Consider the following 43761-nt stretch of genomic DNA (forward strand, 5'->3'; position numbering starts at 1 on the left):
TTCATTAATTTGCTGTTCTAATTCAATAATTCGATCAGGAATTTTCCCACGAATCGTCTCCCACTCTAATAAAATTGCTGCTTGTTCTTCTTTTGTGTACATATCCCAAGCTTTTTCTAAATGTGGCAAGCGAATGCCAAGACGTTCATCATATACAAAATGTGCACTCATTTCGTTCTCCCACCCTTTTCACTTATTAATTTTTATTTTAATCAAAATAGTTATTGAAAAAAAGAAAAATAGCTGTTACATTATTAATATGCAAAATGAATAAATATTAAATATAAAGTATTTTTATTCTTTAGGGAGGAACGATCATGGCAAAACCAAAAGTAGTGCTCGCTTATTCTGGGGGTTTAGATACATCGGTAGCGATTAAATGGCTACAAGAACAAGGATATGATGTTGTAGCTTGTTGTTTAGATGTCGGAGAAGGAAAAGATTTAGAGTTTGTGAAAGAAAAAGCGTTGAAAGTTGGCGCTGTACAATCATATATGATTGATGCGAAAGAAGAGTTTGCGAATGAATATGCGTTAATTGCTTTACAAGCCCATGCGCTATATGAAGGAAAATATCCGCTCATCTCTGCGTTGTCCCGTCCGTTAATTTCGAAAAAACTCGTTGAAATTGCTGAATTAGAAGGAGCGGTTGCTGTTGCGCACGGGTGCACAGGAAAAGGGAATGACCAAGTGCGTTTTGAGGTATCGATTCAAGCATTAAATCCGAATTTAAAAGTGATTGCGCCTGTTCGGGAGTGGAAATGGTCGCGCGAAGAAGAAATTGAATATGCAAAGCAACATAACATTCCGATTCCAATCGATTTAGATAGCCCGTTTTCTATTGATCAAAACTTATGGGGAAGAAGTAACGAATGTGGTATTTTGGAAGATCCGTGGGCAGCGCCGCCAGAAGAAGCGTATGAGTTAACAACTGCACTTGAACATACACCGAATGAACCAGATGTCATTGAAATCGGTTTTGAACAAGGGGTACCGAAAACAATTAACGGAAAAGCATATTCGCTTGCAGATCTTATTTTACAATTAAATGCACTAGCAGGGAAACACGGTGTCGGTCGCATCGACCATGTGGAAAACCGACTCGTTGGCATTAAATCACGTGAAGTATACGAATGTCCTGGTGCGATGACGTTGATTAAAGCACATAAAGAGTTAGAAGACTTAACGCTTGTAAAAGAAGTAGCTCATTTCAAGCCGATCATCGAGCAAAAAATTGCGGAAGTCATTTATAATGGTCTTTGGTTTTCACCACTAAAAGACGCGCTTGTTGCATTTTTAAAAGAAACGCAAAAAAATGTGACAGGCGTTGTACGTGTGAAATTGTTTAAAGGTCATGCGATTGTAGAAGGGCGAAAATCTCCGTTTTCGTTATATGATGAAAAGTTAGCGACGTATACAGCAGAAGACGAATTCGATCATCAAGCAGCTGTCGGATTTATTTCTCTATTTGGTTTGCCTACAAAAGTATATAGCATCGTCAATGGAGAAAAGAAGGTGAACGTGTGAAGAAGTTATGGGGGGGACGATTTACAAAAACAGCAGCACAATGGGTCGATGACTTTGGTGCATCGATCCATTTTGATCAACAGCTCGTTGAAGAAGATATCGAAGGAAGTATCGCGCATGTGACGATGCTTGGCGAATGCGGTATTTTACCGAAAGAAGACGTTGCAACGATCAAAAACGGATTAATGAAGCTATTAGAAAAAGCGAAAAAAGGGGAACTTTCTTTTTCTGTTGCTTATGAAGATATTCATTTAAACATTGAAAAAATGTTAATAGATGAAGTTGGTCCTGTTGGTGGTAAGCTTCATACAGGGAGAAGCCGCAACGATCAAGTGGCGACAGATATGCATTTATATTTACGAAAACGAGTGATTGAGATCATTGAACTTATTCGTCAGTTGCAACGTGTGCTTGTGAAAAAAGCAGAACAACATATTGAAACGCTTGTCCCCGGCTATACGCACTTGCAACGGGCGCAGCCGATTTCGTTTGCTCATCATCTCATGGCGTACGTATGGATGTTTGAACGGGATCGCGAACGTTTTGCCGAGTCGCTCAAACGAATTAACAAATCACCCCTCGGTGCTGGAGCGCTCGCAGGAACAACGTTTCCGATCGATCGCCATTTAACAGCACAACTTCTCGGTTTTGACAGCATATATGAAAATAGTTTAGATGCGGTAAGTGATCGCGATTTTATTATTGAATTTTTAAGTAATAGCTCTATTTTAATGATGCATTTATCTCGTTTTTGTGAAGAGCTTATTCTTTGGTCGAGCCAGGAGTTTCAGTTTATCGAAATGGATGATACGTTTGCGACGGGAAGCAGCATTATGCCGCAAAAGAAAAATCCAGATATGGCTGAACTTATTCGAGGGAAAACGGGGCGAGTGTATGGAAACTTAATGGCTTTATTGACCGTTATGAAAGGGCTACCGCTTGCTTACAATAAAGATATGCAAGAAGATAAAGAAGGAATGTTTGATACCGTTCAAACGGTGATCGGTAGCTTAAAAATTTTTGCTGGAATGATTGAAACGATGACAGTCCGCACAGATGTGATGGAAAAAGTAACGAAACAAGATTTTTCCAATGCAACGGAACTAGCGGATTATTTAGCGAAAAAAGGGGTGCCGTTTCGCGAGGCGCATGAAATCGTTGGAAAACTTGTGCTGACATGTATTGAACGAGGTGTTTTTTTAGCTGATTTACCGCTTCATGTGTATCAACAAGCTTCGCCATTATTTGAGGAAGATATTTATGAAGCGCTTGATCCGTATACAGCTGTCAACCGTCGCATGAGTGCAGGTGGAACGGGATTTAAAGAAGTGAAGCAAGCAATCGAAAAAGCGAAACAAATAATAGAGGCATAAAAGCAAACGCTTTTATGCCTCTGTTTGTTCTGGGGTGCGTACGACGAGTACGTCGCATTTCGCATATCTTGTAATATGTTCAGAAACGCTTCCAATGAAAAATCGTTCCACAGCGCTCATTCCTGTTGCGCCACAAACAATTAAATCTACTTCATATTTCGGAGCGACTTCTTTCGAAATTTTTACTTTTGGGGAACCGTACTCAATATCTGTGACGACTTCTTTGACGCCCGCATCGACTGCTTGCTTTTCGTATGATTGCAACAATTCTTTTGCGAATTTTTCCGCTCGCTCTGCCACTGTTCGATCGTATGCTTCAATGGTCGCGAATGAACGAACGTCGATAATGTGCGAAAGAACGAGTGAAGCATCGTTGCGTTTGGCGATTTCAATTGCTTTTTTAAACGCCCATTCTGCTTCTTTGGAGCCATCGACTGCCACTAAAATTTTTTTATACTTGTACATAAACATTCCCCCAATAAAAAATTTTCCTTCCTATTCAAGTATATCATTTTTTGTAAAACAAACACTACGTATTGTCGAAAAAATTATGACGAAAGGGGTAAAAACAATGCGTGAAAAGGAACAAAAAGAACAACTGTATTATGATGAAAACGGCGTTTCAGAAGTGACTGAGCAAATTACAGATGCATACATTAGCGGGGTCATTGAACAGGAAGATGAACAAAAGAGGCGATAACGCCTCTTTTGTTTCTAGCGAGCATAACAAGTGTTTTCCTCCGCCTATTTGTAGTACGATAAACATAGCAAAGTATGGATGGAGGGATGAGTGTGAGACATGCCATTGTAACAGCAGGATCGAAAGGTCTCGGAAAAAAAGTGACGGAACGATTTTTAAACAAAGGATATGCCGTTACCGTCCATTATCGAAGCGACATACAAGCTGTTGAAGCGTTGAAAGAAATGTATCGTGATTGTCATGACCGCCTTCATTTTGTGCAAGGGGATGTGACGAATAAAGAAGATTTAATCTGTCTTGTCGATGAAGCCGTTGCTAAATTTGGACGCATCGATTATTTAGTTCATAATGCAGGCCCTTACATATTTGAACGAAAAAAGTTAGCCGATTATACCGATGATGAGTGGTATGAAATGATTGAAGGGAACTTAAGCGCCATGTTTCATTTGTTTAAACGAGTTGTTCCGATCATGCGTAACCAACGTTTCGGCCGCATTGTGACGTATGGTTTTCAAGGAGCAGATCACGCACCAGGATGGATGTACCGTTCAGCATTTAGTGCAGCAAAAGTAGGGCTCGTTTCTCTTACAAAAACGATTGCACTTGAGGAAGCGGAATATGGCATTACCGCAAATATGGTTTGTCCGGGAAATATTATTGGAGAAATGAAAGAGGCAACGATTGCATATGCTCGTCAGGTGAAAGACGACATGACACCGATTGGCCGTTCAGGGACGGGAGAAGATATTGCCCGTGTCGTTGAATTTTTATGTGATGATCACTCCGATATGATTACAGGGACAGTCATTGAAGTGACAGGAGGGCTTGATGTTATTCATCGTTATCGAAAATAGGCTGCCAACATGACAGCCTATATGATCTGTAGTTCTTTTGGGTATGTTGTTAAAAGAAGCGGTCCTCTTCCAGTCATATATACGTCGTCTTCAATGCGTACGCCACCGACAGATGGGACGTAAATACCGGGCTCAATTGTAAATACCATTCCTGCTTGAAGTGGCATGGTATTTGTTGCGTTCATTGACGGATATTCATGAACATCAATACCAAGACCATGACCAATTCGATGCGGGAAATACGCCCCGTAACCTTCTCGTTCAATTCGTGAACGAGCTGCCTTGTCAATGCTTCCGATGGATGCACCAATTTGACATGCATGAATCGCAGCTTGCTGTGCTTGTAAGACGGTGTTGTATATGCGTTTTTGTTCTTCTGTTGGTTGTCCGAATACGACCGTGCGCGTAATGTCGGAACAATATCCATCAAGCACGATGCCGAGGTCAAATAACACGAAATCACCTGCTTGAATGCGATTCATTCCTGGGACACCGTGGGGATGTGCGCTATTTGTTCCAACGAGAACCATCGTATCAAATGCCATCGTGCGCACCCCTTTTTTCTTTAACTCGTATTCAATGGTAGCGATGATCTCCAATTCTGTTTTTCCTTCTTTTATGGAACGAACACCGACATCGACACCGAAATCAGCTAATTCAGCTGCTTGACGAAGCGTTTGTAGTTCTTTTTCATCTTTTGTCATACGTAGTTCATGAAGCGTATTGGTTAAATCGAAAAACGATGCATGTGAAAAGCATGATTGTAGTTGTTCGAGACGGCTTACCGTCATATGAGATGTTTCAATACCAATTCGTTCCGTTTGTACGTTTCGTCTATTTAGCTCATTGCGCAACATATGCCAAGGATGATGCACATCATCATAGCTGATGATCGTATATGCCCAACCGGCTTGTTTCGCTTGATTCACATCCATTTCTGGACAAATGAGAAACGGTTCGTCATTTGGAAACACGACAATAGCTAATAGCCGCTCATGTGGGTTGCTGTAAAAGTTGCTAAAATAAAAAACGTTTGCTGTCGATGTAATGAACGCCCATGACGCGTTTGTTTCTTTCAATTTTTGTTGGAGTTTGCTCATTCGTTCCATCATATTCACGTCCTTTCTTTTTCAGCTTATCATGAACGAAAAAAGAAGGAAATAGTGCAAAAATGAAGAAACAAAATCATAGGAAAAACGAAGAAAGGAGAATGAAAAATGAAACTGACTTACCACGGACATTCTATTGTGAAAATTGAAACGAATGGAAAAACGATTTTCATTGATCCTTTTATTACAGGAAATCCGCTAACAGATTTAAAAGCAGAGGACGTTCATGCCGATGTTATTTTATTAACACATGGTCATAATGATCATGTCGGTGATACAGTCTCATTAGCGAAAAAGAACGATGCCCTCGTCATTGCTCCTTATGAATTAGCTACGTATTTGGGCTGGAAAGGTGTTCGGACTCATCCGATGCACATCGGTGGATCATTTACGTTTGAGTTCGGTAAAGTAAAATTGACGCAAGCGTTTCACGGCTCTAGCTATGTAGAAGAAGATGAAACGATTGTTTATACAGGAATGCCAAGCGGTATTTTATTTCATGCCGAAGGAAAAACGATTTATCATGCCGGAGATACAGCGCTATTTTCTGATATGAAGCTCATCGGGGAAATGAATCATATTGATGTTGCCTTTTTACCAATTGGAGATAACTTTACAATGGGACCAGAGGATGCAGCGATTGCAGCGAAATGGTTAAAAGCGAAAATGGTTGTTCCTATTCATTACAATACATTCCCTATCATTCAACAAGATCCGCGACGGTTCGTGGCGATGATCGAGGGTGTTGGTCGCGTCTTGCATGTTGGCGAAAGCATGGAACTGTGAAAACGTTCATTGAATGCAGTCATGCACACCCTTATAATAAGAGTAAGAAACTGTCGAAAAAGGGTGGGGCAACTTGACAATTACGAAGCACGAACAAATTTTGCAATATATTGAGAGCTTACCGGTCGGAGAAAAAATATCGGTTCGACAAATTGCGAAAGAAATGGGAGTAAGCGAAGGAACGGCTTATCGTGCCATTAAAGACGCTGAAACAAAAGGGTACGTGAGCACAATTGAGCGTGTCGGCACGATTCGCATTGAACAAAAGAAGAAAGACAATATTGAAAAGTTAACGTATGCTGAAGTTGTCAATATTGTTGATGGGCAAGTGCTCGGTGGAAAAGAAGGGTTACATAAAACATTAAATAAATTTGTGATCGGCGCGATGAAGCTTGAAGCGATGATGCGTTATACAGGTGCAGGGAATTTGTTGATCGTCGGGAACCGAACAAAAGCGCACGAATTAGCGCTTGAAGCCGGAGCGGGCGTGCTTATTACAGGCGGTTTTGACACAGAAGAACATGTAAAAAAATTAGCGGATGAGCGGCAACTACCGATCATTTCGACAAGTTACGATACGTTTACGGTTGCGACCATGATTAATCGTGCCATTTATGACCAGCTAATTAAAAAAGAAATCGTGCTCGTTGAGGATATTTTAACACCATTCGAAAAAACAGCATATTTGTATGTGACAGACCGAATCGAGCGGTGGTATGAACTTAATCATGAAACGAAGCATAGCCGCTTTCCAGTCATTGATCAACAATTAAAAGTACAGGGAATCGTGACTGCAAAAGATGTGATGGGATATGATCGTGACGTGCTCATTGAAAAAGTAATGACGAAACATCCGATTACGGTAAGTGGGAAAACGTCAGTCGCTTCCGCTTCACATATGATGGTGTGGGAAGGCATAGAAGTGTTGCCTGTAGTCGATGAATATCACCGACTTCAAGGGATTATTAGTCGTCAAGACGTATTAAAAGCGTTACAAATGGTCCAACGTCAGCCACAAGTTGGCGAGACCATTGATGACATTGTAACAACTCAGTTTTTAACTGAAACAGTTGATGGTGTTTTTCGCTGTAACATTACTCCGCAAATGACAAATCATTTAGGAACATTATCATACGGTGTATTTACGACGATTGTAACCGAGGCCGCCACGCGTGCGCTTCGGTTACATAAACGAGGCGATTTAGTTGTGGAGAACGTTACTATTTACTTTATTAAACCTGTACAAATTGATAGCGTAATTGATATTAAACCGAAATTGTTAGAAATTGGACGTAAGTTTGGAAAAGTTGACGTTGAAGTGTTTAATGAGGGGACGCTTGTCGGAAAAGCGCTGATGATGTGTCAATTAATTGAACGACAATAGGCTGCGCACGGCAGCCTATTTCGTTTCTTCCGCTTCTTTTACAGCAAGCGGAAAATAATAGCGATGGGCGCGGTAACCTGCCCATATGCTTCCTGCACCGACAAGAAGAAACACAATGCCAACGATGAAAGATACCGTTGAACGATGAATGAAAAATTGATTGATCGCAAAGAAAAATACAAATGAGCCGAGCGCAATGCTTGATTTTGCGCTAATCCATTTTCGTTCCATCGGTTTTCTACTGCGGAAATATTTTATTTTGTAATACAAATAAAACGAAAGTGAAAAAATGATAAGTATAACAAATATCGGCATATTCAGTCCTCCAAAAGAAAAAATTGTTGCGTGATTATTTTACATCTTTTCGAATCATAATAAAATATGTTTTAATGGAGAAAAAAAGGGAGAAGCGCCATGGAACAAAAAGTTTTGGAAATTATTAATCATATTCGGCAATTTGATACGATTATTATTCATCGGCACGTTCGACCAGATCCCGATGCGTACGGTTCGCAAGGGGGATTAGCAGAACTTATTCAAGCGTCATTTCCAGAAAAAAGAGTATATACGGTTGGAAAAGATGAGCCGTCGCTTGAATTTTTACGTAAAATGGATGTTATTCCGGATGAAATGTATAACGATGCGCTTGTGATCGTTTGCGATACAGCAAATGAAGAACGTGTATGCGATCAACGTTATAAGCTAGGGAAAAAAATTATTAAAATCGACCATCATCCGAATGAAGATCCATACGGTGACATCTTATGGGTAGATACAAATGCAAGCTCCGTTAGCGAAATGATTTATGAGTTATACTTAATTGGAAAAGAACATGGTCTCATTCTAACGAAGGAAGCCGCTCGGCTCATTTACGCGGGCATTGTTGGAGATACCGGCCGTTTCCTTTTCCCAAGTACAAATCCGAAAACATTTAAATACGCAAGCGAACTAGTTGAATACGGGTTTTCGTTTGTCGATTTATATGATCAACTATATCGAACGAAATTATCGATTGCACATTTAAGCGGATATGTGTTGCAAAATTTCGAGCTATCTGAACATGGAGTCGCTCATATTATATTAACAAAAGAGTTGTTAAAACAATATGATGCAACGCCATCGGAAGCTTCGCAACTCGTGAGTGTGCTTGGAAATATTGAAGGAATAAAAGCATGGGTGTTTTTTGTAGAAGAAGATGATCAAATTCGTGTCCGTCTTCGTTCAAGAGGGCCAATCGTTAATGAAGTGGCGAAAAAATATCATGGCGGTGGCCATCCATTGGCAGCAGGCGCGTCTATTTATTCGTGGGAGGAAATTGAACACGTATTGGCAGATTTAAACGAAGTGTGCAAGCAACAGTAGGCTTCTTTCTACTGTTGCTTTAATTTTAGTTCGATAGATATATTGGTGAAAAATAAAATTGTTTCGATATCGAGATGGTACGTCCGATTGTCGATGATGTACGTTTTATTTTCAATCGCTTTTTTTAATAACTCTTTACTTTTATATACTGTTTCGATATCTTTGGCAGTTATATGTTGGATATCTCTTTTTATATCCTCTTCAATGCGGAAGGTTGTGTACGTATCGATGCCGTACGATTGAGCATTGATCACTTTTACATCAATGGATTGAATTGTCAGTCGTTTTTTATTTTCTTTGTTTAGCTGGATGTAATCTTGTTGCCAAATGTTTAAATCATGTTTTAATTGAGCAATGATTTCTTGTTGAGTTTTGAGTTGACGCACTTGTTTTTCTTGTAAAATCCCAAAAATTTGTGTAAAAACGATCCAGCTGATAAGTGCTCCAATTGCCACTCCAGCGAAAAAACGTTGCCATCCGGGATCGCGTGTGTACGGCGGAACTCTCATGCGCCATGCTCCTGTGTAAACCAGCGAATAAATGTCATACCTGTTTGTGCCCCACCGGTTGCCGATAAAATGAGTAAAAATTGTTTAATGACATCGCGTGTTTCTCCTTGGAAAAATCCACGTTCAACGCTGTAAAACGTATCAAACGTCCCCCCAATCGCTGCAATTAACGCCCAAATTTTTAAACTGCTTGCAAACCGATACATCATTGTCAGTGGAGGTTCACCAGACAAAAAAGCCCCGAATCCCCCGATGAGTGCTCCTCCAACTAACACGCCTAAAGCAATGAAATAGCTTTGAATAAAAGCAGGTAAAAACGCTGTTTTCATCTCCATCCTTCTCACTCCTTCTGTATACTATGTATATGGGACAAACAAGTAAGGTATGTTTTGCTTTTCAGCTTTTACAGAGCATATAATAGAAAAAAATAGAAAAGGTGGGGGACACATTGTCGTTTATCCATCTACAAGTGAGAAGTGGCTATAGTTTATTAAGTAGCACAATTAAAATAGAAGAGCTCGTCACCCGTGCACGCGAGCTTCGATTTCCGGCGATCGCATTAACGGATGAAAATGTGTTGTATGGTGTTATTCCGTTTTATGAGATGTGTCAAGTACATGGAATTAAGCCGATTATTGGTATGATAGCAACCGTCATTGATGAATATGGTCATACTGATCAGCTTGTGTTGCTAGCAAAAAATAACGACGGGTATCGTCAACTTGTCCATGTTGCTACAATTATTCAAATGAATAATGGAAAAGGCATTTCTTTATGTGATTTATCTCGTTATACGAGCGAATTAATTGGTATGACAAGTGGGATACATGGTCGTGTGGAACAGTATTTATTGAGCGGGGAAATCGTTCAAGCAGAAGAACTCGTTCAAACGTATGCTCAGTTGTTTCAACGCGGTGATTTTTATATAAACGTGCAACAACATGGCTTATTAGAACAGGCACAATTGTTGCCATTACTTTTTGCGCATAGTAAGCGGTGGAACGTTCCGCTCGTAGCAACAAACGATGTACGTTACGTATATAAAGAAGATGTGCTTGCGTGCGAATGTTTGCTTGCGATGAAACAAGGAAAAAAAATGACTGACTCGAACCGTCCACGCTTTTTAACGAATGAATACGATCTCAAAAGCGCTGACGAAATGATCTCATTATTCTCAATGTATCGCGAAGCTGTTGAGGAGACTGTGCGCATTTCCCAGCGATGTAATGTGACGTTTGATTATAAAAAGTGGTTTATGCCACGCTACCCTGTTCCTTTAGGGAAAACGGCTGATGAATATTTGCAAATGTGGTGTTGGGAGCAATTAACGAAACGTTTTCCTGACCGGCCAGAAGCATATGTTGCTCGGTTACAATATGAGTTGCAAATCATTCAGCAGATGAACTTTAGCGATTACTTTTTAATTGTTGCCGATTTTGTTCGTTTTGCACGTGAGCGAGGCATATTAACCGGACCGGGACGTGGATCAGCCGCAGGTTCGCTCGTTGCTTACATACTCGGTATTACGCAAGTAGACCCGTTGCAGTATGGGTTATTGTTTGAGCGTTTTTTAAATCCAGCTCGTCTATCTCTCCCGGATATTGATATCGATTTCCCTGATAATCGTCGTGAAGAAGTGATTCGTTATATTGAACAAAAATACGGAATCGATCACGTTGCACAAATTATCACGTTCGGGACTTTCGGGATGCGTTCTGCTATTCGTGAAGTTGGTCGTGTTTTTGATGTCGATGAACACGAAATCCAACAAACACTAGCAACCGGAAGCTTTGATCGCACGCGACCATGGCATTACGTTGCACAACGAATTGAAGGTTTACCGAAGCATACGTCCGTTCATGCTGCTGGCATTGTAATTAGCCCACGTCCATTAACGGACATCGTTCCTCTTCAAAGTGGGCAAACGACAACATATGTGACGCAATATGCGATGGATGCGCTTGAACGACTAGGACTACTAAAATTTGATTTGCTTGCGCTTAAAAATTTAACGATGATCGAGCAAATGATTCAAAGTATTGCACAGCGTACGGGTCACCGCTTGAGTTTCGAAAACATGCCAATTGATGATCAAAAAACGTATGTACTCTTAAGTCAAGGGGATACATTTGGTGTGTTTCAGCTTGAATCAGAAGGAATGAAACGGGTATTGCGCGAATTACAACCGACAACGTTTGAAGATATTGTTGCAGTGAACGCTTTATTTCGTCCGGGACCGATGGAGCAAATTCCAACATATATTTCCCGTAAATATGGTCGTGAACCGATCCGTTACATGCATGATGATTTGCAATCGATTTTGCAGCCGACATATGGCGTCATCGTGTATCAAGAACAAATTATGAAAATTGCTGAACAAATGGCCAAGTTTTCGTTAGCTGAGGCAGATTTATTACGTCGAGCAATAAGTAAAAAAGACGTTAGACAAATGGAACAAGAGAAAAAGCATTTTGTTGAGGGATGCATACAAAATGGATACGATATCCATCTCGCAAACGACTTGTATGAACTGATCGTTCGTTTTGCTGGATATGGGTTTAACCGTAGTCACGCAGTAGCATATAGCTACATCGCATATATGCTTGCGTATATTAAAGCTCATTATCCGCTCGATTTTTATGCAACATTATTAACAAACGTAAGTGGACAAAAAGAAAAAATGATGCAATGTGTATATGAACTTCGGAATAAAAAAATACGGCTACTTCCCCCTTCCATTGCGAGAAGTGAAGGGCACTTTACCGTCGATGACAACGGCATTCGCTTTGGGTTGTTAGCCATTAAGCAAGTGAGCTCCGACTTTGTCAAACAAATCATCCAGGAGCGTCAAAAACGCCCCTTTTCCGATTTTTTTGATTTTGTTTCACGACTACGTATTGAGCCTTCACAAAAAAAGATTATTGAAGCACTTATTTTTTCTGGCAGCTTTGATGAATTTCAAATCGGGCGTGCCACCCTTTATGCGAGTATTGACGTCGCGATTGAGCATGCAGAGTTGATGAATCTCCCTCTTAATGTAAGACCAAAATACGTTCATGCTGAACCGCTATCACTCATCGATCAACTGAAATATGAGAAGCAATGGCTCAACGTATACGTGTCCCCTCATCCTGTTGAATCATTTTCACATTTTTGCTCGATGTGGGGAGCAAAACGTATGTACGAATGGGAAATAGAAAAAGCGAATGTTGGCAAAGTGATCGCATACGTTGAGGAGGTGACGAAAAAGCGGACAAAAAAAGGGGAAGAAATGGCGTTTGTGACGATTTGTGATGATAGCGATGAATGGTATGCGATCGCATTTCCGACGATTTATAGTCGATTTCATTCTTTATTACAACAAGGAAGCGTGTTGTACATGGAAGGGAAAATAGAGCAGCGACCAAATGGCTGGTATCTCATTGTACAACAAGTGAGGAAGCCGGTATGTGTTTACGTGAAAATTGATGAACAGCACGCGTCACCATCTGTATTAAAACAGTTAAAAGATGTATTAACCGCTCATCGCGGATATGCACCTGTTATTTTGTATTATGAAAAAGAACGAAAAAAAGTGCAGCTCTCCCATGAGTACGCAGTATCCCCAAACGATGAGAGCATTCGGCAATTGACAGCATTGCTTGGCGATGGGAATGTCGTTGTGAGATAAAAATGCTTTACTATTTCTCATTTTTATTATATTTTTATAGAAGTTAAGTGGTCAGACCAGTGGCTGCTTGTTAGGGAGGAATATGTCGTGTCGTTGTTTAAAGAAGCGCTCCATATGCATGAGCGTTATCAAGGAAAACTAGAAATAAAATCGAAAGTGCCGTTAAAAAATGCTTATGATTTAAGTTTAGCTTATTCTCCCGGTGTAGCAGAACCGTGCAAAGTTATTCATCATGAACCGAACAAAATATACGATTATACGTTAAAAGCGAATACAGTGGCTGTTGTATCGAATGGAAGCGCAGTATTAGGACTTGGAAATATTGGAGCAGAAGCAGCGTTGCCAGTTATGGAAGGGAAGGCAGTCCTTTTTAAAAGTTTTGCTGGAGTTGATGCGTTTCCGATTTGTTTAAATACATCAGACGCGGAACAAATCATTCAAACAGTGAAGCTACTTGAGCCGACATTTGGTGGCATTAACTTAGAAGATATTGCGGCTCCGCATTGTTTTATCATTGAAGAGCGCTTAAAGCAAGAACTAAACATTCCTGTTTTTCATGACGATCAACATGGAACAGCGATTGTAACCGTTGCTGGTTTAGTAAATGCATTAAAGTTAGTGAATAAAAAAATAGAAGACATTCGAGTTGTCATTAACGGGGCAGGGGCGGCAGGAATAGCGATTATTAAATTGCTTCGCTGTTATGGCGTTAAACATATGATCATGTGCGATTCCAAAGGGGCAATTTATGAAGGACGTCCGTACGGAATGAATGACATGAAGCAAGACATTGCTCAGTGGACAAACCATGAGAGAAAGTCTGGATCGTTACGGGAAGTGATCGTTGGTGCCGATGTATTTATTGGTGTGTCGGTTGCAGGGGCATTGACAGCTAGCATGATCGAAACGATGAATCGAGATGCAATTATTTTTGCGATGGCAAACCCGACGCCAGAAATTATGCCGGAAGAAGCATTGCAAGCAGGTGCCGCCGTTGTTGGCACAGGACGTTCTGATTATCCGAATCAAGTCAATAATGTTTTGGCATTTCCAGGTATTTTTAGAGGGGCGCTTGATGTGCGCGCAAAACAAATTAATGAACAAATGAAAATAGCGGCCGTTGAAGCGATAGCACAGTTAATTGCAGAAGATGAGTTGCGTGCCGATTATGTGATTCCAGCTCCTTTCGATCCGCGTGTCGCTCCAGCAGTTGCTGCCGCAGTGGCAAAAGCGGCAATTGAAACAGGGGTTGCGCAAGTGATTGTTGATCCAAAAGAAGTAGAAAAGCGAACACGACAATTAGCTTTGATTGCAGGTGAGGACATCGATGACTACTTCTAAAGTATACATTGAAACGTTTTGGCAAATTCATCGCATGATTGAAGAAGCAGGTCTTCAACCTGGCGATCGATTGCCATCTGAACGAGAGTTAGCCGACCGATTACGAGTCGGTCGTTCTTCCGTTCGTGAAGCGTTGCGAGCATTAGAGTTGCTTGGGTTAATTGAAACGCGGCGCGGGGAAGGAACGTTTATGAAACCGTTTGGCGACCATCAGCTCATTCAACTACTTGGCTCGTTTATTTTGCAAGGAAATCGGGAAAAACGAGATTTAATAGAAACAAAAATATTCATAGAGCGCATATGCTTACAACTTGCTTGCGAGCGACTGACAGATGAAAAGCTTGAGCTTATATCACAAACGGAGCATACGTACAATTCATTTTTCCGACGGATTGTAGAAGCCACCGATAACTATTTATTGTTGCGCATTTGGCTTGTATTAAACGACTTTTTTGAACACGTATACACGTTGACTCTCCCTTCCGAGTTTTATGAACAAATGTGGATGGCGCTACAAAAACGGTTGTGTGAAGAAGCAACAGCGATTTATGAACAATACGTGATGCAAAAAATGTCGAAAGAGAACTGACACAATATGACAAACAAAGTTGTCTCCATTCGGTAAAGTAGAAATGGACTAAGTAGGGGAGGGAAACATGTGCTGAAAGATTTGTTCTATAAAAAGAAAAAATATGCCACCATTCCATCTGAACAAGCGAAGCAAGATGTACCAGAAGGCATTATGACGAAATGTCCGAAATGTAAAAAAATCATGTATACAAAAGAACTAGTGAAAAACCTACGCGTTTGTATATCATGCGGTTATCATCATCCGATGTCTGCTCCCGAACGCATTACGTGTTTGTTAGACGAAGGAACGTTCCAAGAATACGATCGTCACCTTCTTTCTAAAAATCCGCTCGATTTTCCTCAATATATTGAAAAAGTTGAGGAAGATCGCGAAAAAACAAAACTAAATGAAGCGGTCGTCACCGGTGAAGGAACGATGAACGGTTTTCCTGTCGTCATTGCCGTAATGGATTCCCGTTTTCGTATGGGAAGTATGGGATCAGTCGTCGGAGAAAAAATTGCACGTGCCATCGAACGAGCAATGGAAAAATCAGTACCTTTTATTATTTTTACTGCTTCAGGCGGAGCGCGCATGCAAGAAGGTGTATTAAGCTTAATGCAGATGGCGAAAACGAGCGCGGCATTAAAGCTGTTTAGCGAACAAGGTGGGCTTATCATTTCAGTGATGACTCATCCGACGACAGGTGGTGTATCAGCAAGTTTCGCCTCGCTTGGAGATTACAATTTTGCTGAGCCTGGGGCGCTCATCGGTTTTGCAGGACGACGTGTCATTGAACAAACCGTTCGTGAAGAGTTGCCAGAAGATTTTCAAACAGCGGAATTTTTATTGAAACATGGACAACTAGATGCTGTGATTCCGCGTCATGAACTGAAGGATACATTAACGAATGTATTAGACATTCACCAATCGCGAGGTGGAGACGAATGGCATATGAATTAGAATTTGAAAAACCACTTGTAGAATTACGAAAAAAAATTAGTGAATTAAAAGAATTTACAAAGCATCGTGATGTTGATTTTTCTGATGAAATTAATAAATTAGAAGCCCGACTTGAAAAACTTGAAAACGATATTTATGCCAATTTAAGTCCATGGGATCGCGTGCAAATTGCCCGTCATCCAAATCGCCCGACAACGCTTGATTATATTGAACGCTTGTTTACAAACTTTTTTGAATGTCACGGTGATCGTTGTTTTGGTGATGATGAAGCGATTGTTGGAGGAATTGCAAAATATCACGGATTACCTGTGACTGTCATTGGCCATCAGCGTGGGAAAGATACGAAAGAAAATATTCGCCGTAATTTTGGTATGCCACATCCAGAAGGATATCGAAAAGCGCTTCGTTTAATGAAACAAGCTGAAAAATTTGGGCGTCCGATTATTTGTTTTATTGATACGAAAGGGGCGTATCCAGGAAAAGCTGCTGAAGAACGAGGACAAAGTGAAGCGATCGCACGAAATTTGTTTGAAATGGCGGGATTGACTGTCCCTATCGTATGCATTGTGATCGGTGAAGGTGGAAGCGGCGGTGCGCTTGCACTTGGTGTTGGAAACTACGTTCATATGCTCGAAAATTCAACGTATTCCGTCATTTCGCCAGAAGGGGCAGCGGCTATCTTATGGAAAGATGCATCGCTTGCCAAAAAAGCTGCCGAAACGATGAAAATTACAGCGAAAGATTTAAAGCAGCTTGGCGTCATCGATGAAGTGATTCCAGAAGTGCGCGGTGGTGCGCATCGAAATGTAGATGAACAAGCGAAATATATTGATGATGTGCTTAAGCGTTCCTTGCATGAATTGCTTCCATTACATGCTGAACAGTTGATTGCCCAACGATACGAAAAATATAAGAAGATTGGCGACTTCATTGAATCGGAACAACATGTTTCGGTTATGTAAAAAGGTCATCCATTTCAATGGCCTTTTTTTTACATGAAATAGACGACTTTGGGTAAACTTTTTATAGTGAAAAAAAATCAACGTTTTGTGAAACATTTCATTATGTATTGTGTTCCATATACCTTCATGTTATCTTAAAGTAAGAGGTCATACTTCTTATTTTATTTTTTTAAAGAGGTGAAGAGCGATGAAAAGAATTGGTGTTCTAACGAGCGGTGGCGATTCACCAGGAATGAATGCTGCCATTCGTGCAGTCGTCCGAAAGGCGATTTATCACGGATTAGAAGTGTACGGCATTTACCATGGATATGCAGGATTAATTGCCGGTCAAATTAAAAAGCTTGAAATCGGGGATGTTGGCGATATTATTCATCGCGGCGGAACGATGTTATATACTGCCCGTTGCCCAGAATTCAAAACGCTAGAAGGGCAGTTAAAAGGAATTGAGCAGTTGAAAAAACATGGTATTGAAGGGCTTGTTGTCATCGGTGGTGATGGCTCATATCAAGGTGCGAAAAAGTTAACAGAACACGGTTATCCGTGTGTCGGTGTGCCAGGAACAATTGATAACGACATTCCAGGAACAGATTTTACGATTGGTTTTGATACAGCGTTAAATACGGTCATTGATGCCATTGACAAAATCCGCGATACAGCGACATCTCATGAACGTACATATGTGATTGAAGTTATGGGACGTCATGCTGGTGATATCGCGCTTTGGGCAGGTCTTGCAGGCGGTGCAGAAAGTATTTTAATCCCAGAAGCTGATTATGATATGGACGAAATAGTTACGCGTCTCAAACGCGGACATGAACGTGGCAAGAAGCATAGCATCATTGTTGTTGCAGAAGGTGTCGGTAGCGGTGTGGAATTCGGCAAGCGCATCGAAGAAGCAACAGGATTCGAAACGCGTGTGACAGTATTAGGTCACGTTCAACGTGGTGGCTCACCAACTGCTTTCGACCGTGTCCTTGCAAGCCGTTTAGGTGCACGCGCAGTAGAGTTGTTACTTGAAGGAAAAGGTGGACGTTGTGTTGGTATTCAAAATAACCAACTGGTTGATCATGATATTATTGAAGCGTTAGCTCAAAAACATACAGTTGATCAAAAAATGTATCAACTATCGAAAGAGCTTTCGATTTAATGGATATTTATGGTATCGTTTCCATACGTAAAGTGTAGGAGGGTATTTATGCGCAAAACGAAAATTGTTTGTACGATCGGTCCAGCGAGTGAAAGTGTAGAAAGACTTGTGCAACTTATTGATGCAGGAATGAACGTCGCTCGTCTCAACTTCTCGCACGGAAGTCATGAAGAACATGCTGCACGCATTCGCAACATTCGTGAAGCATCAAAAATAACTGGGAAAACTGTTGCCATTTTATTGGATACGAAAGGTCCGGAAATCCGCACACACAACATGGAAAATGGCGCAATTGAGTTAAAAGCAGGTGCTGAAGTCACGATTTCGATGAAAGAAGTGCTCGGCACACCAGAAAAATTTTCGATTACTTATGAAGGACTCATTGATGACGTACATGTCGGTTCAACTATTTTATTAGATGACGGGTTAATCGGTTTAGAAGTATTAGCTGTTGATAAAGAAGCAAAAGAGATCAAAACAAAAGTGTTGAACGGCGGCGTATTAAAAAATAAAAAAGGTGTAAACGTGCCAGGGGTAAAAGTAAAATTGCCGGGCATTACGGCAAAAGATGCCGAGGACATTCGCTTTGGCATTGAACAGGGCATCGATTTCATTGCTGCATCGTTTGTTCGACGCGCTTCCGATGTTCTTGAAATTCGTGAGTTACTCGAAGAACATAACGCATTACACATTCAAATTATCCCAAAAATTGAAAATCAAGAAGGCGTAGACAATATTGATGAGATTTTAGAAGTGGCAGACGGTCTAATGGTTGCTCGCGGGGATTTAGGTGTCGAAATTCCAGCGGAAGAAGTACCACTTGTCCAAAAAGAGTTAATTAAAAAATGTAACGCGCTCGGAAAACCAGTCATTACAGCGACACAAATGCTTGATTCGATGCAACGCAATCCGCGTCCGACTCGTGCGGAGGCAAGCGACGTCGCAAATGCCATTTTTGATGGAACGGATGCGATTATGTTGTCAGGTGAAACAGCAGCTGGCGCTTACCCAGTTGAGGCGGTACAAACGATGCACCGCATTGCTTTGCGCACAGAGCAAGCGTTACAATATCGCGATTTATTATCTAAACGGAGCAAGCAAAGCGGAACAACAATTACAGATGCGATTGGACAATCGGTTGCTCATACCGCATTGAACTTAGATGTTGCGGCAATTGTGACGCCGACAGTAAGCGGTCATACAGCGCGTATGATTTCGAAATATCGCCCAAAAGCGCCAATTATCGCCGTTACATCAAATGAAGCTGTTTCTCGTAAATTAGCACTCGTTTGGGGTGTTCATCCACGCGTTGCCCAACATGCGACGTCAACAGATGAGATGCTTGATATTGCTGTTGAGGCAGCCCTCGATACAGGCATCGTGAAACATGGCGATCTTGTTGTCATTACAGCAGGCGTTCCGGTTGGAGAAACAGGTTCGACCAACTTAATGAAAGTGCATATGATCGGTGATATGATTGCGAAAGGCCAAGGTATTGGTCGTAAATCAGCATTCGGAAAAGTTGTAGTAGCTAAAACAGCAGAGGAAGCACTTGAAAAAATGGTTGAAGGTGGTATTTTAGTTGCTCCAGCAACAGATGCGGATATGATGAAAGCATTAGAAAAAGCTGTGGCTATCATTACGGAAGAAGGCGGTTTAACAAGCCATGCAGCTGTTGTTGGTTTAAGCTTAGGGATTCCAGTAATCGTTGGTGTAAACAACGCGACATCTATTTTAAAAGATGGACAAGATATTACGGTAGATGCAAGCTTCGGTGCTATTTATCGTGGTCATGCGAGCGTGCTATAATAAAGAAGGGGGACATCCCCTTCTTTATTATTTTGGAGGGATGTGTGTGCGAAACATCTTTTTTCTTCTTTTTATCGTTATTCCAGCGCTAGAAATTGTCGTTCTTGTTTTGTCGGGAAAGGCGATTGGCATATGGCCAACGTTTGTATTAATTGTTTTGACAGGCATCATCGGTGCATTTTTAGCAAAAAAACAAGGTTTGCATACGTTGCAACGGGCAAAATATGAGTTCATGAACGGGCGCATACCAAGCGATGCGCTATTAGATGGTGTTTGTATTTTAGTTGGTGGGACGTTATTATTAACGCCGGGATTTATTACGGATACAATAGGTTTTATTTTACTTCTTCCATTTGCGCGCGAAAAAATAAAACCGTGGCTTTTGCGCTTGTTTAAGTGGCTGTTTTATACGAAAACTTGGATATACATTCGAAAATAAAAAAGCATAAGCTCACACCGCTTATGCTTCTTTTTTTCCGAGAATAAAGTTCCAAATATCTTGAAAAACACCAGCATGATGTAGTGTTCTCCCAATGACGAGTAATACCGGTCCAACGATTAATCCGAGAAAACCGATCAATTTAAACCCAACGAATAAAGCGATCAATGTAGCTAACGGATCGAGTCCGATATTAGAGGAAAGGAGCTTTGGTTCCATTACTTGTCGTTGTACGAGAACGACGAGATATAGCACACCAAGGCCGATAGCAAAATGGGTATCGCCGCTCATCGCCGCGTAAACAATCCATGGAACAAATACTAATCCTGTTCCTAAATACGGTAAAATATCGACGATGCCGATAATAAGAGCGATCGTAATCGCATATTCTACTCGCAACACAAGCAAGCCGACTAATACGATCAGTGTTGTAATAGAAATGAGTGTCGCTTGCGCTTTAAGAAAACCAAATAGCGCCTTTTTTAATTCGACTAACACTTTTGTCGTGCTCGTTTGTACTTTGTTCGGTAACAATTTTTGAAACAATGCTTTTAGACGATACCAGTCTTTGCTTATAAAAAATGTGGCAAGCAACGAGAAAATAAAAATTGTTGCAAAATTAGGTAACCATCCAATGATAGAAGGGATATTTTGTAATAAGTTTTGGATAAATTGCCCAACTGTTGTAGCAATTTTTGTCCCAACAGATTGAATGTTTGACATAATCGTATCTTGTTGTGATGTGTCTAAATTTTTAAAGAGTGTAGCTAGTTGGTTATAGAGCGGAATGATTTGGCTCGCCACAAACTGCTCCACATAAATAACGAGTTTTTGAAAATGATTTGGCACAACTGTTGCTAAGTATTGTGTTCCGGTCACGATTTCTGCAACAAGAAGTGTGACAAGCCCAGCAACGAATGCAAGTAAAAGAATTAAAACAACGATGACCGCCAAGGCCCTTGGCATTTTCGCTTTCTTCTCTAATACATCAACTACAGGGTTAATAAAGAAAGCAATCGCTAACGCAATTAAAAACGGATATGTTAACGTTGATACATAATATAAGCTCGCTAACCCAACGACGATAATAAAGATGACAAATAAAAAGCGAAGGGAGCGATATACATATTGAGTTGGCAAATCTTCACCTCCCGTCTTTTGTCATTTATGACTATTATAATATACAATGCAAAAGAAGAAAAAGTTTCAAAGAAGGGGGCATATTTCATGCAGCCATTTATTTTTTTGTTTATTCTTCTTGTTATTGGTATGGTGGCGAAAAATCAATCCCTTATTGTCGCCGTACTTTTTTTACTTGTTGTAAAAAGTATCGGATTAGGTTATAAAATATTACCTTATTTAGAACAAAAAGGGATTAATCTTGGTGTGACAATCATTACGATTGCTGTATTAGTTCCGATTGCAACTGGAAAAATAGGGTTTAAAGAACTGACGGAATCTGTTCGCTCGATTTATGCATGGATTGCCATGTTGTCAGGGATTGCTGTCGCTTTGTTGGCAAAAGGGGGCGTTGTATTGCTTGCGAAAGATCCACATATGACGACTGCGCTTATTCTTGGGACAATTTTAGCTGTATCTTTATTCAAAGGGGTTGCTGTCGGCCCGCTAATAGGTGCTGGCATTGCGTATGTAATCATGAAAATGGTCGATGTATTTTCATAACTGATTACTTTTTTATAATAATATTTTTGAATTATGATTTCTTTTAGTTCACAAAAGTCTGATAATTGTTTATAATGGTATTGGAGCATGTACGAAACTATCGTATATATTCCCCTGCTCGCTTCGTTAAGCGGATGGGTGAATATATAACAAAATGTAAGCATTTTCTTTGCATTTTTATTCAGCTGTTTTGAGCAATCGCTCGACGACGCGTTTCAACATGGGAAAAGGGGAATAAAAGAGAAAAGGAGAGATGTAAGATGACAGTAACTCGCGGTCTCGAAGGGGTTGTCGCAACCACTTCCACAATTAGTTCGATCATCGATGATACGCTCACGTACGTTGGGTATAATATCGATGATTTAGCAGAACATGCTACGTTTGAAGAGGTTGTTTATTTGCTTTGGCACCGCAAATTGCCAAACAAAGAAGAGCTAGAAACGTTAACGAAACAGTTGGCAGAAAATGCCGATATCCCACAACAAATCATTGATCATTTTAAAATGTATCCGCTTGATCAAGTTCATCCGATGGCAGCGCTTCGCACAGCGATTTCGTTCCTTGGATTGTACGATGAAGAAGCGGAAGCGATGAATCCGGAAGCGAACTATCGCAAAGCGATTCGTTTACAGGCGAAAGTATCAACAATTGTTGCTGCGTTTTCCCGCATTCGCAAAGGATTAGAGCCTGTACCACCGCGCAAAGATTTAAGTTTTGCGGCAAACTTTTTATATATGTTAACAGGTAAAGAGCCGGATCCAATCGCTGAAGAAGCGTTTAATAAAGCGCTTGTGCTTCATGCGGACCATGAATTGAACGCTTCAACTTTTACGGCGCGCGTCTGTGTTGCTACTTTATCAGATGTATACTCTGGCATTACTGCAGCGATTGGAGCATTAAAAGGACCTCTTCATGGCGGAGCAAACGAAGCGGTCATGAAAATGTTGACGGAAATCGGTACGCTTGAAAATGTAGAAACGTACATTCATAACAAATTAAACAACAAAGAAAAAATTATGGGCTTCGGTCATCGCGTTTATCGTCACGGAGACCCACGCGCAAAACATTTAAAGAAAATGTCTGAAAAATTGACGAAGTTAACAGGTGAACCACATTGGTATGACATGTCGGTGAAAATTGAGGAGATTGTTACATCGACAAAAGGGTTACCACCAAATGTTGATTTCTACTCAGCTTCTGTTTACCATAGTTTAGGAATTGATCATGACCTATTTACACCAATTTTTGCGATTAGCCGCATGTCTGGATGGCTTGCGCACATTTTAGAACAGTACGAAAACAACCGTCTCATCCGTCCGCGTGCCGAATATACGGGACCTACGAGACAAGTATACGTGCCGCTTGAAGAGCGAGCGTAATGATAGCTGCAAAAGGTGAGAAACTCGCCTTTCTCACCTTTTTATACTACATCATTTGGAGGTCGTTATTGTGATGCAAGGTGAAAAAATTACGGTTACAAATGGAGTATTAAACGTTCCAAATTACCCAATTATCCCATTTATTGAAGGGGACGGGACAGGTCCAGATATTTGGGCAGCTGCATCTCGGGTGCTAGAAGCGGCTGTGGAAAAAGCTTATAAAGGTGAGCGTAAAATTGTTTGGAAAGAAGTGCTTGCTGGTGAAAAAGCTTTTAAATTGACGGGCGAATGGTTGCCGCAAGAAACGCTTGATACGATTCGTGAATACATAATTGCCATTAAGGGACCGTTGACAACGCCAGTAGGTGGCGGGATCCGTTCATTAAACGTTGCGCTTCGTCAAGAGCTCGATTTATTTGTATGCTTACGCCCTGTTCGTTATTTCAAAGGAGTTCCTTCTCCTGTTAAGCGTCCGGAAGATACAGACATGGTTATTTTCCGTGAAAATACGGAAGATATTTATGCGGGAATCGAATATGCGAAAGGAACACCAGAAGTAAAAAAGGTCATCGATTTCTTACAAAATGAAATGGGCGTACGCAAAATCCGCTTCCCTGAAACATCTGGAATTGGTATTAAGCCGATTTCAGAAGAAGGTACGAAACGATTAGTACGCGCAGCAATTAAATACGCTATTGAGCATGGCCGGAAATCGGTTACGCTCGTTCATAAAGGAAACATTATGAAATATACGGAAGGTGCGTTTAAAAACTGGGGTTATGAATTAGCTGAGCAAGAATTCGGAGATCAAGTATTTACTTGGGCTGAATATGACCGCATCGTCGAAATGCATGGCAAAGAAGTTGCAAACCGAGCGCAAGCAGAAGCAGAAGCAGCAGGAAAAATCATTATTAAAGATGCGATTGCAGATATTTTCTTGCAACAAATTTTAACTCGTCCACGTGAGTTCGATGTCGTTGCAACAATGAACTTAAATGGCGACTACATTTCAGATGCGCTTGCAGCACAAGTAGGTGGTATCGGCATTGCTCCAGGTGCAAATATTAACTATGAAACAGGCCATGCGATCTTTGAAGCAACGCACGGAACTGCTCCAAAATATGCAGGATTAGATAAAGTGAATCCATCATCGGTCATTTTATCTGGCGTCATGATGTTTGAACATCTCGGTTGGAACGAGGCAGCAAAACTCATTATTGACTCCATGGAAAAAACAATTGCATCTAAAGTGGTCACATACGACTTTGCACGTTTAATGGAAGGCGCAACAGAAGTGAAATGTTCTGAATTTGCAGATGCCCTCATTGGCAATATGGGAGAATAAAATAAAAAAGGGGATGGAAGAACGTGGGTATGAAACGTAAAAAAATCTCAATTATCGGTGCTGGATTTACGGGAGCAACGACAGCTTTCATTTTGGCGCAAAAGGAGCTTGGGGACATTGTTCTTGTCGACATTCCACAGTTGGAAAACCCAACAAAAGGAAAGGCGCTCGACATGCTTGAGTCAAGCCCGGTTCTTGGATTTGACGCCAACATCATCGGTACGTCCGACTATGCAGATACAGCTGATTCGGATATCGTTGTGATCACCGCTGGTATTGCGCGCAAACCAGGCATGAGTCGCGACGATTTAGTTACGACAAACCAAAGCATCATGAAGGCGGTCACGAAAGAAGTCGTCAAATATTCGCCGAACTGCTTTATTATCGTATTAACGAATCCTGTTGATGCGATGACATACACGGTGTTTAAAGAATCAGGCTTCCCGAAAAACCGCGTCATCGGTCAATCTGGGGTGTTAGATACCGCACGTTTCCGTACATTTGTTGCACAAGAATTAAACTTATCTGTAAAAGATATTACGGGATTTGTTTTAGGTGGTCACGGAGATGATATGGTACCACTTGTGCGCTATTCGTATGCAGGTGGCATTCCGCTTGAAACGTTAATACCAAAAGAGCGTTTAGACGCCATTGTTGAACGCACGCGGAAAGGTGGCGGTGAAATCGTCAACTTGCTAGGCAACGGTAGTGCTTATTATGCGCCTGCTGCATCCCTTGCTGAAATGGTTGAAGCGATCGTGAAAGACCAGCGCCGAGTTCTTCCAGCCATCGCTTATTTAGAAGGCGAATACGGATATGAAGGTATTTATTTAGGTGTGCCAACCATTTTAGGTGGTAACGGAATCGAAAAAGTCATCGAATTAGAGCTAACAGAAGAAGAGAAAGCAGCGTTAGCCAAATCCGTTGAGTCGGTGAAAAACGTGATGAAAGTGTTACAATAAATAAAAATTCGGGGATTCTCCCCGAATTTTTATATATGGTCAAACAAAGGGGAGATGGACATGCTAAGCAAAAAACGCAAAATTGGACGTTTAATTTCGGACATTTCCGTTGGTGAGAAGCTTGTATTAACGGAAGCGATCGAAGATAAAGACTTATTGTTATATTTAGGGCTCACAAACGATGCGAATCCGCTCTATATTCAACATGACTACGCATCGCAAACACCGTGGAAACGTCCGATCGTACCAGCCATTATGTTAACAGGTATGATTACATCGGCTGTTTCAAAATATTTGCCGGGACCAGGAAGTCACATTATTTCCCAAACGATTGAATTTAAACGACCGGTATATCATTATGAGCATGTTGAATTTTTATTTGAAGTGACTGATGTGGATGAAGAAAATAATGAGATTCATATGTCGATTCAAGCTGTGCGAGATGGAGAAGAAATACTAGCTGGAGCGTTGCGTGTCGTTCCGCCATATCCGTTTGTTGAAGAAAAAGCATTAGATAACTTTTAAAAAGGGGCTTTTGCCTCTTTTTTGTTTTTTTCTTTTCAAATAACTCGTTATAATAAAAATGTAACAAATTTACGTTGTTGGAGGATGGTTATGTCGAAACGTGTGTTAGTTGTCGATGATGAGCAGTCGATCGTTACGTTGTTAGAGTACAATTTAAAACAAGCTGGATTTACCGTATTGACGGCTTATGATGGGGAGGAAGGGCTTCATAAAGCATTGGAAGAACGACCTGATTTTATCATTCTCGATTTAATGTTACCAAAATTAGATGGCATTGAAGTATGTAAGCAATTGCGTCAACAAAAAGTGATGACACCGATTTTAATGTTGACGGCAAAAGACGATGAGTTTGATAAAGTGCTTGGTCTTGAATTAGGTGCTGATGATTATATGACGAAGCCGTTTAGCCCACGCGAAGTTGTCGCACGTGTCAAGGCGATTTTGCGCCGAACGACTATTCATGGAAATGAAGAAAAACAAGAAAATGGTGACGATTCGCTCATTGTCGGGCAACTAAAAATTTTCCCAGATCGTTATGAGGCGTATTTTGCAGAACAAAGATTAGAATTAACTCCAAAAGAATTTGAGCTATTAGCATATTTAGCGAAATATAAAGGGCGTGTATTGACGCGCGATCAGTTACTTAGCGCCGTATGGAATTATGATTTTGCTGGAGATACGCGCATTGTTGATGTGCATATTAGCCATTTGCGTGAAAAAATCGAACAAGATACGCGAAAACCCGTATATATTAAAACAATACGCGGATTAGGGTATAAGCTAGAGGAGCCGAAAGTGGATGAATAAATTTCGCTCTCGGCTATTGCTCGGGCTCGTTTCGGTCATTTTATCTGTTTTATTTGGTCTTGGGGTGTTATTAGGTCAATTATTTCAAAAATTTTATGCGGATACCGTCCATGAACGTATGGAGAAGGAGGCCAAGCTTTTAGCTTTATATATAGAGAATAAATCGTTCCAATCCTCATCGTTTGAGCAAAAATTGCGTGCAATTAGCGACATGCTGTCTGTTCGCATCACCATTGTTGACCGAGATGGACAGCTTATGTTTGATACAAACAATTACGTATCCATCGATGAAAAGCGTCATAAAAAATTGATTCAAACGTTATTAAAACAAGAAGATCGTTCCGTTATTTTTGAAGAAGAACAAGATTTATATTATTATGCCGTCCCATTTTGGCAGCGGGATGAGCAACTTGGGCATATTGTTCTCAGTTTGCCGATGGATGCGATCGAGCGGGTAAATGAACAAATTTGGATTTTGCTTACATTCAGCTTAAGTATTGCATTTTTCATTATTCTTTTATTAGGTATTAGAATTACAAATCAATATACAAAACCGATTGAGGCCGCAACAAAAGTGGCGATGGAACTTGCACGCGGCAATTATAAAGCGCGAACGTACGAAAGCAGGGAAGATGAAACAGGGATGCTTAGCCAGTCGCTTAATATTTTAGCGCGCAATTTACAAGAGATGGTGCGCATGCAAGAAATGCAGCAAGATCGCTTGCGAGCATTAATTGAAAATATGGGGAGCGGCTTAATTTTAATTGATCAACGTGGTTACATTTCGCTCATGAACCGCGCGTATAAGGAAATGTTTCATATTGATCCGTCCGACTACGTTCATCGTTTATATTATGAGGCGTTTCCGCATAAGGAAGTTATTGCGCTTGTCGAAGAAATATTTATGACCGAAGTAAACGTACGAAAACAATTGCTTCTTCCTGTCGGTATTGAACGAAAACACTTTGAAGTGTACGGAACTCCAATTATTGGGACAAACGATGAATGGAAAGGGATTATCGTCGTGTTCCACGATATTACCGAACTGAAAAAGCTTGAGCAAATGCGAAAAGATTTTGTCGCGAACGTTTCGCACGAATTAAAAACGCCAATTACATCGATTAAAGGTTTTGCTGAAACGCTATTAGACGGGGCGATGAATGATGCGCAAACACTTGAATATTTTTTAACGATTATTTTAAAAGAAAGCGAACGATTGCAACATTTAATTCAAGATTTGCTTGATTTATCAAAAATTGAACAACAAGGATTTACATTAAATATATCGGTTGTTGACTTGTACGACGTATTAAAAGAAGTCATTGTCATGCTTGAAGGGAAAGCGAATGATAAACAAATTGCATTATCATGCACATCGAATGCCTCGATTTGTTATATGTATGGAGATTTACATCGTTTAAAGCAAATTTTTATTAATTTAATTAATAACGCCATCGCTTATACGCCAGCAGGTGGACGCGTCACCGTTTCCATTGAAAAAGACGATAAACAATTGCATGTTCATGTCAGCGACACAGGGATTGGTATTGAACAAAAAGAAATTCCGCGCATTTTTGAACGTTTTTATCGTGTAGACAAAGCACGAAGTCGCAACTCAGGTGGTACGGGTCTTGGATTAGCGATTGTAAAACATTTAGTCGAAGCGCATCATGGTACAATTTCTGTAAAGAGTGAAGTGGGGGTAGGAACGACATTTACTGTTCATTTTCGCGTTGATGCTTGTTTAGATGAATGATTTTTTAACGATATATTTACAAACGATTTACCATATATTAAAAAAATACTGGTAAGATAACAAATGAAAACCCCTTCATCCAAGAAGCCGATTGTCTTGGAATAGGCGAGGACAACGAATGTTCTCGTCTTTTTTCTTTTTTGGCGGTAATCATGGTAAAATAAGCGTAAATGAATAAAAGAGGAGGTTTTCTTTTTGGCAAACAAATTAGTCTTAATTGACGGCAATAGCATCGCTTATCGCGCGTTTTTTGCATTGCCGCTCTTACATAACGATAAAGGCATTCATACAAACGCCATTTACGGTTTTACAATGATGTTAATGAAGCTCATTGAAGAAGAGCAACCGACGCACATGCTCGTTGCGTTTGACGCAGGAAAAACGACATTTCGCCATGAAGTGTATACAGAATATAAAGGCGGAAGACAAAAGACGCCACCAGAATTATCAGAACAGTTTCCTTTTTTACGTGAACTGCTTGATGCATATAACATTCGTACGTATGAACTTGAAAATTATGAAGCGGATGATATTATCGGGACGCTCGCGACAAAAGCGGAAAAAGAAGGATTTCACGTTGTGATTATTTCAGGAGATCGCGATTTAACCCAATTAGTGTCTGATCGTATTCATGTGCATGTGACGAAAAAAGGAATAACAGATATAGAGCGATATACACCGAAACATATCTTTGAGAAGTATGGATTAACGCCTGCACAAATTGTTGATTTAAAAGGATTAATGGGGGATGCATCAGATAATATTCCGGGAGTTCCGGGAGTGGGAGAGAAAACCGCATTAAAATTATTAAAAGAATACGGAACGGTTGAACATGTGCTTGCCTCACTTGAACATATTTCTGGAAAAAAACTAAAGGAAAACTTGCAAACGTACCGTGAACAAGCGTTATTAAGTAAACAGCTAGCCACCATTCGTCGCGATGTTCCGCTGACGCTATCGCTCGATGAATTAGTATGGCAGTCGTATGAAGCGGAGAGATTAGCTTCTTTATTTCAAGAGCTAGGTTTCACATCGCTCATGGATAAAATCGGTAATCATTCACAAGAACAACGATCGTTAACGGATATTTCGTTTGTTACTGTTCAAACGATTGATGAGCATATGTTGACAAAAGAAGGTGCACTTGTTGTTGAAGTGATGGATGCAAACTATCATCAAGCGCCTATTCTTGGCTTTGCGCTTGTAAATGAGCGTGGACACTTTTTTATTCCGACCGATGTTGCTCTTAGTTCATCTATATTTAAAAGATGGCTGGAAGATGAGCAATGCAAAAAAAGTGTGTTTGACGCCAAAAGAGCCATTGTTGCGCTGAAGTGGAACGGCATTGAACTCAAAGGTGTCGATTTCGATTTATTATTAGCGGCATATTTGCTCAATCCGACCGATGCGAATGGCGATGTGGCAGCCGTTGCAAAAACGAAGCAATATACAGACGTACAAAGTGATGAAGAAGTGTATGGAAAAGGTGCAAAACAAGCTGTTCCACCGACAAGTGTATTAGCTGAACATCTTGTGCGAAAAGCAAGAGCGATTGCTTCATTGAAAGAAACATATATTCGTGAACTAAAACAAAATGAACAATTTGAATTGCTTATTCACTTAGAGCTACCACTTACGTTCATTTTGGCACAAATGGAGTTTCACGGTGTAAAAGTAGATGTAAATCGCTTGCAAGATATGGGGAGAGAGTTCACTACTCAGCTTCAACAAATTGAGCAACGTATTTATGAACTTGCAGGAACAACGTTTAACATTAATTCCCCTAAACAACTCGGCATCATTCTATTTGAAAAACTACAGTTACCGATTGTAAAAAAGACGAAAACAGGTTATTCCACATCGGCGGATGTTTTAGAAAAATTAGCGCCGTACCATGAAATCATCGAGCAAATTTTACATTACCGTCAGCTCGGAAAGCTACAGTCCACATATGTGGAAGGATTAATGAAAGTTGTTCGTGAAGATACAGGAAAAGTGCATACGATTTTCCAACAAGCGCTCACTCAGACAGGGCGTTTAAGTTCAACGGAGCCCAATTTACAAAACATTCCGATTCGCATTGAAGAAGGAAGAAAAATTCGTCAAGCGTTCGTCCCATCTTTTGATGATTGGGTCATTTTTGCGGCTGACTATTCGCAAATTGAGTTGCGCGTGTTAGCCCATATTGCCAATGACGAAAATTTAATTGCTGCATTTCATCATGATCTCGACATTCATACGAAAACGGCGATGGACATTTTTCATGTAAAGGAAGAAGAAGTGACCGCACATATGCGCCGGCAAGCAAAGGCGGTCAATTTTGGTATCGTTTACGGAATTAGCGACTACGGATTGTCGCAAAACTTAGGCATTACACGCAAAGAAGCAGCAGAATTTATTGAGCGATATTTTCAAAGCTATCCGGGTGTCAAACGATATATGGAAGAAATTGTACAAGATGCAAAACAAAAAGGATATGTCACGACGTTGCTTCACCGTCGTCGCTATTTACCGGATATTACAAGCAGCAACTTTAATATTCGTAGCTTTGCTGAGCGAACAGCGATGAACACACCTATTCAAGGAAGTGCGGCCGATATTATTAAAAAAGCGATGATTGATTTAGCGACACGTTTACATGAAGAACGGTTACAAGCGCGTCTATTATTGCAAGTACATGACGAACTTATTTTAGAGGCTCCAAAAGAGGAAATTGATTTGTTGAAAAAAATTGTCCCAGATGTCATGGAAAATGCAGTATCATTACGTGTTCCATTAAAGGTCGATTACCACTTTGGACCGACGTGGTATGATGCGAAGTAAGGAAAGGATGAACAAACATGCCAGAACTACCTGAAGTGGAAACGGTGCGGCGCACGCTTCTTCCGCTTGTTGTTGGCAAAACGATTGAACGTGTAAAAGTACATTGGGAAAAGATCGTCCAACATCCTGACGTAGAAACATTTTGTGATCGATTAAAAGGACAGACGATTTACGATATTGAGCGACGGGGGAAATTTTTAATTTTTCAATTGGACGATGTTGTTCTAGTTTCCCATTTGCGTATGGAAGGACGCTACATATACGAAAAAGAAAATGCCCCATTTGATCGCCATACGCACATCTTTTTTACATTTACAGATCGTACCGAACTTCGTTATCGCGATGTGCGTAAATTTGGAACGATGCATTTGTTCAATAAAGGGGAAAACGTTCCACCTTTATCAAACATCGGCATCGAGCCGCTTGACGAACAGTTTACTGTTTTATGGCTTACCGATCAGCTTCAACGAACAAAGCGAACAATAAAAGCGGTATTGCTTGATCAAACGATTGTTGCAGGATTAGGAAATATTTATGTTGACGAAGTGTTATTTCGTTCGTCCATTCATCCAGAACGTATCGCAGCTACGTTAACGGTGCAAGAAATAGAAGCGTTACATGAAGCAATTGTTGAAACGATACGAGAAGCGATTGAAAAAGGGGGAAGCACGGTTCGAACGTACGTCAATACGCAAGGGAAAATAGGAACATTTCAAACGCAATTGTACGTATATGGGCGTGTAAACAAGCCGTGCCGGCGATGCGGGGAGCCCATTGTCAAAACAACGGTCGCAAATCGCGGTACGCATTATTGTAAACATTGTCAAACATAGTGTAAGAACATTGCCTAGGCCTCTTCCATATACTATGGTAGTTTTTCAAAGGAAGGGGCAGGCGCTTATGATCACATGGTCTTTATTTTTACTTGCTTTAGCTGTTAGCATCGACGGTTTGACTGTCGGGATTACGTACGGTATGCGGAATGTACATATTCCGCTTCGGTCATTGCTTATTATTTCGCTTTTTTCGTGCCTGACTTTTTTAGTGGCGATGGGCATTGGACGCATCATGTATGTGTTTTTTTCACCTGCTGTTGCGAACGCAATGGGTGGAAGTATATTGATCGTATTAGGGTTATGGATGATCATTCAATTTATCCTTAAACGAGACGACAATGAAGAAAAGTTTCTCATGAATGTAGAAATTCGTCCGCTCGGTATTGTTATTCAAATTTTACGCAAGCCAACGATGGCTGATTTTGACCGGTCAGGTACGATTACAGGAATGGAAGCCGTATTTTTAGGTGTTGCTTTGTCTCTTGATGCGTTTGGGGCAGGAGTGAGCGCAGCGCTTTTAAATTATTCTGTAACGTTCACGACATTTCTCATTTGTTTGCTTAGCTTTAGCTTCTTATTTAGCGGTTTAAAAATTGGTAAGTCGTTTAGGAAGTATGACTGGCTACAAAAATATTCGTTTTTACCTGGAATTATGCTCGTTGTGCTTGGTATTTTTAAAATGAGATAGGGGGGACGGTAAGTGTTAACGATCGGTTTAACAGGGGGGATTGCGAGCGGAAAAAGCACGGTCGCGGCGATGTTTCGCGACTTACATATTCCTGTCATTGATGCAGATGAAATTGCTCATCGTGTGACGGCAATCGACGGCGAAGCGTATCATCTAATTGTTGAAACATTTGGGAGCGACATTTTAGATTCAAATGGTGCAATTGATCGACGTAAACTTGGTGCGATCGTATTTCATGATGAACAAAAGCGGAAACAGTTAAATGCCATTGTACATCCGCTTGTGCGCAAACATATGCTACAACAAAAAGAACAATATGCGAAACAAAAGGAAAAGGCAGTTGTTCTCGATATTCCTCTTTTATTTGAAAGCAAATTAGAGCATCTAGTTGATCGCATTCTCGTTGTATATGTCGATGAACAAACTCAGCTTCATCGTCTTTGTGAGCGCAATGGCTTTTCGGTTGAAGAAGCACGGGCTCGCATGAAAGCACAAATGCCGCTTGAAGAAAAAAGAAAGAAAGCCGATGCAGTGATCGATAATAACGGAACGATAGAAGAAACGGAACGACAATTGCATGCATGTTTAGTACGTTGGGGTGTTCTTGGAAAATAGGACGCCCTTTTTTTATTTTTTTATAGCATAAACAAACTGAAAGTGTTATACTATTTTTGTAGATAACGAACAAATAGTATAACATATATATTGAAAGGAGCTATATAATGAAAGCGAGAGTAGCGATTAACGGATTCGGACGCATTGGACGGATGGTGTTCCGAAAAGCGATAATTGAACAAGATTTTGATATTGTAGCGATTAATGCTAGCTATCCGCCTGAAACGTTAGCTCATTTAATAAAATATGATTCAAACCATGGCAAATTTGAAGGGGAAGTCATTCCGGTTGAAGATGGACTTATTGTGAATGGGAAAAAAGTACAGTTACTCAATTCCCGCGATCCACGCCTACTGCCATGGGGAGAGCTTCAAATCGATATTGTTATTGAGGCGACAGGAAAGTTTAATGCAAAAGAGAAAGCAATGATGCACATCGAAGCAGGGGCGAAACGCGTCATTTTAACAGCGCCAGGAAAAGATGAAGATGTAACAATTGTCATCGGTGTAAATGAACATATGCTTTCTCCAGAACATATCATTATTTCAAATGCTTCATGCACAACAAATTGTTTAGCTCCGGTTGTAAAAGTGCTTGATGAAGCATTCGGCATTGAAAATGGGTTGATGACAACTGTGCATGCATATACAAACGATCAAAAAAATATTGACAATCCGCATAAAGATTTACGCCGTGCCCGTTCGTGTGCACAATCGATCATTCCAACAACGACAGGTGCAGCGAAAGCGTTGGCGCTCGTATTGCCACATTTAAAAGGAAAAATGCACGGCATGGCATTGCGCGTTCCAACGCCAAACGTTTCGCTTGTTGATGTTGTTGTCGATGTAAAAAAAGATGTAACGGTCGATGAAGTAAACGAAGCATTTATGCAAGCAGCACGTGGATCGTTAAAAGGCATTTTAGACGTGACGATGGAACCGCTCGTATCGATTGATTTTAATACGAATCCGCACTCTGCCATTGTCGATGGATTATCCACGATGGTAATCGAAAATCGGAAAGTAAAAGTATTAGCATGGTATGATAATGAATGGGGTTATTCGTGCCGCGTTGTTGATTTAACAAAGCTTGTTGCAAAACAGTTGTCAAAAAACGAAGCGGTTGCGATGTCATAACGCTGGCATTCCAGCGTTATTTTTTATGCCTAATTTCATAAAAAACAAAAAACAATATTGAAAAAAAGATATAAACGAAGTATACTATTTTTCGTGAACTTCTTGAACGCATGGTAATGTGACTACTTAAAGGGTTAGGACCTCTTTGGACTAACTTTCCCCCGTGGTAGTTATACATTCCAGAAAGCAAAAGAAATTCATCGTTTATTTTTTTCAAAATTTATTAAAGGGGGATACGCTCATGGATACAATGGGTCGTCACGTTATCTCAGAACTTTGGGGATGCGATTTTGATAAGTTGAATGACATCGAGTTTATTGAAAAAACATTTGTTGATGCAGCGTTAAAGTCAGGTGCGGAAATTCGTGAAGTTGCATTTCATAAATTTGCACCACAAGGCGTTAGCGGCGTTGTGATCATTTCTGAATCACATTTAACGATTCACAGTTTTCCTGAACACGGATATGCGAGTATTGATGTGTACACATGTGGACATTTAGATCCAACGATTGCTGCTGACTATATTGCAGAAGCGTTAGGTGCGCAAACACGTGAAACAATTGAATTGCCTCGTGGCATGGGTCCGATTGAAATTAAACAAGCAAAAGCTTTATAATAAAGTGTAAGAGGAAAAGAGGTGTAGATTCTGCACCTCTTTTTTATCATTCGTTGAAAAGTGAGGCGACGACAGGTGAAATGGAAATACGTATTAACGAATCATAATGAAACATCGGAACGTCATCCGGATGAGCAGTTGAAAAGCCGTTATTATAAAACGACGCAAGCGGCTGCATTAAAAGAAGTGAAACAATTGTTCGAGCAAATGGACGGCTATCATATTGTGGCAATCTCAGAAGAAAGAGGAGAAATGAGCGTATCGCTTACGAAAGGAAAAAAAGCATTTATCGTCGTCACAGTCATTTCTGTTCGACCGTTCGAAACAGCTATTGATTTTTCTGTGACGACAGAAACAAAGTGGTTGCCAATCGACTTTGGATTTAGCCGTCAACTTATTATTCGTTTATATGATCAATTAGCTAAACGATTAACATACATCGGATCGGGAATATATAGTGAGAAGTAGTTGTGCATGCGCCTTTTTTTGTCTACTATAAGGGTAAGATTACTGTCAGGAGTTGATACATATGAAATGCCCATCGTGTCACCATCATGGGACGCGGGTACTTGATTCGCGTCCAGTTGATGAAGGGCGTTCCATTCGCCGTCGGCGCGAATGTGAACGTTGCCATTTTCGTTTTACAACGTTTGAGAAAGTCGAAGAAACACCGTTAATTGTTGTGAAAAAAGAAGGAACGAGAGAAGAATTTAGTCGTGAAAAAATATTGCGTGGGCTGATTAAAGCATGTGAGAAGCGGCCGGTTGCCCTTGAACAATTAGAGCAAGTGACGCAGCAAATTGAGCGAGAATTGCGTAATAGCGGCATAAATGAAGTAAAAAGTGAAACGATCGGCGAAATGGTAATGGAAAGGTTATCAAAAATTGATGAAGTCGCTTACGTTCGTTTTGCCTCTGTATATCGACAGTTTAAAGATTTAAACGTCTTTATTGAAGAATTAAAAGAGCTCATTAAAAAAGAACAAGGAGAAAGGGCATAATGTGCTCCTTTTCATATGAAGAAGGTCGATAAGATGGAATATAGTTGGAAAGAGTTAATTGCGGTCGACCGATATATTGTACATGCGAACGGAATTTTAAGCGAATTAGACCGAAAAGTATTGACACTTTTATATCAACCTTTAATTGGTGCTCAAGCGTATAGCTTATATATGACGTTATGGAGCGAACTTGAGCAGGCGCGTTTATGGAGCGAGGAGACGACACATCATAGTTTAATGGCAATTATGCAATGCAGTTTGCCAACGATATATGCCGAGCGTTTAAAACTAGAAGGAATCGGGTTGTTAAATACGTACATGAAACGAACGAATGAAGACGATGAACGGGTATTTATTTATGAGCTACTTCTTCCACTTACACCAGAACAATTTTTCAACGATGGGGTTTTAAATGTATTTTTGTATGATCGTGTCGGAAAAACAAAATTTCAAAAGTTGAAAAAGTTTTTTTCCGATCGTGCCATTGATCGTACGTCATTTACACCGATCACCCGCTCATTTCACGATGTCTTTTCATCCATCCAACCTGAAAAAATGATTCATAAATTAAGTGATGAAGCGAAACAAGAAGTGATGCTTCAAGATGGACAGCAGTATATAGGAAAAGAACGAGCGATATATAAGATGCAAGATGATATATTTGACTTCGATGCCTTTTACGCTGGACTATCTCATCACCTCGTACCACGACGTGCGATTACTGAAAAAGTAAAAGATGCAATTAAAAAGCTTTCTTTTCTGTATGGGATTGGTCCTCTTGATATGCAAAAAATTGTGATGGGCGTCATCGATCCCGCTGAACAAATTGATATTGAAGCATTACGAAAAGCAGCGCAAGAATGGTATCAATTTGAACGTGGTGAAGCGCTTCCGCGTCTATATGATCGTGTACAACCTTTAGCAGAGCGAACGATGGCACATGCCGAACCAAAAAATGAAGAAGAATATTTAATGAAACAGCTTGAAACCGTTTCGCCAAGACAATTGCTTATGGATTTTTCTGGTGGAGTTGAACCGGCGTTAGCTGATTTACAGTTGATTGAAGACATTATGTTTAAACAAAAATTGCCGCCAGGTGTCATGAACGTGCTCATTTACTACGTCATGCTGCGGACAGATATGAAGTTGCCGAAAAAATATGTTGAAAAAATTGCGAGTTCATGGGCGCGAAAAAAGGTACGTACGGTGAAACAAGCGATGGAATTGGCCAAAAAAGAGGCGCGAGAATATGAAACATTTATGAAAGAAAAAGAACAAAAAGGCTCTAAAAAACCGATTCGTACCGAACTGTTGCCAGATTGGCTGCAGACGGACTATTCACAATTTGAGCGAAAACAAGTGAAATCAGAAGAAGAGTTAGAACAAAAACGGCGCGAGTTGGAAGAACGGTTAAAAAAACCGAAAAGTTAGGGGATAAACGATGAAACCAATTCGGGAAACCATTCACCATTTGATGAATCGTCACGATTTTAAAGAACGATATGAGGCGATGAAGCGCGACATTTTACGTGATCCTCATGTTCAAACATTTTTGCGTGGTCATCACGTGACGGATGCGATGTTAAATCGTCATCTCGGTAAATTGTACGAGTTTGTGCAACAAAGCAAGCATTGTGAACGTTGCCAAAGCTTAGAACAATGTCCGAACTTACTGAAAGGTTATACGCCTCATTTAATTTGGCAAGGGAAAAACATTGACGTGCAATATGAGCGGTGTGCTCGTAAAGTGCAAGATGATGAACGAAAAAAACAACAGTCGCTTATTCGTAGTTTATTTATTCCGCGCGATATGTTGCAAGCATCGTTTGATCAGCTAGAAACAGACGATCTTGGGCGAATTGAAGCGATCGAGCTTGCGAACACGTTTGCATCGACATACGAAATAGGCAAACGAATGAAAGGGCTATATTTATACGGATCGTTTGGCGTCGGAAAAACATATTTGTTAGCAGCGATGGCAAATGAGTTAGCACAAAGGCACATCGCTTCATTTCTCGTGTACGTACCAGAATTTGTTCGCTCGTTGAAATCATCGCTTCAAACCGATGCATTTCAGGATACGATTGAATATGCAAAGCAAGTACCTGTCCTTATGCTCGATGATTTAGGAGCAGAATTAATGTCAAGTTGGTGGCGCGATGAGGTGCTCGGTCCGATTTTACAATATCGCATGCTTGAGCATTTGCCGACATGTTTTACATCAAATTTTGATTTAAAACGTCTGACGCATCACCTTGCTCACTCGCAGCGAGGCGAAGAAGAACAAGTAAAAGCGGCACGAATTATCGAACGAATTGTTTATTTAGCTACTCCGATCGAAATGACAGGAAAAAATCGCCGAATCGAAATGTGATAAACAAACGGTGTTCCCCATATATATAAAACAAGCATGTTTCGGGAAAAGGGGGGGCACCGTTGATTTATATCGTATTTCAAAATGGACAAGATGCACAACGACTATTTGAACAATTAAGTAAAGCGCCGCAACCATATGGGAAGTTGCTTTATGATAACAAGACGATTACCGTTTTCTTTCATGAACAGAATGTTGCGCATATGCGCGCATTGTTCATTCCTATTTTTTCTTCATGCATCATTCGAGCATTTGAAACACGTTGGATTTTATCGATCATTTCCCGCACGTTTTTTTATGAAAACGAAGAAGAGCAACAACAAATTTTACAGCTTACATATTCGTTTATTGACGGGGAAAGGCACGATTATCGTCTCGGAAAGAAAATAAATGTACCGCGTGAGCAACTGATTGCTCAATCGTTGCATGAATGTTTGCAGGAAGGGATGTTTTCATTCGAGTCGCTTATCACTTTTCGCTTAAAGCCGTATTATGATCGGCTTATGCATTATGTGGAATTAGCGATTGACGAATACAAATTAGAACAAGAATACCAAACTTTCGTTCAACTGTTGCGCGAAATTGTGGCGTCGCGCCAGCCGAAAATGAGCGTCCTTCATTTAGTATACGAAAACGAAACGTTTCAATTTTTCGATGACCATTTTTTTTACTTGTCACCTCATCAACTAAAGCAGTTTATTGACCGTCGATTGATGGTGAGTCAGCCGATGTACATTGACACATCTGTATTAGCGCCACTCGTATCGATAGCACCAGAAAAAATATATATGTATACAAATGTGACAGATGTCGGAATGATTCAAACGATTCAAAATGTGTTTCAAGAGCGCATCGAGCTACGAACACCTCTTGATTTTCCAAAAAAATATGCTTATAATGACATACATAGTGAATAAAGCAAAAAGTGATGATGAGGACATGGGTGTATTTTTACGGTTCACAGAGAGGGAAGGCATAGGCTGAAACCTTCCTAACACGGAAAATGCACTTACCACCTCTAAACTTCAGCAGTGAACAATGGGACGATTGCCCGTTTAGTAATTGCTGACGGTTTGCGCCGTTATCGAGATGAAGCCGTTTATACGCTCGCTTTATGTTCGTATAGACGGGAAGAAGGGTGGAACCACGAAACCAACTCGTCCCTCGTTTTTGGGACGAGTTTTTTTATTTTTTAAAAAAGGAGTGAGCAGCTTTGGCGGATGTAGTAAAAATTACATTTCCAGATGGAGCAGTGAAGGAGTTTCCGAAGGGAGTGACAACGGAAGATATTGCAGCGTCCATTAGCCCAGGACTGAAGAAAAAAGCAATTGCAGGAAAGCTAAACGATCGCATGATCGATTTGCGTACACCGATTGAAGAAGACGGCGCCATTTCGATTATTACGCAAGATATGCCAGAAGCGCTTGACATTTTACGTCATAGCACAGCGCACTTAATGGCACAAGCGATTAAACGATTGTACAAAGATGTGAAGCTTGGCGTTGGCCCTGTCATTGAAAACGGCTTTTACTATGATATTGATGTTGACGTACCAATTACAGCAGAAGACTTACCGAAAATTGAACAAGAAATGAAAAAAATTGTGAAAGAAAACTTAGATATCGTTCGCCAAGAAGTGAGTCGCGAAGAGGCAATTCGTCGCTATACAGAAATTGGTGATCATTTAAAAATTGAACTTATTCACGACATTCCAGAGGGAGAAGTCGTTTCCATTTACGAACAAGGAGAGTTTTTCGACCTTTGCCGTGGGGTGCACGTCCCATCAACAGGAAAAATTAAAGAGTTTAAACTGTTAAGTGTAGCAGGTGCGTACTGGCGTGGTGACAGCAAAAACAAAATGTTGCAACGTATTTACGGTACAGCCTTTTTCAAAAAAGAAGATTTAGATGAATATTTACGTCTCTTACAAGAAGCGAAAGAGCGTGATCATCGTAAGCTCGGAAAAGAGCTTGACTTATTTATGACATCGCAAAAAGTAGGACAAGGATTGCCGCTTTGGCTTCCAAAAGGTGCAACCATTCGCCGAACAATTGAGCGTTATATCGTCGATAAAGAGCTGTCGCTTGGCTATCAACACGTATATACACCGGTGCTCGGTAGCGTCGAGTTATATAAAACGTCTGGCCATTGGGATCATTATAAAGATGGAATGTTTCCGCCAATGGAGATGGATAATGAACAGCTTGTCTTACGTCCGATGAACTGCCCGCATCATATGATGGTGTATAAACATAAAATTCATAGCTATCGCGAGTTGCCGATTCGTATCGCAGAGCTCGGTACGATGCATCGTTACGAAATGTCTGGAGCGCTTACAGGTTTGCAACGCGTGCGTGGCATGACGCTAAATGACGCCCATATTTTTGTTCGCCCAGATCAAATTAAAGACGAGTTTAAGCGTGTCGTTAATTTAATTTTAGATGTATATAAAGACTTCGGTTTAACAGATTATTCATTCCGTCTATCGTATCGTGATCCGCAAGATAAAGAAAAATATTATGACGACGATGCGATGTGGGAAAAAGCACAAAGCATGTTAAAAGAGGCAATGGACGAGCTCGGACTTGATTATTACGAAGCGGAAGGCGAAGCGGCGTTTTACGGTCCAAAACTAGACGTTCAAGTGCGAACAGCGCTCGGAAAAGATGAAACGTTATCTACCGTTCAACTTGACTTCTTGTTACCAGAACGTTTTGACTTAACATATATCGGTGAAGACGGAAAACCGCATCGCCCGGTTGTCATCCATCGCGGTGTCGTATCGACGATGGAACGCTTCGTTGCCTTTTTAATCGAGGAGTATAAAGGGGCGTTTCCAACATGGTTAGCGCCTGTACAAGTGCAAGTGATTCCAGTGGCCCCATCCGTCCATATGGACTATGCGTATGAGGTGAAGCATGCACTTCAAGCTGCAGGCATTCGTGTTGAAGTCGATGAGCGTGAAGAAAAAATTGGATACAAAATTCGCGAAGCGCAAATGCAAAAAATTCCGTACATGCTCGTTGTTGGGGATAACGAAGTAAACGAACGGGCAGTGAACGTGCGAAAATATGGGGAACAAAAGAGCGAAACGATGCCGCTTGATGCGTTTGTTGATTTCATCGCAAAAGAAGCCCGTAAATAAATAGTTGCAATTTTTCTCGATGTTTGTTATAGTGTTATTTGTTGTGAGAAATGAACATCAGTTGACAATGTATTTCCGTTTATGGTATATATGTTAGAGTAAAAATAAATACTTGTTTGAAACAAGCAGAAGCACCCGCTTCTCACCTGATCGACGCCGTGTGGCTGTTAACAGGTTCATGACAAAACAAATGTTGTGAGCGAGACGTGTGGGTGTATTGTGCCCACACGTTTTTTTGTCGTGTGCGTTCTGCTTTAACAAACAAGCTTGAAAAAACCGTGGAGGTGGCTAGTTATTAGCAAAGATTTTATTATTAATGAAAACATTCGGGCACGTGAAGTTCGTTTAGTCGATCCAAATGGCGAGCAGCTTGGGATTAAGACGAAGCAAGAAGCGTTAGAAATTGCAGCGCGTTTAAACTTAGACTTAGTGATGGTTGCACCAAATGCGAAACCGCCAGTATGCCGCATTATGGACTATGGCAAATTCCGTTTCGAGCAACAGAAGAAAGAAAAAGAAGCGCGCAAAAATCAAAAAGTGATTAACGTAAAAGAAATTCGTTTAAGCCCAACGATCGAAGAACATGACTTCAACACAAAATTGCGCAACGCGCGGAAGTTCCTTGAAAAAGGAGATAAAGTGAAAGCGACGATTCGCTTTAAAGGACGTGCGATTACGCATAAAGAAATTGGTCAGCGCGTGCTTGATCGATTTGCTGAGGCGTGCGCGGATATTGGTACGGTTGAGACGGCTCCAAAAATGGACGGCCGCAGCATGTTTTTAGTGCTAGCACCGAAAAACGACAAATAACAAAAGGGAGGAACACCTTATGCCAAAGATGAAAACTCACAAAGGCTCAGCGAAGCGTTTCAAAAAGACAGGAACAGGTCAATTAAAACGTTCACACGCGTTCACTAGCCACTTATTCGCAAACAAAACACAAAAACAAAAACGTAAACTTCGTAAAGCAACACTTGTATCAAAAGGCGATTTCAAACGCATTCGTCAATTGTTAGATAACGTAAAATAATTTTAGGAGGGAAATGTTATGCCACGTGTAAAAGGCGGTACAGTCACACGCAGACGTCGTAAAAAAATTCTTAAACTTGCAAAAGGATATTTCGGTTCGAAACATCGTTTATATAAAGTTGCAAACCAACAAGTAATGAAATCGTTAATGTACGCGTATCGCGATCGTCGCCAACGCAAACGCGACTTCCGTAAACTTTGGATTACGCGCATTAACGCAGCAGCGCGCATGAACGGTCTTTCTTACAGCCGTTTAATGCACGGATTAAAACTTGCAGGTATCGAAGTAAACCGCAAAATGCTTGCTGATTTAGCAGTAAACGATGCAGCAGCATTCACACAACTTGCAAACATCGCAAAAGAAAACTTAAACAAGTAATAAAAGAAATGACCATTCTCCCTTGAGGGGATGGTCATTTTTTGTGGTAGTGTCAAAAAATCTATGAAAAGTCCTTTTTTAAATTCCTTTTTAAGGCATTTAAAGGGGAGGATGGGATCGGATTCGCCCTTGACCAACACTCGCCAAAGGAGAGAAACGGT

44 protein-coding genes and 1 other annotated feature (1 of these 45 cut by a window edge) are annotated in these 43761 nt (G+C 40.6%); of the genes, 37 read left to right on the plus strand and 7 right to left on the minus strand.

The genetic code is table 11. The features are described from left to right. Positions 1-171 carry the 5' portion of a hypothetical protein gene (locus CS060_RS04900; RefSeq protein ID WP_035050618.1) on the minus strand. The gene continues 144 nt to the left of window position 1, outside the view, so only the first 171 of its 315 coding nucleotides appear in the window; the start codon lies at positions 169-171; its stop codon lies off the left edge, out of view. A 146-nt stretch (positions 172-317) separates the two neighbouring features. Here CS060_RS04900 and CS060_RS04905 point away from each other — a divergent pair, with 146 nt between their 5' ends. Continuing rightward, complete coding sequence (locus CS060_RS04905; protein ID WP_035050620.1) at positions 318-1526, plus strand: argininosuccinate synthase; 1209 nt, start codon at positions 318-320, stop codon at positions 1524-1526. Beyond that, positions 1523-2899 carry an argininosuccinate lyase gene (gene argH, locus CS060_RS04910; protein WP_099668741.1) on the plus strand — a complete coding sequence of 459 codons (1377 nt, stop codon included), beginning with the start codon at positions 1523-1525 and terminating at the stop codon, positions 2897-2899. Before CS060_RS04905 ends, argH begins: the two co-directional genes overlap by 4 nt. 12 nt (positions 2900-2911) lie before the next feature. On the opposite strand, the gene CS060_RS04915 is transcribed toward argH, so the two are convergent. Then, positions 2912-3364, minus strand: coding sequence for a universal stress protein (locus CS060_RS04915; protein WP_009361531.1), 453 nt, complete (start codon positions 3362-3364; stop codon positions 2912-2914). Positions 3365-3470: 106 nt separating this feature from the next. On the opposite strand from CS060_RS04915, the gene CS060_RS14290 reads away from it, so the two are divergent. Next, positions 3471-3599, plus strand: coding sequence for a hypothetical protein (locus CS060_RS14290; RefSeq protein WP_255350591.1), 129 nt, complete (start codon positions 3471-3473; stop codon positions 3597-3599). A 74-nt stretch (positions 3600-3673) separates the two neighbouring features. Beyond that, on the plus strand, positions 3674-4453 hold the full coding sequence (locus CS060_RS04920) for an SDR family oxidoreductase (RefSeq protein WP_180271058.1): 780 nt from the start codon (positions 3674-3676) through the stop codon (positions 4451-4453). 17 nt (positions 4454-4470) lie between these two features. Here the strand turns inward: CS060_RS04920 and CS060_RS04925 are convergent, their stop codons facing one another. Further along, entirely contained in the window at positions 4471-5565 is a 1095-nt protein-coding gene (locus CS060_RS04925) for a M24 family metallopeptidase (protein WP_035050623.1), read from the minus strand. Between the two features lie 105 nt (positions 5566-5670). On the opposite strand from CS060_RS04925, the gene CS060_RS04930 reads away from it, so the two are divergent. Together CS060_RS04930 and CS060_RS04935 are read left to right on the plus strand one after the other, a co-directional pair. After that, on the plus strand, positions 5671-6348 hold the full coding sequence (locus CS060_RS04930) for a metal-dependent hydrolase (protein ID WP_035050625.1): 678 nt from the start codon (positions 5671-5673) through the stop codon (positions 6346-6348). A gap of 73 nt (positions 6349-6421) precedes the next feature. Then, on the plus strand, positions 6422-7732 hold the full coding sequence (locus CS060_RS04935; RefSeq protein ID WP_035050626.1) for a CBS domain-containing protein: 1311 nt from the start codon (positions 6422-6424) through the stop codon (positions 7730-7732). 15 nt (positions 7733-7747) lie between these two features. On the opposite strand, the gene CS060_RS04940 is transcribed toward CS060_RS04935, so the two are convergent. Beyond that, positions 7748-8047 carry a YtpI family protein gene (locus CS060_RS04940; RefSeq protein WP_035050628.1) on the minus strand — a complete coding sequence of 100 codons (300 nt, stop codon included), beginning with the start codon at positions 8045-8047 and terminating at the stop codon, positions 7748-7750. A gap of 99 nt (positions 8048-8146) precedes the next feature. Between CS060_RS04940 and CS060_RS04945 the strand changes: the two genes are divergently transcribed. After that, a complete protein-coding gene (locus CS060_RS04945; RefSeq protein WP_035050629.1) occupies positions 8147-9094 on the plus strand; it encodes a DHH family phosphoesterase in 948 nt (315 codons plus the stop codon). Positions 9095-9102: 8 nt separating this feature from the next. On the opposite strand, the gene ytrI is transcribed toward CS060_RS04945, so the two are convergent. Both ytrI and ytrH read right to left on the minus strand, forming a co-directional pair. Continuing rightward, positions 9103-9603 (minus strand): sporulation membrane protein YtrI, encoded by a 501-nt coding sequence (gene ytrI / locus CS060_RS04950; RefSeq protein WP_099668742.1) that lies wholly within the window; start codon positions 9601-9603, stop codon positions 9103-9105. Beyond that, a complete protein-coding gene (gene ytrH, locus CS060_RS04955; RefSeq protein WP_021093776.1) occupies positions 9600-9938 on the minus strand; it encodes a sporulation membrane protein YtrH in 339 nt (112 codons plus the stop codon). Before ytrH ends, ytrI begins: the two co-directional genes overlap by 4 nt. A 113-nt stretch (positions 9939-10051) precedes the next feature. On the opposite strand from ytrH, the gene dnaE reads away from it, so the two are divergent. From dnaE to CS060_RS04995, 8 genes are all read left to right on the plus strand, one after another. Then, on the plus strand, positions 10052-13273 hold the full coding sequence (gene dnaE, locus CS060_RS04960; RefSeq protein ID WP_099668743.1) for a DNA polymerase III subunit alpha: 3222 nt from the start codon (positions 10052-10054) through the stop codon (positions 13271-13273). A gap of 87 nt (positions 13274-13360) precedes the next feature. Next, entirely contained in the window at positions 13361-14614 is a 1254-nt protein-coding gene (gene ystJ / locus CS060_RS04965; RefSeq protein WP_035046998.1) for an NADP-dependent malic enzyme, read from the plus strand. Next, positions 14601-15203: a FadR/GntR family transcriptional regulator gene (locus CS060_RS04970; protein WP_035047000.1), complete on the plus strand. Its 603-nt coding sequence runs from the start codon at positions 14601-14603 to the stop codon at positions 15201-15203. Before ystJ ends, CS060_RS04970 begins: the two co-directional genes overlap by 14 nt. Before the next feature lie 69 nt (positions 15204-15272). After that, positions 15273-16145 carry an acetyl-CoA carboxylase, carboxyltransferase subunit beta gene (accD, locus tag CS060_RS04975; protein WP_035047002.1) on the plus strand — a complete coding sequence of 291 codons (873 nt, stop codon included), beginning with the start codon at positions 15273-15275 and terminating at the stop codon, positions 16143-16145. Next, the gene (accA, locus tag CS060_RS04980) at positions 16130-17107 is read left to right on the plus strand and encodes an acetyl-CoA carboxylase carboxyl transferase subunit alpha (protein WP_035047005.1); all 978 of its coding nucleotides are present in this window, start codon (positions 16130-16132) and stop codon (positions 17105-17107) included. Before accD ends, accA begins: the two co-directional genes overlap by 16 nt. Before the next feature lie 187 nt (positions 17108-17294). Continuing rightward, positions 17295-18254: a 6-phosphofructokinase gene (gene pfkA, locus CS060_RS04985; protein ID WP_035047008.1), complete on the plus strand. Its 960-nt coding sequence runs from the start codon at positions 17295-17297 to the stop codon at positions 18252-18254. Positions 18255-18302: 48 nt separating this feature from the next. Beyond that, positions 18303-20063: a pyruvate kinase gene (gene pyk, locus CS060_RS04990; protein ID WP_035047010.1), complete on the plus strand. Its 1761-nt coding sequence runs from the start codon at positions 18303-18305 to the stop codon at positions 20061-20063. 46 nt (positions 20064-20109) lie between these two features. Continuing rightward, the gene (locus CS060_RS04995) at positions 20110-20502 is read left to right on the plus strand and encodes an FxsA family protein (RefSeq protein ID WP_304413191.1); all 393 of its coding nucleotides are present in this window, start codon (positions 20110-20112) and stop codon (positions 20500-20502) included. Between the two features lie 21 nt (positions 20503-20523). Here the strand turns inward: CS060_RS04995 and ytvI are convergent, their stop codons facing one another. After that, complete coding sequence (gene ytvI / locus CS060_RS05000) at positions 20524-21642, minus strand: sporulation integral membrane protein YtvI (protein WP_099668744.1); 1119 nt, start codon at positions 21640-21642, stop codon at positions 20524-20526. An 87-nt stretch (positions 21643-21729) separates the two neighbouring features. On the opposite strand from ytvI, the gene CS060_RS05005 reads away from it, so the two are divergent. The 22 genes from CS060_RS05005 (at position 21730) to rplT (ending at position 43600) form a co-directional block, all read left to right on the plus strand. Next, on the plus strand, positions 21730-22185 hold the full coding sequence (locus CS060_RS05005) for a DUF441 domain-containing protein (protein WP_099668745.1): 456 nt from the start codon (positions 21730-21732) through the stop codon (positions 22183-22185). Between the two features lie 260 nt (positions 22186-22445). After that, positions 22446-23564: a citrate synthase gene (gene citZ / locus CS060_RS05010; RefSeq protein WP_035047014.1), complete on the plus strand. Its 1119-nt coding sequence runs from the start codon at positions 22446-22448 to the stop codon at positions 23562-23564. Positions 23565-23634: 70 nt separating this feature from the next. Continuing rightward, positions 23635-24909: an NADP-dependent isocitrate dehydrogenase gene (gene icd / locus CS060_RS05015; RefSeq protein ID WP_035047016.1), complete on the plus strand. Its 1275-nt coding sequence runs from the start codon at positions 23635-23637 to the stop codon at positions 24907-24909. A 23-nt stretch (positions 24910-24932) separates the two neighbouring features. Further along, positions 24933-25871: a malate dehydrogenase gene (gene mdh, locus CS060_RS05020; RefSeq protein ID WP_035047018.1), complete on the plus strand. Its 939-nt coding sequence runs from the start codon at positions 24933-24935 to the stop codon at positions 25869-25871. A 54-nt stretch (positions 25872-25925) separates the two neighbouring features. Then, positions 25926-26396, plus strand: coding sequence for a MaoC/PaaZ C-terminal domain-containing protein (locus CS060_RS05025; RefSeq protein WP_035047020.1), 471 nt, complete (start codon positions 25926-25928; stop codon positions 26394-26396). A 90-nt stretch (positions 26397-26486) separates the two neighbouring features. Further along, complete coding sequence (locus CS060_RS05030) at positions 26487-27203, plus strand: response regulator transcription factor (RefSeq protein WP_035047022.1); 717 nt, start codon at positions 26487-26489, stop codon at positions 27201-27203. Further along, positions 27196-28959: a two-component system histidine kinase PnpS gene (pnpS, locus tag CS060_RS05035; RefSeq protein ID WP_035047024.1), complete on the plus strand. Its 1764-nt coding sequence runs from the start codon at positions 27196-27198 to the stop codon at positions 28957-28959. Before CS060_RS05030 ends, pnpS begins: the two co-directional genes overlap by 8 nt. Positions 28960-29154: 195 nt before the next feature. Further along, positions 29155-31782 carry a DNA polymerase I gene (gene polA, locus CS060_RS05040; RefSeq protein WP_099668746.1) on the plus strand — a complete coding sequence of 876 codons (2628 nt, stop codon included), beginning with the start codon at positions 29155-29157 and terminating at the stop codon, positions 31780-31782. Between the two features lie 17 nt (positions 31783-31799). Next, positions 31800-32615, plus strand: coding sequence for a DNA-formamidopyrimidine glycosylase (gene mutM, locus CS060_RS05045; RefSeq protein ID WP_035050751.1), 816 nt, complete (start codon positions 31800-31802; stop codon positions 32613-32615). 67 nt (positions 32616-32682) lie between these two features. Beyond that, positions 32683-33306 carry a sporulation membrane protein YtaF gene (gene ytaF, locus CS060_RS05050; protein WP_035050750.1) on the plus strand — a complete coding sequence of 208 codons (624 nt, stop codon included), beginning with the start codon at positions 32683-32685 and terminating at the stop codon, positions 33304-33306. A gap of 12 nt (positions 33307-33318) precedes the next feature. Continuing rightward, positions 33319-33921, plus strand: coding sequence for a dephospho-CoA kinase (coaE, locus tag CS060_RS05055; RefSeq protein ID WP_035050749.1), 603 nt, complete (start codon positions 33319-33321; stop codon positions 33919-33921). 107 nt (positions 33922-34028) lie between these two features. Next, the gene (locus tag CS060_RS05060) at positions 34029-35057 is read left to right on the plus strand and encodes a glyceraldehyde-3-phosphate dehydrogenase (protein WP_035048760.1); all 1029 of its coding nucleotides are present in this window, start codon (positions 34029-34031) and stop codon (positions 35055-35057) included. A 241-nt stretch (positions 35058-35298) separates the two neighbouring features. Further along, positions 35299-35673 (plus strand): adenosylmethionine decarboxylase, encoded by a 375-nt coding sequence (speD, locus tag CS060_RS05065; RefSeq protein ID WP_003397846.1) that lies wholly within the window; start codon positions 35299-35301, stop codon positions 35671-35673. A gap of 75 nt (positions 35674-35748) precedes the next feature. After that, the gene (locus CS060_RS05070; protein WP_021093798.1) at positions 35749-36141 is read left to right on the plus strand and encodes a hypothetical protein; all 393 of its coding nucleotides are present in this window, start codon (positions 35749-35751) and stop codon (positions 36139-36141) included. A gap of 61 nt (positions 36142-36202) precedes the next feature. Then, positions 36203-36673, plus strand: coding sequence for a transcriptional regulator NrdR (gene nrdR, locus CS060_RS05075; RefSeq protein ID WP_009361824.1), 471 nt, complete (start codon positions 36203-36205; stop codon positions 36671-36673). A gap of 33 nt (positions 36674-36706) precedes the next feature. Continuing rightward, positions 36707-38104, plus strand: a complete 1398-nt coding sequence (locus CS060_RS05080) for a replication initiation and membrane attachment family protein (RefSeq protein ID WP_085788298.1) — start codon at positions 36707-36709, stop codon at positions 38102-38104. 10 nt (positions 38105-38114) lie between these two features. Then, on the plus strand, positions 38115-39047 hold the full coding sequence (gene dnaI, locus CS060_RS05085) for a primosomal protein DnaI (RefSeq protein ID WP_035050332.1): 933 nt from the start codon (positions 38115-38117) through the stop codon (positions 39045-39047). 62 nt (positions 39048-39109) lie between these two features. Then, positions 39110-39964 (plus strand): putative sporulation protein YtxC, encoded by an 855-nt coding sequence (gene ytxC, locus CS060_RS05090; RefSeq protein WP_035050329.1) that lies wholly within the window; start codon positions 39110-39112, stop codon positions 39962-39964. A 296-nt stretch (positions 39965-40260) separates the two neighbouring features. Next, positions 40261-42192 carry a threonine--tRNA ligase gene (thrS, locus tag CS060_RS05095; protein ID WP_035049929.1) on the plus strand — a complete coding sequence of 644 codons (1932 nt, stop codon included), beginning with the start codon at positions 40261-40263 and terminating at the stop codon, positions 42190-42192. 117 nt (positions 42193-42309) lie between these two features. After that, positions 42310-42433 (plus strand) — a sequence feature (ribosomal protein L20 leader region). 26 nt (positions 42434-42459) lie between these two features. Next, positions 42460-43002 (plus strand): translation initiation factor IF-3, encoded by a 543-nt coding sequence (gene infC / locus CS060_RS05100; RefSeq protein ID WP_082180315.1) that lies wholly within the window; start codon positions 42460-42462, stop codon positions 43000-43002. A gap of 19 nt (positions 43003-43021) precedes the next feature. Then, positions 43022-43222, plus strand: coding sequence for a 50S ribosomal protein L35 (rpmI, locus tag CS060_RS05105; RefSeq protein ID WP_003397838.1), 201 nt, complete (start codon positions 43022-43024; stop codon positions 43220-43222). Positions 43223-43240: 18 nt separating this feature from the next. Beyond that, positions 43241-43600 (plus strand): 50S ribosomal protein L20, encoded by a 360-nt coding sequence (rplT, locus tag CS060_RS05110; RefSeq protein WP_003397837.1) that lies wholly within the window; start codon positions 43241-43243, stop codon positions 43598-43600. The last annotated feature ends 161 nt before the right edge of the window (positions 43601-43761 follow it).

This window comes from Anoxybacillus flavithermus (assembly GCF_002742685.1).
GTDB lineage: Bacteria > Bacillota > Bacilli > Bacillales > Anoxybacillaceae > Anoxybacillus > Anoxybacillus flavithermus_E.

Coding starts and splice junctions, on each gene's coding strand:
- mutM (WP_035050751.1), top strand. CDS start 31,800: ATGCCAGAACTACCTGAAGTGGAAACGGTGCGGCGCACGCTTCTTCCG.
- CS060_RS04970 (WP_035047000.1), top strand. CDS start 14,601: ATGACTACTTCTAAAGTATACATTGAAACGTTTTGGCAAATTCATCGC.
- CS060_RS05030 (WP_035047022.1), top strand. CDS start 26,487: ATGTCGAAACGTGTGTTAGTTGTCGATGATGAGCAGTCGATCGTTACG.
- CS060_RS04925 (WP_035050623.1), bottom strand. CDS start 5,565: ATGATGGAACGAATGAGCAAACTCCAACAAAAATTGAAAGAAACAAAC.
- CS060_RS04930 (WP_035050625.1), top strand. CDS start 5,671: ATGAAACTGACTTACCACGGACATTCTATTGTGAAAATTGAAACGAAT.
- rpmI (WP_003397838.1), top strand. CDS start 43,022: ATGCCAAAGATGAAAACTCACAAAGGCTCAGCGAAGCGTTTCAAAAAG.
- CS060_RS05025 (WP_035047020.1), top strand. CDS start 25,926: ATGGACATGCTAAGCAAAAAACGCAAAATTGGACGTTTAATTTCGGAC.
- ytaF (WP_035050750.1), top strand. CDS start 32,683: ATGATCACATGGTCTTTATTTTTACTTGCTTTAGCTGTTAGCATCGAC.
- nrdR (WP_009361824.1), top strand. CDS start 36,203: ATGAAATGCCCATCGTGTCACCATCATGGGACGCGGGTACTTGATTCG.
- ytrI (WP_099668742.1), bottom strand. CDS start 9,603: ATGAGAGTTCCGCCGTACACACGCGATCCCGGATGGCAACGTTTTTTC.
- speD (WP_003397846.1), top strand. CDS start 35,299: ATGGATACAATGGGTCGTCACGTTATCTCAGAACTTTGGGGATGCGAT.
- CS060_RS05005 (WP_099668745.1), top strand. CDS start 21,730: ATGCAGCCATTTATTTTTTTGTTTATTCTTCTTGTTATTGGTATGGTG.
- accA (WP_035047005.1), top strand. CDS start 16,130: ATGGCATATGAATTAGAATTTGAAAAACCACTTGTAGAATTACGAAAA.
- CS060_RS04945 (WP_035050629.1), top strand. CDS start 8,147: ATGGAACAAAAAGTTTTGGAAATTATTAATCATATTCGGCAATTTGAT.
- pnpS (WP_035047024.1), top strand. CDS start 27,196: ATGAATAAATTTCGCTCTCGGCTATTGCTCGGGCTCGTTTCGGTCATT.
- pfkA (WP_035047008.1), top strand. CDS start 17,295: ATGAAAAGAATTGGTGTTCTAACGAGCGGTGGCGATTCACCAGGAATG.
- CS060_RS04915 (WP_009361531.1), bottom strand. CDS start 3,364: ATGTACAAGTATAAAAAAATTTTAGTGGCAGTCGATGGCTCCAAAGAA.
- CS060_RS05080 (WP_085788298.1), top strand. CDS start 36,707: ATGGAATATAGTTGGAAAGAGTTAATTGCGGTCGACCGATATATTGTA.
- CS060_RS05060 (WP_035048760.1), top strand. CDS start 34,029: ATGAAAGCGAGAGTAGCGATTAACGGATTCGGACGCATTGGACGGATG.
- CS060_RS04920 (WP_180271058.1), top strand. CDS start 3,674: ATGGATGGAGGGATGAGTGTGAGACATGCCATTGTAACAGCAGGATCG.
- dnaI (WP_035050332.1), top strand. CDS start 38,115: ATGAAACCAATTCGGGAAACCATTCACCATTTGATGAATCGTCACGAT.
- CS060_RS14290 (WP_255350591.1), top strand. CDS start 3,471: ATGCGTGAAAAGGAACAAAAAGAACAACTGTATTATGATGAAAACGGC.
- pyk (WP_035047010.1), top strand. CDS start 18,303: ATGCGCAAAACGAAAATTGTTTGTACGATCGGTCCAGCGAGTGAAAGT.
- CS060_RS04940 (WP_035050628.1), bottom strand. CDS start 8,047: ATGCCGATATTTGTTATACTTATCATTTTTTCACTTTCGTTTTATTTG.
- citZ (WP_035047014.1), top strand. CDS start 22,446: ATGACAGTAACTCGCGGTCTCGAAGGGGTTGTCGCAACCACTTCCACA.
- CS060_RS04905 (WP_035050620.1), top strand. CDS start 318: ATGGCAAAACCAAAAGTAGTGCTCGCTTATTCTGGGGGTTTAGATACA.
- rplT (WP_003397837.1), top strand. CDS start 43,241: ATGCCACGTGTAAAAGGCGGTACAGTCACACGCAGACGTCGTAAAAAA.
- ytrH (WP_021093776.1), bottom strand. CDS start 9,938: ATGGAGATGAAAACAGCGTTTTTACCTGCTTTTATTCAAAGCTATTTC.